52 protein-coding genes are annotated in these 53,510 nt (G+C 70.8%); 35 read left to right on the plus strand and 17 right to left on the minus strand.

The annotated features are described in order from the left end of the window. On the minus strand, positions 1-196 hold a 196-nt coding region (locus QL985_RS03920; protein ID WP_290147591.1), incomplete at its 3' end, for a hypothetical protein. Positions 197-462: 266 nt separating this feature from the next. On the opposite strand from QL985_RS03920, the gene QL985_RS03925 reads away from it, so the two are divergent. Then, positions 463-1,047, plus strand: coding sequence for a maleylpyruvate isomerase N-terminal domain-containing protein (locus QL985_RS03925; protein ID WP_259905842.1), 585 nt, complete (start codon positions 463-465; stop codon positions 1,045-1,047). Between the two features lie 164 nt (positions 1,048-1,211). On the opposite strand, the gene QL985_RS03930 is transcribed toward QL985_RS03925, so the two are convergent. The 6 genes from QL985_RS03930 to QL985_RS03955 form a co-directional block, all read right to left on the minus strand. Then, entirely contained in the window at positions 1,212-1,889 is a 678-nt protein-coding gene (locus QL985_RS03930; RefSeq protein WP_259905841.1) for an enoyl-CoA hydratase/isomerase family protein, read from the minus strand. An 87-nt stretch (positions 1,890-1,976) separates the two neighbouring features. Further along, positions 1,977-2,990 (minus strand): zinc-binding dehydrogenase, encoded by a 1,014-nt coding sequence (locus tag QL985_RS03935; RefSeq protein WP_259905839.1) that lies wholly within the window; start codon positions 2,988-2,990, stop codon positions 1,977-1,979. Between the two features lie 2 nt (positions 2,991-2,992). Next, entirely contained in the window at positions 2,993-3,805 is an 813-nt protein-coding gene (locus QL985_RS03940) for an SDR family NAD(P)-dependent oxidoreductase (RefSeq protein WP_259905837.1), read from the minus strand. Positions 3,806-3,916: 111 nt separating this feature from the next. Then, entirely contained in the window at positions 3,917-4,864 is a 948-nt protein-coding gene (locus QL985_RS03945) for an alpha/beta hydrolase (protein ID WP_259905835.1), read from the minus strand. 61 nt (positions 4,865-4,925) lie between these two features. Continuing rightward, a complete protein-coding gene (locus QL985_RS03950) occupies positions 4,926-5,552 on the minus strand; it encodes an SDR family oxidoreductase (protein ID WP_259905833.1) in 627 nt (208 codons plus the stop codon). 105 nt (positions 5,553-5,657) lie between these two features. Beyond that, the gene (locus tag QL985_RS03955) at positions 5,658-6,572 is read right to left on the minus strand and encodes an alpha/beta hydrolase (RefSeq protein ID WP_259905831.1); all 915 of its coding nucleotides are present in this window, start codon (positions 6,570-6,572) and stop codon (positions 5,658-5,660) included. 142 nt (positions 6,573-6,714) lie between these two features. On the opposite strand from QL985_RS03955, the gene QL985_RS03960 reads away from it, so the two are divergent. The 5 genes from QL985_RS03960 to QL985_RS03980 all read left to right on the plus strand — a co-directional run bounded on the left by QL985_RS03960 (position 6,715) and on the right by QL985_RS03980 (position 11,862). After that, positions 6,715-7,593, plus strand: a complete 879-nt coding sequence (locus QL985_RS03960; RefSeq protein ID WP_259905830.1) for a helix-turn-helix transcriptional regulator — start codon at positions 6,715-6,717, stop codon at positions 7,591-7,593. After that, the gene (locus QL985_RS03965) at positions 7,590-8,603 is read left to right on the plus strand and encodes a lysophospholipase (protein WP_259905829.1); all 1,014 of its coding nucleotides are present in this window, start codon (positions 7,590-7,592) and stop codon (positions 8,601-8,603) included. Before QL985_RS03960 ends, QL985_RS03965 begins: the two co-directional genes overlap by 4 nt. 7 nt (positions 8,604-8,610) lie before the next feature. Then, entirely contained in the window at positions 8,611-9,462 is an 852-nt protein-coding gene (locus QL985_RS03970; RefSeq protein WP_191873627.1) for an SDR family NAD(P)-dependent oxidoreductase, read from the plus strand. Between the two features lie 128 nt (positions 9,463-9,590). Further along, a complete protein-coding gene (locus QL985_RS03975; RefSeq protein WP_191873625.1) occupies positions 9,591-11,027 on the plus strand; it encodes an NAD(P)/FAD-dependent oxidoreductase in 1,437 nt (478 codons plus the stop codon). Between the two features lie 193 nt (positions 11,028-11,220). Further along, the gene (locus QL985_RS03980; RefSeq protein WP_191873623.1) at positions 11,221-11,862 is read left to right on the plus strand and encodes a DUF1345 domain-containing protein; all 642 of its coding nucleotides are present in this window, start codon (positions 11,221-11,223) and stop codon (positions 11,860-11,862) included. Between the two features lie 63 nt (positions 11,863-11,925). Here QL985_RS03980 and QL985_RS03985 read toward each other — a convergent pair whose 3' ends face one another. The 3 genes from QL985_RS03985 to QL985_RS03995 form a co-directional block, all read right to left on the minus strand. Then, on the minus strand, positions 11,926-12,651 hold the full coding sequence (locus QL985_RS03985) for a hypothetical protein (RefSeq protein WP_223110724.1): 726 nt from the start codon (positions 12,649-12,651) through the stop codon (positions 11,926-11,928). A gap of 257 nt (positions 12,652-12,908) precedes the next feature. Further along, positions 12,909-13,787 (minus strand): hypothetical protein, encoded by an 879-nt coding sequence (locus tag QL985_RS03990; RefSeq protein ID WP_191873620.1) that lies wholly within the window; start codon positions 13,785-13,787, stop codon positions 12,909-12,911. 94 nt (positions 13,788-13,881) lie between these two features. Continuing rightward, the gene (locus QL985_RS03995; RefSeq protein ID WP_191873618.1) at positions 13,882-14,697 is read right to left on the minus strand and encodes a sulfurtransferase; all 816 of its coding nucleotides are present in this window, start codon (positions 14,695-14,697) and stop codon (positions 13,882-13,884) included. A gap of 274 nt (positions 14,698-14,971) precedes the next feature. Between QL985_RS03995 and QL985_RS04000 the strand changes: the two genes are divergently transcribed. Further along, the gene (locus QL985_RS04000; protein ID WP_259905828.1) at positions 14,972-15,364 is read left to right on the plus strand and encodes a hypothetical protein; all 393 of its coding nucleotides are present in this window, start codon (positions 14,972-14,974) and stop codon (positions 15,362-15,364) included. 15 nt (positions 15,365-15,379) lie between these two features. Here QL985_RS04000 and QL985_RS04005 read toward each other — a convergent pair whose 3' ends face one another. Beyond that, positions 15,380-15,559 carry a hypothetical protein gene (locus QL985_RS04005; RefSeq protein WP_259905827.1) on the minus strand — a complete coding sequence of 60 codons (180 nt, stop codon included), beginning with the start codon at positions 15,557-15,559 and terminating at the stop codon, positions 15,380-15,382. A 143-nt stretch (positions 15,560-15,702) separates the two neighbouring features. Here QL985_RS04005 and QL985_RS04010 point away from each other — a divergent pair, with 143 nt between their 5' ends. From QL985_RS04010 to QL985_RS04055, 10 genes are all read left to right on the plus strand, one after another. After that, positions 15,703-16,500, plus strand: a complete 798-nt coding sequence (locus QL985_RS04010; RefSeq protein WP_259905825.1) for a carbon-nitrogen hydrolase family protein — start codon at positions 15,703-15,705, stop codon at positions 16,498-16,500. Positions 16,501-16,649: 149 nt separating this feature from the next. Continuing rightward, entirely contained in the window at positions 16,650-17,777 is a 1,128-nt protein-coding gene (locus tag QL985_RS04015; protein ID WP_191873612.1) for a Gfo/Idh/MocA family oxidoreductase, read from the plus strand. Between the two features lie 46 nt (positions 17,778-17,823). Beyond that, positions 17,824-19,236, plus strand: a complete 1,413-nt coding sequence (locus QL985_RS04020; protein WP_259905822.1) for a TIGR01777 family oxidoreductase — start codon at positions 17,824-17,826, stop codon at positions 19,234-19,236. A 207-nt stretch (positions 19,237-19,443) separates the two neighbouring features. Continuing rightward, complete coding sequence (locus QL985_RS04025) at positions 19,444-20,988, plus strand: hemolysin family protein (RefSeq protein ID WP_259905821.1); 1,545 nt, start codon at positions 19,444-19,446, stop codon at positions 20,986-20,988. Continuing rightward, positions 20,985-22,064 (plus strand): hemolysin family protein, encoded by a 1,080-nt coding sequence (locus tag QL985_RS04030; protein WP_259905820.1) that lies wholly within the window; start codon positions 20,985-20,987, stop codon positions 22,062-22,064. The genes QL985_RS04025 and QL985_RS04030 overlap by 4 nt, the downstream gene beginning before the upstream one ends. Continuing rightward, positions 22,061-22,639 carry a DUF3817 domain-containing protein gene (locus tag QL985_RS04035; protein WP_191873602.1) on the plus strand — a complete coding sequence of 193 codons (579 nt, stop codon included), beginning with the start codon at positions 22,061-22,063 and terminating at the stop codon, positions 22,637-22,639. The genes QL985_RS04030 and QL985_RS04035 overlap by 4 nt, the downstream gene beginning before the upstream one ends. Before the next feature lie 185 nt (positions 22,640-22,824). Beyond that, positions 22,825-24,027 carry a sensor histidine kinase gene (locus QL985_RS04040; protein ID WP_290147592.1) on the plus strand — a complete coding sequence of 401 codons (1,203 nt, stop codon included), beginning with the start codon at positions 22,825-22,827 and terminating at the stop codon, positions 24,025-24,027. Beyond that, complete coding sequence (locus QL985_RS04045; protein WP_259905694.1) at positions 24,024-24,968, plus strand: response regulator transcription factor; 945 nt, start codon at positions 24,024-24,026, stop codon at positions 24,966-24,968. Before QL985_RS04040 ends, QL985_RS04045 begins: the two co-directional genes overlap by 4 nt. 127 nt (positions 24,969-25,095) lie before the next feature. Beyond that, a complete protein-coding gene (locus QL985_RS04050) occupies positions 25,096-25,947 on the plus strand; it encodes an ABC transporter ATP-binding protein (RefSeq protein WP_223246157.1) in 852 nt (283 codons plus the stop codon). Between the two features lie 11 nt (positions 25,948-25,958). Beyond that, a complete protein-coding gene (locus QL985_RS04055; protein WP_223246158.1) occupies positions 25,959-28,178 on the plus strand; it encodes an FtsX-like permease family protein in 2,220 nt (739 codons plus the stop codon). An 84-nt stretch (positions 28,179-28,262) separates the two neighbouring features. On the opposite strand, the gene QL985_RS04060 is transcribed toward QL985_RS04055, so the two are convergent. Then, a complete protein-coding gene (locus QL985_RS04060) occupies positions 28,263-28,817 on the minus strand; it encodes a TetR/AcrR family transcriptional regulator (protein ID WP_102613803.1) in 555 nt (184 codons plus the stop codon). Positions 28,818-28,987: 170 nt separating this feature from the next. Between QL985_RS04060 and QL985_RS04065 the strand changes: the two genes are divergently transcribed. The 11 genes from QL985_RS04065 (at position 28,988) to QL985_RS04115 (ending at position 40,191) form a co-directional block, all read left to right on the plus strand. Then, positions 28,988-30,505, plus strand: coding sequence for an MFS transporter (locus QL985_RS04065; RefSeq protein ID WP_223246159.1), 1,518 nt, complete (start codon positions 28,988-28,990; stop codon positions 30,503-30,505). A 189-nt stretch (positions 30,506-30,694) separates the two neighbouring features. Continuing rightward, complete coding sequence (locus tag QL985_RS04070; protein ID WP_102613805.1) at positions 30,695-32,080, plus strand: S41 family peptidase; 1,386 nt, start codon at positions 30,695-30,697, stop codon at positions 32,078-32,080. 162 nt (positions 32,081-32,242) lie between these two features. Next, on the plus strand, positions 32,243-32,545 hold the full coding sequence (locus QL985_RS04075) for an urease subunit gamma (RefSeq protein ID WP_102613806.1): 303 nt from the start codon (positions 32,243-32,245) through the stop codon (positions 32,543-32,545). Between the two features lie 18 nt (positions 32,546-32,563). Continuing rightward, entirely contained in the window at positions 32,564-32,995 is a 432-nt protein-coding gene (locus tag QL985_RS04080; protein ID WP_102613807.1) for an urease subunit beta, read from the plus strand. 69 nt (positions 32,996-33,064) lie between these two features. After that, positions 33,065-34,780: an urease subunit alpha gene (ureC, locus tag QL985_RS04085; RefSeq protein WP_102613808.1), complete on the plus strand. Its 1,716-nt coding sequence runs from the start codon at positions 33,065-33,067 to the stop codon at positions 34,778-34,780. A gap of 127 nt (positions 34,781-34,907) precedes the next feature. Then, positions 34,908-35,399, plus strand: a complete 492-nt coding sequence (gene ureE / locus QL985_RS04090; RefSeq protein ID WP_102613809.1) for an urease accessory protein UreE — start codon at positions 34,908-34,910, stop codon at positions 35,397-35,399. Positions 35,400-35,403: 4 nt separating this feature from the next. Then, positions 35,404-36,108: an urease accessory protein UreF gene (locus QL985_RS04095; RefSeq protein WP_102613845.1), complete on the plus strand. Its 705-nt coding sequence runs from the start codon at positions 35,404-35,406 to the stop codon at positions 36,106-36,108. Positions 36,109-36,271: 163 nt separating this feature from the next. Continuing rightward, complete coding sequence (gene ureG / locus QL985_RS04100; protein WP_102613810.1) at positions 36,272-36,883, plus strand: urease accessory protein UreG; 612 nt, start codon at positions 36,272-36,274, stop codon at positions 36,881-36,883. Between the two features lie 223 nt (positions 36,884-37,106). Then, positions 37,107-38,045, plus strand: a complete 939-nt coding sequence (locus QL985_RS04105) for an urease accessory protein UreD (RefSeq protein ID WP_223246164.1) — start codon at positions 37,107-37,109, stop codon at positions 38,043-38,045. A gap of 84 nt (positions 38,046-38,129) precedes the next feature. Then, on the plus strand, positions 38,130-39,257 hold the full coding sequence (locus QL985_RS04110; RefSeq protein ID WP_102613811.1) for a nickel transporter: 1,128 nt from the start codon (positions 38,130-38,132) through the stop codon (positions 39,255-39,257). Between the two features lies 1 nt (position 39,258). Further along, the gene (locus tag QL985_RS04115; protein WP_059281530.1) at positions 39,259-40,191 is read left to right on the plus strand and encodes an urea transporter; all 933 of its coding nucleotides are present in this window, start codon (positions 39,259-39,261) and stop codon (positions 40,189-40,191) included. On the opposite strand, the gene QL985_RS04120 is transcribed toward QL985_RS04115, so the two are convergent. Beyond that, positions 40,188-41,618 carry a PLP-dependent aminotransferase family protein gene (locus QL985_RS04120; RefSeq protein ID WP_059281531.1) on the minus strand — a complete coding sequence of 477 codons (1,431 nt, stop codon included), beginning with the start codon at positions 41,616-41,618 and terminating at the stop codon, positions 40,188-40,190. The genes QL985_RS04115 and QL985_RS04120 overlap by 4 nt on opposite strands. On the opposite strand from QL985_RS04120, the gene QL985_RS04125 reads away from it, so the two are divergent. Beyond that, on the plus strand, positions 41,617-42,561 hold the full coding sequence (locus tag QL985_RS04125) for a DMT family transporter (RefSeq protein ID WP_082698374.1): 945 nt from the start codon (positions 41,617-41,619) through the stop codon (positions 42,559-42,561). The genes QL985_RS04120 and QL985_RS04125 overlap by 2 nt on opposite strands. Positions 42,562-42,590: 29 nt before the next feature. After that, complete coding sequence (locus QL985_RS04130) at positions 42,591-43,826, plus strand: pyridoxal phosphate-dependent aminotransferase (RefSeq protein ID WP_047979247.1); 1,236 nt, start codon at positions 42,591-42,593, stop codon at positions 43,824-43,826. Between the two features lie 6 nt (positions 43,827-43,832). Here QL985_RS04130 and QL985_RS04135 read toward each other — a convergent pair whose 3' ends face one another. After that, entirely contained in the window at positions 43,833-44,369 is a 537-nt protein-coding gene (locus tag QL985_RS04135) for a hypothetical protein (protein WP_144802583.1), read from the minus strand. Between the two features lie 148 nt (positions 44,370-44,517). Here QL985_RS04135 and QL985_RS04140 point away from each other — a divergent pair, with 148 nt between their 5' ends. From QL985_RS04140 to QL985_RS04150, 3 genes are all read left to right on the plus strand, one after another. Next, entirely contained in the window at positions 44,518-45,888 is a 1,371-nt protein-coding gene (locus tag QL985_RS04140; RefSeq protein ID WP_059281534.1) for an NAD-dependent succinate-semialdehyde dehydrogenase, read from the plus strand. 158 nt (positions 45,889-46,046) lie between these two features. Further along, positions 46,047-46,523 (plus strand): ester cyclase, encoded by a 477-nt coding sequence (locus tag QL985_RS04145; protein ID WP_059281535.1) that lies wholly within the window; start codon positions 46,047-46,049, stop codon positions 46,521-46,523. Between the two features lie 193 nt (positions 46,524-46,716). After that, a complete protein-coding gene (locus tag QL985_RS04150) occupies positions 46,717-47,238 on the plus strand; it encodes a DUF664 domain-containing protein (RefSeq protein ID WP_059281536.1) in 522 nt (173 codons plus the stop codon). A gap of 61 nt (positions 47,239-47,299) precedes the next feature. Here the strand turns inward: QL985_RS04150 and QL985_RS04155 are convergent, their stop codons facing one another. Next, a complete protein-coding gene (locus QL985_RS04155; protein ID WP_256388766.1) occupies positions 47,300-47,428 on the minus strand; it encodes a hypothetical protein in 129 nt (42 codons plus the stop codon). Between QL985_RS04155 and QL985_RS04160 the strand changes: the two genes are divergently transcribed. Next, positions 47,409-49,175, plus strand: a complete 1,767-nt coding sequence (locus QL985_RS04160) for a peptidoglycan DD-metalloendopeptidase family protein (RefSeq protein ID WP_259905214.1) — start codon at positions 47,409-47,411, stop codon at positions 49,173-49,175. The two genes, QL985_RS04155 and QL985_RS04160, sit on opposite strands and share 20 nt — an antisense overlap. 114 nt (positions 49,176-49,289) lie before the next feature. Continuing rightward, positions 49,290-50,471, plus strand: coding sequence for an FAD/NAD(P)-binding oxidoreductase (locus QL985_RS04165; RefSeq protein WP_259905216.1), 1,182 nt, complete (start codon positions 49,290-49,292; stop codon positions 50,469-50,471). Between the two features lie 200 nt (positions 50,472-50,671). Here the strand turns inward: QL985_RS04165 and QL985_RS04170 are convergent, their stop codons facing one another. Further along, the gene (locus tag QL985_RS04170; RefSeq protein WP_259905219.1) at positions 50,672-51,958 is read right to left on the minus strand and encodes a cytochrome P450; all 1,287 of its coding nucleotides are present in this window, start codon (positions 51,956-51,958) and stop codon (positions 50,672-50,674) included. 57 nt (positions 51,959-52,015) lie between these two features. Beyond that, positions 52,016-53,236 carry an MFS transporter gene (locus QL985_RS04175; RefSeq protein ID WP_259905222.1) on the minus strand — a complete coding sequence of 407 codons (1,221 nt, stop codon included), beginning with the start codon at positions 53,234-53,236 and terminating at the stop codon, positions 52,016-52,018. Positions 53,237-53,510: the final 274 nt, after the last annotated feature.

The following is a 53,510-nucleotide window of genomic DNA, read 5'->3' on the forward strand; positions in this document are numbered from 1 at the left end:
ACGAGACCATCATGAACCCGGCCGTGAGCCTCGCGGCCTGACACCCCCAACTGTCACCTAAATGTGCGGCAGTCCCACCCTTCTCCAAGTGATCGCCGAGCAGGTCACCACGGCGGACATTGACAGGTACAAACCAGCGATTCTCGGGAACGCAGCCTATATACGCGATCTCCAGTAGAAGCTCACGCTCCGGCACTTGCGCACCTTTGGCTGGCAGTGACTGCGACCGTGATAGCACTGCACGCGACACAGTTCGTATGAGCGCCAACTATCGTTGCAGAAGCTTCCTGTTCGCTGAGACGGTAGTAACCGATGGATGCCAGAAGACGGAGCTCGTGATGAGCTCAACCTATCTACCTACCTCCCCCCCGATGAGGGTGGTGGTTTGTCCACGCCCTCTCACACCCCGCTATGGGGAGAACCCCAGAGCGCTCCAGGGCGGCGCGGCACTAATATCGATGCATGGACTCGATGACGAATGTGCTCAGCGATTCGGTTATGCAGATGCGGTCGCTTCTGGGTTCCGTTGCAGACACGTCATGGGCGGCCCCCGCTGGCGACGTGGAGTGGTCCTGTCGTGACACAGCGGTGCACGTGGCAGACGACCTGTTTTCCTACGCGTCTCAGATCATCGCCGAGCCCCAGGGCAGTTATCTGCCCATCGACATCGTTGTCGATCCGAACGCAACCAATCGCCAAATTCTTGATGCAATCGTCATGTGTGGTCAAATGCTCGAGCAGGCAGTTGAGAATGCCCACCCCGAGGCCAGGGGCTGGCACCCCTACGGGGTGTCGGACGGCTCCGGTTTCGCTGCGATGGGCGCAGTCGAAATTCTTGTCCACACGTACGACATGGCCAGTGGACTGGGGCTGGAGTGGAAGCCACCCGCGGCCTTGTGCGCACCATTACTGGATCGGCTTTTCCCGAACGCTCCTACCGGTGATCCCGCTGCCGTGCTTCTTTACTGCTGTGGCCGAGCGCCCCTGGGCGAGCGCCCTCGGCTGGAGGCGTGGTCCTGGGACTCCGCTGTCCCCATCACGCACTGATTCCTGGCGTTCCTTGAGTGCTGCGGCTTCTGCCAGGTGTTATCAGCCATAGAACAAGAACGACGGGGAGCGTCCCACACCAGCCCCCCGTCTTGCGACGTGCTGATGCACGCGTAACGTGACTCGGATGTCGCCTTGCGAACGCGCAGCGCCAAGAAGAAGTCTCAGGCGCCCGTCTCGACGGTGAGCTGCTCCGGGCGGTGTAGCGCCTCCACGACCTCCGCGTACCGTCGGCGCTTGTTCGTGGCCAGGACGGAACCGCGGAGCGGGCTCAACTCACTGGCCCGGCGCACGGCGTGGGCCAGCAGATCCGCGCCGGGAACGGCGTCGTCGACGATTCCTGCCGCCACGGCCGCGGGGGCGTCGTAGCGCTCGGACAGGACCATGGCGCGGTGGGCCGCGCGCGGGGCGAGGCGGGCCGTGACCAGGGCGGCCAGTCCGGACGTGAACGGGACCCGGATCGAGGTCTCCGGGAGGCAGAGGAACCCGCGCTCCGAGCGGGCGCAGCGCTCGTCGCACGCGAGGGCCAGCAGGAGCCCGCCGGCGTAGCAGTGGCCGTTGATTGCGCAGACCGTGGGGACTTCGGAGACGAGCAGCCGGGCGACAAGGCCCTGGAACGCCGCGCTGTACTCCGGTTCCACGAAGAGCTCGGGGACGAGCCCGTTCGAGAAGAACTTGCCCTGTGCCGTGATCACCAGCGCGAGATCCCCGGGTGTGGACTCCACCTGTGTGAGGGCGGCGTCGATGGCCCGCATCCGTTCGTAGGTGAAGCGGTGGTCGTCATCGGGCGAGTCGCTGATGTCGAGGACGAACACGTTCTCCTGGCGGGTCAGCTGAGTCATCTCGTCAGCATCGCACAAGACCCCCACGGAGAAGACCGCGCGGCCGGCGCCCCACCGCTGGGCAGGGGACGCCGGTCAGCGGGGCCGTCAGTCCACGAACGTCATGACCACCTTGCCGACGTTCTCCCCCGAGCGCAGACGCTCCACGACCTTCTCGTGCTCGGTCACGTCGTACGTCGAGTCGACGACGGCGCGGATCTCGCCGCGCTCCACGGCGGGGATCACCTCGGGCAGGAGCCCGGCCACGACGTCGGCCATCTCCTGCAGGCGCGTGAAGCCGAACGAGACGCCGCGGATGGTCAGACGGCGCTGACCGACCCGGTCAAGATTGATGGTCGCCTCGCTGCCCGCGGCGCGGCCGACGGGCACCAGATGACCCTCCTGCGCGGTGGCCTCCACGGACTGTGCGAACGCCGGTGTGCCGAGGTGCTCGAGGACCACGTCCACACCGTCCTCGGTGAGGGCGAGCACCCGCTCGGCGAGGTCGTCGCCGTCGGTGACGATCACCTCGTCCACACCGTGGTCGGTCAGCACCTGGCGCATCGACTCACGCCGCGTGGTCCCGAGGACCGTGGAGGCGCCCACCGCCTTGGCCACCTGCACACCCACGAGCCCCACGCCCGAGCTCGCGCCGGTGACGAGCACGGAACGGCCCTTCACGAAGTCCGCGGCGACGAGCGCACCGTGCTCGGTGAGCAGCCCCACGGGCAGGGTGGCCGCCTCGACCGGCGTGATCGTGGCCGGACGCGGCATCGGGAAGCGTGCATCGACCAAGACATAGTCGGCGTATGCGGCCGGCATGGACCCCATGACGGCGTCGCCCACGTTCCACTCGTTCACCCCGTCACCGACGGCGGCGATCTCACCGGCGTACTCGAACCCGGCCACCGCCTCCTCGCCGCTGCCGCCCGAGGCGGGGTCTGCGCCGTCGAGCATCGGCACGTCGCCGTTGTTCGACGCCGCCGCGTGGACGCGCACGAGCACCTCCCCCTCACCAGGGCGAGGAACCTCGCGCTCCACCAGTTTCCAGGTCGAACCGTGCCCCACCACGAGCGCACGCATTGTCTCCGGCAGCTCCACCGCAGAGTTCTTCTCAGTCATCGTCAGCCCTTCGTCTTCGTCGTGTTCGTGAGGTCTTCGTAGCGCGCCCACTGCGCGAGGCGCTCGTCGTAGTGGCGGCGCACCGAGTCGAGGCCGTGGCCCACATAGAAACGCACCGGTGCGGCGTCGTCCTCGCTGATCGTGACGATGGCGCGGGCTGAGGCGTCCAGGTCACCGGGCGTCCAGTCGTAGAGGTCGGGCATCTGCTCGGCCGTGGCGTCGTAGGCATCGATCGGGTTCTCCGTCTGGGACGCGGAGGACCCCAGTTCGGTCTCGAACACGCCGGGCTCCACCATCGTCACGCGGATGCCCAGGTGCTTCACCTCGCGGGCCAACGATTCCGTGAGACCCTCCACAGCGAACTTCGACGCCGAGTACGCGGCCAGGCGCGGCATGCCGATGACCCCGGCGCCGGAGGAGAAGTTGATGACGTGGCCGCGGTGGCGCTCGCGCATGCCGGGCAGGACGGCCTGGGTCACGGCGACGACGCCGACGACGTTCGTCTCGAACTGCGCCCGCCACTCGGCGAGCGGGACCTCTTCCACGGCACCCTGCACGACGTAGCCCGCGACGTTGAGCAGGACGTCGACGGGTCCGTTCGTCGCCTCGGCCTCCGCCACGGCGGCGGCGATGGAGGCCTCGTCGGTGACGTCCAGGGAGACGACGCTGACGCCGTCGAGGGAGTCGAACTCGGACGGCTTCTTGGCGAGGTTGCGCATGGTCGCGGTGATCTTCCAGCCCTGCTGCGCGTAGGCGCGCACGAGGGCGGCTCCGAAGCCGGAGGAGGCACCGGTGATGAGGACGTGCTGAGTCATGGGGGACTGCCTTTCTGGATGAAAAAGAAGGTCGGGGGGACGCAGAACGCCGCCCACGTCGTCGTCATGGGCGGCGTTCTGCTGGGTCCGGTGGACGGACCCTGGGGCCTCTCAGGAGAGGTTCAGGTGCTGCTTGAGGAACGGGATGATCTGCTCGAGCGCCTTCTGCGTGGGCTCGGGCTTGTCGTACAGGTCGTAGTGCGACGTGTCCGGCAGCACGAGCAGCTGGCGGTCCGCGCTGCTCGCGAGGCGGCCGTAGAGCTCCATGCCGTCGCGGTAGGAGCCGAACGCCCCGGGCTGGTCACCGACGACCACCATGGCGGGCTGCGTCAGCATGGTCTCCACGCGCAGGAACGCATCCCAGTTCAGTGCCTGGTTCAGCGTGCCGAGGTTCATGCGTGCCACACCGTTGGGCTGCTGGCCGCGGTCGGTCTTGTAGTAGTCGGTGGCTTCGACGACGTCGCGGTCGCTCTGACCGGCCTCCTCCGCCGCAGCGGGGGAGGAGGGCAGCAGCTCGTTGACCTGCACGTCGCCGCCGCGGGCCTCCTTGGTGCGCTGCTCGGCGACCTGCTCCAGCATCGCGACCGGGTCGTACTGGCTGAAGCCCTCCTGCATGAGGCGGCCGTAGTTGACCGGCACCACGGCGACGAGGGCCTTGATGCGGCGCTCGAGCATCGTCGCGTTCGTGGCGTAGCCGCCGCCACCGCAGATGCCGAGCACGCCGATGTTCTCGGCGTCCACGTAGTCGAGCGTCACCAGGTAGTCGGTCACATGGGAGAAGTCCGCGCTGCGCTGCACTGGGTTCTCGGTCCAGCGGGGCTCGCCACCGCTCTCACCCTGGAAGGAGGCGTCGAAGGCGATCACGACGAAGCCCGCCTCCGCCAGCGCCGGTCCGTAGACGTTGCCCGAGGTCTGCTCCTTGCACGAGCCGATCGGGTGGCCGCTGATGACGGCCGGGTACGTCTTGGACTCGTCGAACCCGGGCGGGAGGATGAGGTCAGCGGCGATGTCCCAGCCCGGGCCGGGAACGGTGACGGGCTTCTTGGTGGTCTCGCTCATGTGTTTCTCCTTGCGTCGTGCGTTGAGGAACTGGCGGTGCCGCGCCCGGGCGGCTGGTCGCTCAGTACCAGGCGGGCTTGTCGCCCTCGGTGCCGGGCTTGTCGACGCCCACGTTGGCGTGCGAGTGCGTGCTCGGGTCGGCCACCACGGAGGCGATGAACGCAGCCACCGCCTTGCGGGAGACCTCGGTGCCCTTGAACTGCTCGTCGCGCTGCGTGAGCTCGTAGTCGGTCTCGTCGTTGTTCGTCAGCCAGGCCGGGCGGATGATCGTGTAGTCGAGGTCGGAGGCCTCGATGACGTCCGCGGCCTTGCGGTAGTCCACGAGCGCGTCGCCGATCATCTGCTGGTTCCAGGCCTCGAACGCCTCCGGGAGCTCGTGATAGATGCCGAGCGAGACGATGAAGATGAGCCGCTTCACGCCGGCGGCGTCGAGGGCGGAGACGAGGGCCTCGGCCTGCGCGACAATCTCGCCGCCGAGGTTGGCGTAGACGACGTCCTGACCCTCCAGGGCCTGACTCAGGGCGTCGGCGTCGAGCACGTCGCCCTCGATGACGCGGGCACCCTCCGGTGCCTGGACCTTCGAGGCGTTGCGCGCGAAGAGGGTGAGCGTGTCACCCTGCTCGGCGAGCATGGGGATGGCGAAGCGGGCGATCTGGCCGCTGGCACCGAGAACGAGAACGTTGGTCATGAGTCTTCCTTTCCGTGGCACCGCTGCGGCGCCTGTGGTGGTGACGCTATCGGGTGCCGCCTCCCGCAACCAGGGGAGCGCGGCACCCCCGTGGAGTGCGGGCCCTCAGGCCGCGAGGTGCTTCGCGAAGAACGGTTCCGCCTCCGCGACGGCGCGGTCCACGTACTCGGGGACGTCGTAGAAGTCCATGTGCGCGGCGCCGTCGACGACCACGAGCGTCTTCTCCGAGCGGACCTTGCCGTGCAGCTGCGTCGAGTGCCACAGGGAACCAGCCTCGGCGCCCGCCACGAGCAGCAGGGGGGCCGTGAACATGTCCTCCGCCAGGTGGAACGCGTCGTAGGCCATGATCCGCGGGATGCTCTCGGTGAGCAGGTAGCGGTTCTCCGCGTTCTTGTGCTGGGCCCGCGGGGTCAGGTAGTAGTCGTGGGCCTCGGCCATGTCCCGCGGGACGTCGTCCGTGACCTCCACGGGCACGTACTGGCTCTCGGCCACCTCCGCGCCCTGGGCCTTCTCCGCGGTGCGCTGCTGGGCGACGCCGGCGAGCGCCTCGTTCGCGTCGCTCACGGCACCGGTGCCGTCCCAGCCCTGGCGCCACGAGGTGCCGATGTTCAGGGCCGACGCCGCGCCGAAGGCCTTGATGCGCTTGTCCACCATCGTGGCGGTCGCGCCGTAGCCGCCGCCCGCGCAGATGCCCCACACGCCGATCCGCTCGGGGTCCACGTAGTCGAGGCTCTGGAGGTGGTCCACGGCGGCGGAGACGTCGTGGACGCGGGCGGCCGGGTCCTCGAGGAAGTGCGGCTCGCCACCGCTCTCGCCCTGGAACGAGGCGTCGTAGGCGAGGGTCACGTAGCCCAGCGCCGCGAGCTTCTCCGCGTAGAGACCAGCCGTCTGCTCCTTCACGCCGCCGCCGGGGTGGACGACGACGAGCGCCGCGTAGGTCCTCGTCTCGTCGAAGCCCTCGGGGGTGAACAGGTTCCCGGCCATGGTCACGGGGCCGTTGGGGAAGGTGATGTGCTGCATGAGGGTGACCTTTCGTCGGTGGTGCCGTTCGTGCTTGTTCAACCTCCACGCTAGGGGCGCTCATCCCGCGGTGGCAGTGGCCGTTGTCGGGGGTACTGGCAGCCCCTGGATGGGCCCACGGTCCGCCGATAGCCTGGCTCCCATGACTTCTCCTGCCGAGATCCGCGAGTTCCTGATGTCGCGGCGCGAACGCCTGCAGCCCGAGGACGTCGGACTGCCGCGGGGCACACGCCGCCGCGTTCCCGGACTGCGCCGGGAAGAAGTCGCCACCCTCGCGGGGGTGAGCATCGACTACTACGTGCAGGTGGAGCGCGGCCAGGTGCGCGGGGTCTCCGACGAGGTGCTTGCCGCGATTGCGCGAGCCCTTCAGCTCGACGACACCGAGCGCGCCCACCTCTTCGACCTCGCCCGGGGATCGTCGACGCCGCGTCCCACCAGGCAGGCGCCCGTCCGCGTCCCCGTGGCGCTGCAGCAGCTGCTCGACGCGATCGTCCACGCGCCGGCCGTCATCCAGACGGGTTCCCTGGACATCGTGGCCGCCAACGACCTGGGACGCGCCCTGTACCGCCGCGTGTTCGACACGCAGAAGCAGCCGAACCTGGCGCGCTACGTGTTCTTCGACGACGACGCCGCGCGGTTCTTCGACGACTGGGACGCCATCGCGGACGACGCCGCGGCCATGCTCCGCGTGGAGGTGGCCCGGGCACCGGGCGGCACGGCCCAGCAGCTCGTGGACGAGCTCATCGAGGGCAGCGAGGCGTTCGCGCGCCGGTGGCGGGCACACGACGTCGCCGACCATCGGCGTGGCGTGAAGCTCGTGCACGACGCCGAGGTGGGACCGCTGCACCTGCGCTACGAAGCCCTGGAGGTCACGGGCATGCCCGGAACCCGGCTGTTCGGATACACGCCGGACCCGGACCGTCCCGCCACGCGCGACGGGCTGCGGCTGCTCTCCAGCCTCTACGCCGCGCCGCAGACGAACCACGAACCAGACCGCAGCCACGGAAAGGCAGCACGATGACCGACCTGAACCAGATCACCGAGACCAGCACCGACCGCGGGCAGAACGACGCCAAGCCCACCGCGATGGCCACGAGCGTGGCCAAGACGGTGAAGGAAGCCGTCACCAACAAGCTGGATCCCCTGGTGGAGATCTATGCGCAGATGTTCGCCCACGGTGTGCGCACCCCGGTGCTGCGCCGCCCGGACGAGTACGGCATGGCCTACGAGGACGTCTTCTTCCCGGCCATGGACGGGATCACCCTGGAGGGCTGGTTCATCCCCGCCGAGGGCTCCCGGAAGCTGCTGGTCGTGAACCACCCGATGACCTGCAACCGCTACGGCTTCCCTGGCCACCTCGCCCCGTGGAACACCATGTTCGGCGGCTTCGAGGTCAACTTCCTGCCCGAGCTCAAGGCCCTGCACGAGGCCGGCTACAACCTGCTTGCCTACGACCTGCGCAACCACGGCCGCAGCGCCTCCGACCCTGCCGGGACCTCGGGGCTCGGCCTGGTGGAGGCCCGCGACGTCGTGGGCTCGGTGCGCTACGCGAAGCAGCGCTGGCCGGAGATGACGGTGGGGCTGTGGAGCCGGTGCATGGGCGGCAACTCCACGATGGTCGCCATGGACCTGTACCCGGAGGAGTTCGAGGACGTCCGGGCGCTCGCCGTGGTCAACGTGGTCAGCGGCAGGACGTTCATCGAGAAGGGCGCCGAGCTCGCGAAGATGAACCCGGAGAAGGCCGCCGAGCGGCTGGACGTGCGCATCCGCGAGCTGACCGGCTTCCGGCTGGACGAGGAGACACCGCGCCCGCACGCCCACGCCGTGAAGGTGCCCACCTTCATGGCGCAGCTCAAGCGCGACTTCCTCATCCACGCGGAGCAGGACGGCCAGGAGATCTTCGACGCGCTCGGTGCCGAGGACAAGGAGCTGTTCTGGATCGAGGACTCCAACCAGCGCTTCTACGCGTACAACTACTTCGGGGACCACCCCGAGAAGCTCGTCGCGTGGTTCGACGCGCACATGAAGTGAGGTCGTCATGAGTCTCTTCACGAAGTCCACGCAGGTGTGGTTCCTCACCGGGTGCAGCCGCGGTCTGGGGCTGGCCATCGCGCGCGCCGCGCTGGAGGCCGGCCACACCGTCGTCGCCTCCGGCCGCCACCCCGAGCGCACGGCGAAGGCACTGGCCGAGTACGGGGACCGGGTGCGTCGTGCCCCGCGGCTCGACGTCACCGACGCTGCCGCGGTCGAGCGGGTCGTCGCAGAGACGGTCGAGGAGCTCGGTCGCATCGACGTTCTCGCGAACAACGCGGGCTACGGCCAGCTCGGGGCGTTCGAGACGATCTCGGACGCGGACCTGCGGCGCCAGTTCGACACGAACGTCTTCGGGACGATGTCGGTCACGCGTGCCGTGCTGCCCCACATGCGTCAGCGCAGGAGCGGTCACGTGCTCGTCACGTCCTCGATCGCGGGTCTGAAGGGTTTCGCGGGGGCCTCGGCGTACGCCGCGACGAAGTTCGCGCTCGAGGGATGGGCGGAGACGCTCGCCATGGAGGTCGAGCAGTTCGGCATCAGCGTGACGCTGAGCGAACCCGGATTCTTCCGCACCGACTTCCTCGACGAGAGCTCGGCGTCCTACGGCGACGTGCAGGTGGGCGACTACGCGGCGTTCTCCACCGAGACGAAGGCGCAGTACGACGCGTCCAACCACGCGCAGCCGGGCGACCCGGCGAAGTACGCGAAGGCCGTCGTCGAGCTGATGGGGGAGAAGAACCCGCCGCTGCGGTGGGCCGCCGGACCCGACGCCTATGAGGTTGCCCAGCAGAAGGCGAAGACCCTTCACGCAGAGTCGAAAAAGCTGCGGAAGCTCTCCTCCTCCACCGACTTCTGACGGTGCGGGCCGCCTGCGGCTGCCCACGCCACAGGGTGTGCCGCGGTGAGAGCGGACTGTTTGCTGGCGCGGAGAATGGAGTGCGGCAGAGACGAGGGCTCGTCCACGACGACGAAACGGAGGACCTGATGACCGGTTCTGACCAGTACACCCCGGGCACCGCGAGCGCCGAGGAGGACGTCGTGGACGTCGTCGTCATCGGCGGCGGGCCCGCGGGCGAGAACGTGGCCCAGTACGCGCACGACGGCGGGCTGTCCTCCGTGGTCGTGGAGGAGTCGCTGATGGGCGGGGACTGTTCGTACTACGCGTGCATGCCCAGCAAAGCGCTGCTGCGCCCCGTTGAGGTGGCGAACACCGCCGCGCACCTCCAGGGCGTGGACTCTCCCTCCGTGCGGGTCGACGAGCTGCTCGCGCGCCGGGACGCCTGGGTCTCCCACTACGACGACGCCGGCCAGGTGCGCTGGGCGCAGAAGGCCGGTCTGGGGGTGGTCCGGGGACGCGGGGAGCTCGTGGCGCCCCGCACCGTGCGGGTCTCCGGGCCGGACGGGGAACGGCTGCTCACGGCACGCCGCGCCGTGGTGCTGGCCACCGGGTCGAGCGCCGTGGCCCCGCCCGCGCTGGAGGGACTGCACGCCTGGTCCTCCCAGGACGCCACCGGTGTGGTGGAGGTCCCGGAGAGCATCGCAATCGTGGGCGGCGGAGTGGTGGCCGTGGAGGCCGCCACGTGGCTGGCCGCGCTCGGCTCTTCGGTGACCCTGCTCGTCCGCGGAGGCGCGCTGCTCGCCAAGAACGAGCCGTTCGTGGGTGAGCTCGTCCTCGCCAGCCTGCGGGACGCGGGCGTGGACGTGCGCCTCGGCACCACGGTGGAGAAGGCCACCCGTGAGAACGCCGAGGACACCGGGCTCGGGCGGGTGCACGGCGGAGTGGTGCACCTGACCATCTCGCGGGACGGCTCGCGGGGCGAGCTCGCGGTCTCCGAGGTGCTCGTCGCCACCGGCCGCACACCACGGCTCACGGGTCTGGGGCTCGAGACCGTCGGGGCCACCCCCGAGGACGTGCGCGCGGGCACGCTGCCCGAGTGGCTGCACACCGTGGGCGACGCCAGCGGGGCCGCCCTGCTCACCCACATGGGAAAGTACGAGGCCCGGGTGCTCGGCGCGAAACTGGCCGGGACCCCGGAGAGCGCGCCGCCCGCCGTCGTGCCCGTGCCGCAGGCCGTGTTCACCGATCCCCCGGTGGGTGCCGTGGGCATGACCGAGGCCGAGGCGCGGGAGGCGGGCCACGGCGTCGTCGTGGCGGAGGCTCCGATCACCGGTGCCGCCGGCGCCGCCCTGATGCGTGACGACGCCGCCGGGCGCGCCAAGCTCGTGGTGGACGAGGACTCGGGGTGCCTCCTGGGCGCCACGTTCGTGGGACCGGAGGCCACCGAACTGGTGCACGGAGCGAGCATTGCGATCGTGGGACAGGTACCCGTGAAGCTGCTGCGCCACGCCGTGCCCAGCTACCCCACGGTCTCCGAGATCTGGCTGCGTCTGCTGGAAGAGCTGCCCGTCTCGCTGCGCTGAGGACCGTCCTGGTCGGCCTGTCGTGCCGGGCGCCGCAGGAGGGGCCGCGTGGGACGTGATCTGCGGCCCCGGGAAGGCATCGCTCGGGAGCGTGGGCACGGGTCATGCCATGGCTCGCCCGGCGAACCCACGAGTCCGGGATACCGAGCGGGCGACCGGCACCGCGTCGTGGCGCGCCCACTAGCCTGGACCCATGACGAGCACCGAACGGCGGCCCCTGTCCGCCCACCTGAGACTCGCGATCGCCGTGCTGGTGGGCGTGGTCGCGGGTGGGGTGGCCTCCCTGGCCCTGGACGGACTGCTGGCCGTGCTGGTGGGGGCGTGCGGGGTGTCCCTGGCGTACGTGGTGCTGGCGGTGTCCGTGCTGTGGCCCATGGATGCCGCGCGCACGCGCAGGAACTCGGTGCGCGAGGACTTCCAGCCGCTCGTGCAGGAGGCCACCGTGGTGGCACTGTCCCTGGTGAACCTGCTGACCATCATGGTCATTCTGGTCCGTGGCGGCACCGAGACCCGCACCACCGGTGCCGTGCTGGGGCTGCTGGGCATCCTGCTCACGTGGGCCATGCTCCACCTGATGTACGGGGCGCGGTACGCCCACGAGTACTACAGGCACCCGGAGGGCGGGATCGACTTCAACGACGACGAGCCCCCGCGGTACGTGGACTTCCTCTACTTCTCCTTCAACCTGGGCATGACGTTCCAGGTCTCGGACACCAACGTGAGCACCACACGGCTGCGCGCCGTGATCCTGCGCCACTGCCTGCTGTCCTACATCTTCAGCACGGTCATCCTGGCGGCCACGGTGAACGTGGTGCTCGGTGTGCTGCCAGGATGACCGCGCCTGCTTCTCTCCCCGCGCTCTGCGCCCCGCAGTGACGGCCGATGGGTCGTGGGGGCCCTACGCGCCGGCGCGGACGGATTTCAGGATCGCGTCCACGGTGCCGGCCTCGTCCGTCTGGTTGATCTGGTTGACCAGCTCCACTCCCTTGCTCTGGGAGAGGGGCTTGTTGCCCTCGTTGACAGGGGCATAGTGGAACTCGGCCAGCAGTGCCGCCTTGTCCCCACCGTTCGTGAGACGCACGATGCCCTTGTTGTCGGACTCCGTGAGTCCCCACATCACCGAGTCGCCGCCGCCGTCACCCCGTGCGGGGGAGGGCACGTAGCTGGAGTACGTGTAGACCTTGCCCTCCACCTGCTCGCTCATGGGGGTCTCGAGCCCGATCAGCGGATGCGACGGCCGGGTGAACCAGTCGCCCTTGGGCGGCCGGGCCTTGGTGGAGGCCACGGATCCCGTGACCTTCCCGTCCGGGCTCTTCAGCTCCAGGTAGCCGTTGCTCTGCTCAGCCGTCCAGTCCTCGGGGTACTTCACCGTGAACAGCTTGTCCGGGTCCGTGTAGGTCTGTGTGAGCTCGTAGGTGTCCGCGCTTCCGGCCTCCGCGGGTGTGACCCCCTGAGCCGGCGCCACGGAACTCTCTCCGCCGGTCGGGGCGCCCGCCTCGGGATGTGCCGACGGGCCGCCCTGTTCGGGATCGCCGGAGGAGCCGCCCGCGCACCCGGTCACCGTCACAGTGCCGAGCAGCACGGCGGCGGCCAGCCATGTTCGTGTGCTGCGTCGCTTCGCCATAGCAAACAGGTTCGCAATCGCGAGCGCTGTGCGCAACGCCACACAGGGTTCGTCACCAACTCGTGATTTTGCGAACGCATACAGAGAGCGCCAATGTGTGAGGACCTACGGGCTGACCTGCAGTGATGAACAATCATGGGAACGACCCACTTCGGGGGTCATCCCGGTGGGCGCCCGGGTGGAACCGGGCACGGAGACGCCCGGCCGGATGGCTCCGACCGGGCGTCCTCTGGTGACTGGTGCTCGGGAGGCGGTCCTCAGGCTCCGGGAACGTCCCGGGGGGTGAGGTACCGCTCGCCCTCCTCGGTGGTCCCGAGGTCGAAGTCGCGCTCCTGCTCCTGCACGCGTTCCTCCACGATGCGCGAGTGGCGCACCGGCTCGACCTCCGGGATGCTCTCGGGGGTCTCGTACTGGGCGGTGCTGTCCTGACCGGCGTCGTCGCGGGAGGCACGCTCGTCGCGGGATCCGTGCTCGTCCGCGCCGCGCCGACCCGCACCGGCGCGGTCAGCCTCGCCCATCGTGCGGCGATCGGTTCCGGAGCCGTCCGCCTCGACCTGCACGGCGCCGTCGGGAACGCCGCCCCGCGGGCCGGCCACGTGCTCGGATGCCATGTGGTCACCCGAGGTCTCCGGCTGCCCGTGACCGTCATGGCGGCGGTCCTCGGTGGAGCGTGCGCGCCCCACACCACTGGCGGTGTCGAGCCGGTCCGCCGGATTGTCGGAGACGTTGGGGTTGGCGTCGCCGGGGCGCGGCTGGAACTTGCGGGTGCCCGCCAGCGCCTCGGAGTCCACCTCACGGTTGTGCTGGGCGTCCACGGTGCCCTCGTCCACCACGGGGAAACCGGTCTCACGCAGTGCCTTGGGGGGCTTGCCGTCGTGCTCGTCCGTGGCGGTGCGGCCCTCCTGGGCGGTGCCGCGGGTGGCGGAAGCCGCCGGGGCGGCGTCGTGGTGCGGTGCTGCGCCGGAGCGGTGCCGGGTGCCCGGTTGTTCGGGGTCCCCGTCCGCCGAGCTCTCCTCGGGCTGGGTGTCGCGGCCCGCGCGGGAGTCGTCCTTGCCGTGCACGGTGGTGGGCTGGTCCGGGTCGTCGATCTGGCCGGCGGACGCGATGGGATCCGAGTTCTCGGGGTGCTGAGTCATGTCGAGCCTCCTGATGTCGAGGTGGCGCAGGCCACGTGTGGTGTGCTCCATCTTGGCACTGCCCGGGGAATGTGTCAGTAGCCTGACGGCCAGTTCAGCTGGTGGGGGACGTCTCCACCGGGCGGTCCGTGTGGGAGTACTGGGACCAGCTGCCGGGGAACAGCCGTCCCGCGCCCAGGCCCGCGTGCTCCGCCACCAGGAGGTTGTGGCACGCCGTGACCCCGGAGCCGCAGTAGGAGATCATCCGGGTGGCGTCCACGACCCCGGCGGCCTCGAACCGCGCTCGCAGCTTCTCGACCGGCTGCAGCGTCCGGTCCTCCCGCAGGTGCTCCCGGCACGGCACGTTCACGGCACCGGGGATGTGCCCCGAGCGGGGATCCACGGGGTCCGGGGTGTGCCCGGCGAAGCGGGTGCGGTCACGGGCGTCCACCACCACGGGTCCGTGGGCGGCCTCGTCGATGGTGGCCAGCGTCTCGCGCGGCCACGGGACGGGCGTGAACTCGGCGGCGGGCAGCACGGTGCGGTGCCGCTCCCGCTCCTCGGAGGGGAAGGCGTCCAGGCCGCCGTCCAGCAGGGCGGCGCGGTGGCCGGAGGCGCGCAGCATCCACACGAGACGCGCGGCCATCACGCCACCGGCGTCGTCGTACGCCACCACCGTGCTGGAGTCCCCGATGCCCGCACGGGACATGGCCGCGGCGAAGTGCTCGGGCGTGGGCAGCGGGTGCCGCCCACCCTCCGGCTGACCGTGCTCCGCGAGGTCTTCGCCCACGTCCACGAACACGGCGCCCGGCAGGTGCCCCTGCAGGTACTCGGCCTCCGCGTTGCGCCCGTCCAGGTACAGGCGCGCGTCCGCGAGCACCACCTCGTCCCGGTGCTCGGCCAGCCACTGCGGGGTGACAAAGGGGTCCATGACCGCCTCCTCGTTCGACGACGTCGCTGCTCGCCTCCTAGCGTAGGGCGCGTGCCCGGCGCTGGGAACGACGCCGCCCGGCGGAGTTCTCCGACCGCCCGCCCTGCAGTTGCGGGTGTGACAGGCATCCCCAAGGAGTGGGCGGCCCCGCGCCGAACGGAGCGCTGGAAGTGACGGCCACGGGTGCGGCGCGCGGTGGGTGCGAGCGGCGTCGTCGACCGGTGCGGGTGTCCCGGCGGTCCAGTTCGGCGGAGCGGGTGGGTACGGTGAGGGGATGAACAGGACACTGATGACCGCCCGTCGCAAGGCCAACCGAACCGCTGTGCTCTCCGGGCTGGCGCTGACCGGGATGGGCGTGCTGCACCTGGTGAAACCGCAGCCGTTCGATGCGCTGATCCCGGAGCAGCTGCCGGGAACGCCGCGGCAGTGGTCCATCGGATCGGGCTACGCGGAGCTGGCCACCGCGGCGCTGCTGCTCGTGCCGCGCACCCGGAGGATCGGCGGGGCGGTGTCCGCTGCGCTGTTCGTGGGCGTGTGGCCGGGAAACATGAAGATGGCGTGGGACTCGCGCAACGCCTCACCCGCCCGGCAGGCCATCGCGTACGGGCGGCTGCCGCTGCAGATCCCGCTGATCGTCAGCGCGGTGAAGATCGCGCGCAACGCCTGAGCGGGATCCCCGCGACTACTGCTGGTCGCGGTTGAGGCGCACGGCCCAGAACCCGGTGACGGCCAGGGCGACGATCCCCACGAGGATCGCGAAGGGCACCATCGGTCCGCCCAGCGCGAGGCCGAGAAGCAGCGCGAGCAGCACGGCGAGCCACACGGCCGAGACGGCGAAGAGAGCGGTCCTGTTGCGGGTCATGCAGTCCTCGTTCCGGGGTCGACGCCCGTGCCGGGGGCCCGGGGCGGGTGTCGAGGATAAGCACAGATCCCGCACGACCGACACCGTTCCACTGGCGTGCTTTGCTCTTTCCGCAGGCTGGCGGGGCCTCTAGGGTGGCAGGCATGCGCATCGCCCTCGGACAGCTGCTCAGCACCTACGACCCTGCGGAAAACCTGCGGTCCGTCGCGGATCTCGCGCGGCGCGCGGGGGAGGACGGCGCGGACCTGCTCGTGCTCCCCGAAGCCACGATGTTCGCGTTCGGGCGCCGGCTCACGGACGTCGCCGAGCCGTTGGACGGCCCGTGGGCGAGCGCCGTCGCCGACCTTGCGCGCGAGCACTCGGTGGCGATCGTGGCCGGAATGTTCACCCCCGGAGACGGCGAGCGCGTGCGCAACACCGCGCTGATCGCCCTGCCGGACGGCACCGTGCGCGGCTACTCCAAGATCCACCTCTTCGACGCGTTCGGCTTCCTGGAGTCCGACACCGTGGACCCCGGCGACGAGCCCGTCACCTTCACTCTGGGGGACACCACCGTGGGGGTGGCCACGTGCTACGACATCCGCTTCCCGCGCCTGTTCACCCGGCTCGCGCACGACGGCGCCACGATCACCGTGGTCGGCGCGTCCTGGGGTGACGGGCCGGGCAAGGTGGAGCAGTGGGAGCTGCTGGCCCGCGCCCGCGCGCTGGACACCACCTCCTGGGTGGTGGCGGTGGGCCAGGCGAACCCGCTGGCCGCGGGTGAGGAGAACCCGGAGAAGGCGCCGCGCGGAGTGGGGCACAGCCTCATCGCCGCCCCGGACGGATCCGTGGTGGCCTCCCTCGGGGACGCCCCGGACTACGCGGTGGTGGACCTGGACATGGACCTCGTGGAGCGCACCCGCAAGGCCATCCCGGTGCTGGCCAACGCGCGGGAGCTGTAGCCCGGGGAGCGGACCGGAACCTGTGCGCGGTGGGTGAACGGGCGCTGACACGCGCCGGAGGGCGTGCCTACAGTGGACGCAGAACACGTCATCAGCCCACTGACGGGTGGGCGTGACCCGCAGTCCCGACCCTTCGGAGGTTCACCACCATGGTTGCCAGCATCCCGAACGACCGCCCGGTCCGCTTTGCGGTGGTGGGCGTCGGACAGATCTCCCAGCAGGCGTTCATCCCCGGTCTGGAGCGGATCGAGGACGCGGAACTCGCCGCGCTGGTGACCTCCAGTGCAGAGAAGGCGGAGGAGCTGGGCCAGGAGTACGGCGTGGCCGTCCACTCCTACGAGGAGTACCCCGCCCTGCTGGAGTCCGGGGACGTGGACGCGGTGTACGTGGCCACCCCGGTGTTCCGGCACCGCGAGTTCGCGGAGCCCGCGCTGAAGGCCGGCCTGCACGTGCTGCTCGAGAAGCCCATGGAGACCTCCGAGGAGGACTGCCAGGCCATCATCGATGCCGCGGAGCAGAGCGGCGCCACCCTCATGGTCGCCTACCGCCTGCACCAGGAGCCGGGCACCGTGGAGATGATCGAAAAGGTCCGGGACCAGAAGGTCATCGGCGATCCCCGCTACTTCACCGCGGCGTTCTCCCAGGACATCACCGAGGAGAACTACCGTGGGCACTCCGGGTACTGGGGCGGGCCCATCCCGGACCTGGGCACCTACCCGCAGAACATGGTGCGCAACCTCTTCCACGACGAGCCCGTGGAGGTCTACGCCAAGGGCGTGCGCACCCCGGACCGCGAGTTCAACTTCGACGACACCGTGGCCGTGACCCTCACCTTCCCCGGGGACCGGCTCGCGCAGTTCACCATCTCCTACGCGTCCGAGTCCGTGGAGCGCTTCACGGTGTCCGGCACCGAGGGCGAGATCTCAGCGGAGCCGTGCTTCGGCTTCGGCCCGGACACCGGCATCGAGTACACCCTCACCAGGGACGGCTCCTCCGAGAGCTTCGCCCACGACCCCGTGGAGCAGTTCGGCGGGCAGACCCAGTACTTCGTGGACTGCCTCCGCAGCGGTGAAGCCCCCGAACCCAGCGGTGAGGAGGGTCTGCTGGACGTCCGCGTGAACGCGGCCGTGCTGAAGTCCCTGGAGACGGGCGCTCCGGTGGCACTCGAGCCGCGGCGTCGTGAGCGCGTCCTGGACTCGCGCCAGGTGCGCCGCGTGACCCCGGCGGACGAGCCCGGCGACGACGAGCTGGTGGACCAGGTGCCCCAGAACGGCTGATCGGCCCCAGCAACCCGCCCCACGAGCGAACGGAAACGGCAGCGCCATGACCCACGAATACGTCCACGAGACCCGCCTGACCCAGCCGCGGGAGCGGGTGTTCGCGTGGCACGAGCGCCCCGGCGCCCTGCCCCGCCTCACCCCGCCGTTCGGCGGCGGCCCGGACCAGGTGCGCCAGGCGCCGTCGGACGGGATCGAGCCGGGCTCGGAGGCCAAGCTGGGGGTGTCCGTGCCGGGGACGTTCGGCATGGTGCACCTGCCCTGGACCGCCGAGCACGGCGAGTGGGACCCGCCGCACTACTTCACGGACCGCATGGCCAAGGGTCCGCTGGGGGAGTGGGAGCACCGGCACGTCTTCGAGGAGACGGAGGCCGGCGGCACGCTCATCCGGGACCGGGTCACGGTGCGGCCGCTGCCGCAGTGGGCGGGCAAGCTCAACGACGTGGGGGAGCGCGTGATGACCCCGCAGCTCAACAGGATCTTCGCTTACCGGGAGCGGCAGCTGAAGGCGGACCTCGCGTTCCACGACCAGCACGACGGCCCTCGCCTCACCATTGCGGTGGCCGGCTCGTCCGGGCTGGTGGGCACGCAGGTGTGCGCCCTGCTGGAGACCGGCGGGCACACCGTGCTCCGCATGAAGCGCGGGGCGGACACCGGCGAGGGTGTGATCGGCTGGGACCCGGACAAGGGGGTGCTGAACCCGCACGACCTCGAGGGCGTGGACGTGGTGGTCCACCTGGGCGGCGCATCCATCGCCACGCGCTTCACGGACGAGAACAAGAAGAAGATCATGGCCTCCCGCGTGGACAGCACCCGGCTGCTGGTCCGTGCGCTGGGTCAGGTGCCCGCGGAGAAGCGGCCCAGGGCGCTCGTGGTCTCCTCCGCCGTGGGCTACTACGGCACGGGTCGCGGGGACGAGGTCCTCACGGAGGACTCGCCCTCCGGGGACGGCTTCCTGGCCGAGGTGTGCCGCGAGTGGGAGCGCGCCGCCCACGGCGCCGCCGCGTACGGGATGCGGGTGGTCAACATCCGCACCGGCCTGGTGCTCTCACCCACGGGTGGTTTGCTCAAGCCCCAGCTTCCGCTCATGGAGGCGGGACTGTCCGGGCCGCTGGGCGGGGGGAAGCAGTGGCAGAGCTGGATCGGGCTGGACGACATGGCCGGCGCCGTGGCCCACCTGGCGCTCACCGACGACGCCGAGGGCCCGTTCAACGTGGCCGCACCGCGACCCGTGCGGCAGAAGGAGTTCGCCAAGACCGTGGCCGGGGTGCTCCACCGCCCGGCCGTGGTGCCCACCCCGCTGGCCGGCCCCAAGGCCCTGCTGGGCGCCCAGGCCACCGAGGAGCTCGTGGCGGTGAGCCAGCGCGTGGACGTGTCCAAGCTGCTGGCCAGCGGCTACCGGTTCCGCAACGAGGACCTGCGCGGCTGCGCCCAGCACATTCTCGGCCGCACGAGCTGACACGAACCGCGGGTGGGCCGTGGGGATTCGGTATCCTGGACCGGTGACATCTCAACACAACCGGCCCCCGGCGCACCTCGGTGCGCTCGTCGCGGCCGATGACAAGGAGTCGGACAGTCCGGCGCAGCGCCGCTGCTCCCCTGATTCCCGCTCGACCGCATCCCCGTTCCTCCCGCGCGTGACCGCGCCGCGCCCCGAGGTGAGCTGGTGCTGACAGCCTGGCTCCTCCTGCTCGTCTTCCTCTTCCTGGTGCTGGCCAACGCACTGTTCGTGGCAGTCGAGTTCTCATTCCTCACCGTGGACCGCCAGGCGGTCCAGCGTGCGCAGCAGTCCGGCGACAAGCTCGCCGGCACCATCGAGCAGAGTCTCAAGAAGACCTCCACCAACCTCTCCGGCGCCCAGCTGGGGATCACGGTCACCAGCCTGATGGCCGGCTTCCTCACCGGGCCCAGTCTGGGCACGCTCTTCGCGGAGGGTCTCGGCTGGACGGGTGTTCCCGACGCCGCCGCCGTGGGCATCGCGACCACGGTGGCCTTCATCGTGGCCACGTTCTCCCAGATGGTCTTCGGTGAGCTGGTGCCCAAGAACTGGGCCATTGCGGATCCGATGCGGGTGACCCACGTGGTGGTTCTGCCCCAGAAGATCTTCATGGTCGTCTTCGGATGGCTCGTGGCCATGCTCAACAGCTCCGCCAACGCCGTTCTGCGGCTGCTCGGATTCACTCCCACGGAGGAGGTGGCGAACGCCCGTACCGCGGAAGAGCTCGCGTCCGTGGTGAGCCGCTCTGGCCGTGAGGGCACTCTGGACGCCGGCACCGCGGAACTGGTGGCGCGCTCCATCGAGTTCGGTGACCGCACGGCCGCTGACGTCATGCGCCCCCGTCCCCGCGTCACGTTCCTGGACGCGGACGACACCGTGGAGCACATGCTGCTCACCGCCTCCGAGACCGGGCACTCCCGGTTCCCCATCACGGGTGAGTCCGTGGACGACATCGTGGGCGTGGTGCACTACACGCACGCCCTGGCGGTCCCGTTCGACGAGCGCGCCGTGGTGCGCGTGAGCGATGTGTGCGTGCCCGCGGACGTGGTCTCAGAGTCCATGACCCTGGATCCCCTGATGCGCCAGCTGCGCGGCAAGGGCCTGCAGCTGGCCGTGGTGGTGGACGAGTACGGCGGCACCGCCGGCATCGTCACCCTGGAGGACCTCATCGAGGAGATCGTGGGCGAGATCGACGATGAGCAGGACACTCGGGTGCAGCGGTTCCGCCGCACCCGTGACGGTGGTCTGGTGGTCTCCGGTCTGCTGCGTCCGGACGAGCTGGGTGACGTGCTGCGCGTGGACATGCCCGAGGGCGAGGAGTCCGACACCCTCGGCGGCCTCATGGCCGAGGAGCTGGACCGGCTGCCCGAGGTGGGGGACTCCCTCACCCTGGAGGCCGTGGACCACTACCACCGGGACGAGGACGACCTGCCGACCGCTGCGGAGATCCGCCTCGAGGTGGTGCGCATGGACCAGCACCGCGTGGACCGGATCCTGGTGCACCGCGTGGGCGGCAACCCGGACGAGCGAGGCGGTTCCACCACGTCCACCGCGTGGCAACCCCCCGGACGTCCCGACCCGCTGGGAGGGGAGAACCCCGAGCCGGAGACGGCCGAGCAGTTCCGGGTCTCCCAGGGGGAGAACGTGGGCGCTCCCGGGTTCCACCGTGACGAGGACGTGTCCGAGGAAGACCCCAGCGAGGAGAACCGATGACCACGAGCACCGCCATCATCGTGCTGGTCCTGCTGCTCGCCGGCAACGCCTTCTTCGTGGCGAGCGAGTTCGCTGTGGTCTCGGCCCGCCGGGACCAGCTGGAGCCGCTGGCGTCGGAGGGCTCCAAGTCTGCCAAGTACGCCCTCAAGGGCATCGAGAACGTCTCCACGTCCCTGGCTGCCACCCAGCTGGGCATCACCGCGTGCTCCCTGCTGATCGGCGCGGTGGGCGAGCCGGCCATCGCGCACCTGCTCGAGGTGCCCATGCACTGGCTGGGTGTCCCCGATGTGCTGCTGCACCCGATCGCCCTGGTGATCGCCCTGCTGATCGTCACGTTCCTGCACATGATCCTGGGTGAGATGGTTCCCAAGAACATTGCGATCGCCGTGCCCAGCCGGGTGGCGCAGGTGCTCGTGCCCGTGCTGCACGGGTTCGTGGTGGTGTTCCGCCCGTTCATCTGGATCATGAACGAGAGCGCCAACCACCTGGTGCGCTGGCTGTTCCGCGTGGAGCCCAAGGACGAGGTGGCGTCAGCGTTCACCTCGGACGACGTCCGCGGGTTCGTGGCGGAGTCAGGGCGCGAGGGTCTGCTGGACAACGACGAGATCCGGCTGCTCACCGGCGCCCTGAACTTCGAGAACAAGACCGCCGCGGACGTGGCCCTGCCGCTGACCGGCATGCGCACCGTGCCCTCGGACATCACCGTGGGCGGGGTGGAGGAGCTGTGTGCGGAGACCGGCTACTCCCGTTTCCCCGTGCAGGACAAGGACGAGCGGCTCATGGGCTACCTCCACACCAAGGACGTGCTGGGTCTGCCGGAGACCGCCCGCGAGCGGCCCATCCCCCCGGCGATCGTGCGGCGCTTCGCGCGTGTGGCACCGGGGGACAAGCTGCGCAAAGTCACGCGCACCATGCAGGCCAAGGGCGCGCACTTCGCGCTCGTGGGCGAGGTGGCCCGCGATTCCCGCACCTCGGACGAGTCGGTCTACATCGTCGCGCTCGAGGACGTCCTGGAGGAGCTCGTGGGCGAGGTCCGCGACGCCACCAGCAAACCCGATCAGGAGAACGCCGCATGAGCCCCCGGAAGCTGTACCGCACCGCCGCCACCGCCGAGGCCGTCACCTGGACGCTGCTGATCCTGGGCATGATCGCCAAGTACGTCTTCCACGCCGGGGACCTCCCGGTGCGCATCGGGGGCGGGATCCACGGGTTCGTGTTCCTGAGCTACTGCGTGGCCACCGTGGTGGTCTGGACGGACCGCCGCTGGCCCGCGTCCACCGGCGTGGTGGGGCTGCTGCTGTCGGTGGTCCCGTTCGCCACGGTGCCCTTCGAGCGCCACGTGGAGCGCAAGGGCCTGCTCTCCGACTCGTGGCGCGTGGCCCCTGCGGGCACGCTCCCGGCGGACGACGCCGCACGGCAGGCTGCATCCCACGCCGCACCGCAGCGCGGGGCCGGGACCGTGGGCGCCGAGTCCACCCCGGCGGCGTCGGTGGAGGCAGCGGGCCGGGAACCCGCGCGCACCCCGGCGGAAAAGTTGCTCGCCGTGATCCTGCGGTGGCCGGTGCTCTCCGGGCTGGCCCTGCTGGTGTTCGTGGTGCTGCTCTTCATGGTGCTGCTCACGGCGGGCCCGCCCACCCAGTGGTTCGACTGACCGGTTGAGGCGCGGCCGCTGCAGCGCCTCGTCGGCGCTGCTCCGAGCGCCCCGCCGCGCGACGCGCGACCGGCCCACCGTGGACGCCCCGCGCTCCTCCCCGGCAGGGGGCTGGAGTGCGGGGCGCTTCTCGTCCCGCGGGATGACGCGCCGCGGCGGACCCGGCGGATAGGCTTCCGAACGTCATGGCTGCACACATCAGACTCGCCCGCTGGGTGGAGGACCACCCCCACTGGAGCAACGCCGTGCTCGTGGTGCTGGGCGGGCTGGTCACGGCGTTCTTCTCCGCGTTCTCCCTGGGGGACACCCGCACCTGGTGGTGCACGCTCGCGTGCTGGATCCCGCTGTTCTTCCGGCGTGTGAATCCCGTGGCCACGGCCTACTGCGTGGGCGCGCTGAGCCTGCTGAGCCTGCTGGTGCTCAACGTGGCGACCATCGGGCTGTGCCTGTGGGCCGTGCCGTGCGTGGTCTACACCGCGGTGAAGCTCTCACCCACCGCCGCCGGGCGGCGCGTGTACGCGGCGGCGCTGCTGGGCAGCGTGGTCCTGGGGGTGCGCAGCAACCACTGGTTCCTGTTCATGTTCGAGCACTACTCCACGCTGGAGTGGGTGCTCGCGGGCACCATGTTCACGGTGGTCACCGCGGCGATCGTCACGGTCGCGTTCCTGGCGGGGGATCTGGCGCGCGGGCGTCGTGGTCGTCGGGAGCAGCTGGAGGACCGGGCGCGGCGGCTCGAGGTGGAGCGTGAGCAGGAGGTGCGCCTGGCCGCGCAGGACGAGCGGGCGCGGATCGCGCGGGAGATGCACGACGTGGTGGCGCACTCGCTGTCCGTGGTGATCGCGCAGGCGGACGGGGCGCGCTACGCGGCGGCGTCGAACCCCGAGGTGGCGGTGCAGACCCTGGGGACCATCGCGGAGACCGCGCGCGGCTCCCTCGCGGAGATGCGCAAGCTGCTGGGCGTGCTGCGCACCGAGGACGAGACGGGTACTGCACCCGTGCCGCAGCTCGAGCAGATCGAGCACCTGGTGGCATCCGTGCGCGCGGCCGGACTCCCCGTGGAGTACGTGGTGAGCGGTGAGGCGCGGCTGTCCCAGGGCGCGCAGCTGACCCTGTACCGCGTGGTCCAGGAGGCGCTCACGAACGCCCTCAAGCACGCCTCCGCGGCCACCTCGGTACGGATTGTGGTGGCGCACGGCGCCAGCGGCTCCACCGTGGAGATCAGCAACGACGGCGCCGGGGCGGACTCGCGGGCGCCGGGCGGGGGCTACGGGCTGCAGGGGCTGCGCGAGCGCGTGGGGCTCTACGGCGGGTCGCTGAGCGCGGGGCCGCACCCCGAGCGCCCGGACGTGTTCGTGCTCCGCGCTACCCTGCCAGGGGAGGACACATGACCGAATCAGCCCCGGGGACCACCCCCGTCCGCGTGCTCATCGTGGACGACCAGCCGCTCGTGCGCGGCGGCTTCCGCATGCTCGTGGACTCGCAGCCGGACCTCACCGTGGTGGGGGACGTGGACGACGGCGCGGCGGCCGTCGAAGCCGTGCGCGCGGCGGCGTCGGTCGGTCCGGACGTGATCCTCATGGACGTGCGCATGCCCCGCATGGACGGGATCGCGGCGACCCGCGAGATCCTGCGGCTGCGCCCGGAGGCCAGGATCATCGTGCTCACCACGTTCGACCTGGACGAGTACGCCCTGGAGGGCATCCAGGCCGGCGCCAGCGGGTTCCTGCTCAAGGACGCCCGGCCCGAGGAGCTGCTGGACGCGATCCGCACCGTGGCCCGCGGGGACGCCGTGATCGCGCCCTCCACCACGCGGCGGCTGCTGTCCCACCTGGTGTCCGGGGGTTTCCACCCCGAAGATCGAGCGGCTCCGGGCGGGGCGGGTCAGGCCTCCCGCGCGGGATCCGCGGACACGACGCCGGCGGAGGAGCCCGGGTGGCTCGGCGCGGCTCCCGCACCGGGTGCCGACCCCGGCGCTCCCCTCGGTGGTGCCTCCGCCGGCGGCGGGCCCCTCGGTGGTGCGCCCTTCGGCGGTGCGACCCTCGGTGGTGGGCCCGGCACCCCGCAGGCCCGCGCGGGCGGCAGCGCCGGAGGGACCCCGGCGCGGGACCCGTGGCAGGACCCCCGGCTCGGCACGCTCACGGCCCGCGAGCGCGAGGTCTTCGAGCTGATCGGCGAGGGGTGCTCCAACGGGGAGATCATGCAGCGGCTGTTCCTCTCCGAACCCACGGTCAAGACGCACGTGTCCCACATCCTGTCCAAGCTGGACGCCCGGGACCGGGTGCAGGCCGTGGTGATCGCGTACGAGACCGGTGTGGTGCTGCCCGGCTGAGCCTCATCCCCCGGTATGAGCCCCGGGCCCGGGTGAGACGCACACCACCTCCGGAGGGGTGCGCAACGGGACAAAGCTCGTACCCACGTCCGATGTGCGCCGCCCCGTGCCCCAGAAGAATGGAGGCATGACTTCACCAGACCGCTCCCACATCCCCACCGGCACCGCACCCTGGGCCGATGCCGCCACGCCGGAGGCCGCAGCCCCCGGTGCCACGACCGGCCACCACGGCACGAGTGCCCATCCCCACTCGTCACCCGCACGCCCTGCCACCTCTCGGCGCCTGGCCGTGAGCGCGGCCCACGTCTCCCGCACGTACGGTGCAGGGGCCACGGCCGTCCACGCCCTGCAGGACGTGAGCCTCGAGATCCCCGAGGGGACGTTCGTGGCGGTCATGGGCCCCTCCGGTTCGGGCAAGTCCACCCTGGTGCACTGTCTCGCGGGCCTGGACGTCCCGGACCGCAATCCCGAGACGCGGATCGTGGTGGGAGGCCAGGACATCGCCGGGCTCTCCGACGACCAGCTGACCCGCTTCCGCCGCGACCACGTGGGCTTCGTGTTCCAGGCATTCAACCTGGTACCCACTCTCACCGCCCGCCAGAACATCGAGCTGCCGCTGTCGCTGGCGGGCAAGAAGGTGGACACCGCCCGCCTCGACGCCCTGGCCACCACGCTGCAGATCACCAAGCGCCTGGACCACCGCCCGGACGAGATGTCCGGCGGGCAGCAGCAGCGCGTCGCGATCGCACGCGCCCTGCTCTCCCAGCCGGACGTCGTGATCGCGGACGAGCCCACGGGCGCGCTCGACTCGGCCACGTCCCAGGAGGTGCTCGCCCTGCTGCGCCGCTGCGTGGACGAACTGGGCCAGACCGTCGTCGTGGTCACCCACGACCCCACGGTGGCCGAGGCCGCGGACCGCGTGGTGCACGTGCGTGACGGCCGCATCGTCTCCGACGACGCCCGGGGCGGTGTGCGCTGATGCTGCGAGTGGTGTATTCACGACTGACCCGGCAGTGGAGCCGCTATGCGCTCGTGGTGGTGTGCGTGGCCGTGTGCGCGGCGTTCATGACCGCGGCGCTCGGCCTGGCCAGCACGCTCTCCGCGAGCCTCGCCTCGGACCTCGCGGCGCCCTACAAGAACGCGGACGCCGTGGTCACCAGTTCCGACGAGGGCGAGGCACCGGCCGTCGCGGACGCGCAGCAGATCCGCAAGCTCGAGGAGCTGCCGCAGGTGCAGACCGCGTGGACCCCGCACACCAAGCTGGCCCACGCCACCAACGACACGTCCGACTCCGGGCTGGGTGTGACCTTCCTGAGCGACGTCCCCTCCGACACCTCCCTGCTGCCCGCCCCACTCACCGAGGGCTCCTTCCCGGAGACCGCTCAGCAGGTGGTGACCACCGAGAAGGCGGCGACCGACCTCGGTCTGCGCGTGGGAGACACCGTGCGGTTCGAGGAGCCCGGTGAGAAGGGCGGGCCCTCCGTGGAGTACACGCTGAGCGGCCTCACCGAGACCACCGCCTCCTCCGGCGTCCCCGACTGGTACACCTCCTCCGCCGGTCTCGAACGGATGCTGGGCACCGCGAGCGCCGGTGTGAGCGGGAACTCGGCCATCCTGCTGCGCACGGACGGCTCCCCGAGCCAGTCCGAGCTGGACTCCCTGAACTCCGAGGTCAACCGGATTCTGGGCACGGGCCGGCAGGGGGTGTCGGCGCTGTCCGTGCAGACGCCGGAGCAGATCTCGCAGGACCTGCTCAAGGACATGTCCCAGGGAACGGACGTGATGGCTGTCTTCCTGGCGTCCTTCGCAGGCCTGTCCGTGCTGGTGGCGCTGCTCGTGGTGACCAACACCCTCTCCGTGCTCACCGCACAGCGCGCCCGTGAACTCGCGCTGCTGCGGTGCGTGGGTGCCACCGGGTCGCAGCTGCGCCGCGCGGTGCTGCTCGAGGGCCTGGTGATCGGCGCGGTGGCGTCCGCGATCGGTGTGGGCGCCGTGGTGGGTCTGGTGGCGCTGCTGCGCAGCACCACGTCCCTGGGGTCCCTGACCCTCACGGTGGCTCCTCGTGACGTGGCGGTGGGTCTGCTCACGGGTGTGCTGCTCACGGTGCTGGCCTCCCTCGGCCCCGCACGCCGTGCACGCGGTGCCTCCGCCCTGGACGGGCTGCGCGGTTCCCGGGCCGCAGACGGGCTGCCCCTGGTCCGCACCGTTCTGGGCGCCCTGATCCTCCTGGTCGGCGCCGCGACCCTGGTGTTCGGGGCTGTGCAGCACAGCGCTGGCATGGGTGTGCTGGGCGGGCTGGCGTCCTTCCTGGGTGTGGTGCTGACGTCCCGCGCCTACATCCCCGCCGTGGTGCGAGGGGCCGGGAAGCTGCTGCCCGGGGGGATCCCCTCGCGGCTCGCGGCCGCCAACGCCGCCCGCTACCCCGCCCGGACCAGCACCACGGCCACGGCGCTGCTGATCGGGGTGCTGCTGGTGTCCACTGTGCTCACGGGTCAGCACGTGGCCCGCGTGAACATGCTGGACGAGCTGGACCGGCAGAACCCCGTGGACATCTCCGTGCCCGCGGAGGTCGGCGCCCCGAGCGCCCAGCAGGTCCAGGACATCGAGGCCCTGCCGAACGTGCTGGACGTGCAGACGGACGGTGACCTGCCGTCGGGTGCAAGCGCCACCGTGGACGCCGCACAGTACCTCGATTCCGCGAAGGCCACCGACCTGCAGCGGTCCGTGGCGGACATCCTGCACGTGGACATGACCCAGCTGGGAGGGTCGCTGCTGGAGAAGGCCAGCTACGTGAGCGTCCTGGACATCATGCTGTCCGTGGTGCTGGGGCTGCTCGCGGCGGCCGTGGTGGTGTCCGTGCTGGGCATCGCGTCCACCACGTCCCTGTCCGTGCTGGAACGCTCTCGGGAGAACTCGCTGCTGCGGGCCCTGGGGCTGTCCAAGCGGCAGCTGGGCGCCCTGATCCGCCGGGAGGCGCTGGTGATCTCCCTGGTGGCCACCCTGGTGGGCCTGGTGGTCGGATGGGCCTTCGGAGTGCTGGGGGTGATGTCCGTGATCCCGGAGGGCATCGCCGTTTACCCCGTGGTGCCGTGGGCGGGCTTCGGTCTGATCCTGGTCGGGGCCGTGGTGGTGGCCGTCCTCGCCTCGGCCCTGCCGGTGCGGCGGGCCACCAAGCTCAGCCCGGTGGAGGGCATGGCCCGGGCGGACTGACCCCCGGGTGACCCCATGAACCAGGGGCGTGGTCGCGTACGGGCGGCCACGCCCCTTTCCCTGTTCGGGCAGGCCGGGAGTCGATCAGCCCGGCGCGTCCGCCCCCGTGAGCCGGTCCAGGGCGGCCAGGAGACGGTCGAGGATCGCGTGGCGCTCCGCGGCGTCGTCGGGAAGCAGGCCCATGACCGCCTGCTGGTACAGTCCGTCGCCCATGGCGAGCACCGCCGTGGCCACCACCGGGTCCTGCACGTCCGCGAAGATCACGCGGTACCACTCGGCACCCACGTGCGCGCAGGTCTCTCGCGCGCCGGGCTCTCTGGCCTGCACCAGCCGGAAGGCAACGCCCAGGCTGCGGTCCAGGGGGCTGTCCTCGTAGAGCGAGGTGGTGAGGAACTCGCGGGCGGCGCCCTCTGAGGACGCGGTGAGCCGCTCGAGGTCCTCCCGGGCGAGCTCCTCGCAACGGGCCATGGCCGCCTCCACGAGCGCCTGGCGGTGGGGGAAGTGGTAGAGCAGCCCGCCCTTGGACACTCCGGCGTGGGCGGCAACGGCGTCCAGGGTGGCGGCGCGCTCGCCCTCCGTGAGCACCAGGTGCTCGAAGGCGGCGAGCAGCTTGTCTCGGGCTTCCGGTTTGCGTGGCATGGACGTGCGGGACCTCACGTGGTGACGGGAATCATTGCGGACCTGACAAGGTTAACTGTACCGTCTGGACGGTAAAGACTGGCGAGTGCTCCGAGAACGGAGCGCGGTACCAGGGTGTACGGCTCCCGTCCCCGCAATCCGAGTCCGAGGAGGTTCCCGAGGTGTCCACGATGGTCGAAGAACAGCGCAAGGCAGGGCCCCGGCAGTGGGCCTCCCTGGTGGTTCTGATGCTCCCCGTGCTCCTGGTGTCCGTGAACAACACGGCCCTGAGCTTCGCCCTGCCCGCCATCTCCCAGGGGCTGCACCCCACGGCGTCCCAGCTGCTGTGGATCGTTGACGTCTACCCCCTGATCCTCGCGGCGCTGCTGATCCCCATGGGCAGCCTGGGAGACAGGATGGGTCGGCGGAAGATGCTCATGATCGGGTCCACGGGCTTCGGTCTGGTGTCCCTGTTCGCCGCGTTCGCCCCCTCCGCCGAGTGGCTGCTGGCAGCGCGCGTGGGGATCGCCGTGTTCGGCTCCATGCTGCTGCCCACCACGCTGTCCCTGCTGCGCACCGTGTTCCGCGACGACCGCCAGCGCAGCCTGGCCATCGCCATCTGGACCGCCGGGTTCAGCGCCGGTGCCGCCCTCGGGCCCATCGCCGGCGGGTTCCTGCTCAACCACTTCTGGTGGGGTTCCGTGTTCCTGCTGGCCGTTCCGGTGCTGCTCGCGTTCCTGGTGGCTGCGCCTCTGATCCTGCCCGAGTCCAAGGACCCCCACCCCGGGCCCGTGGATCCGCTGTCCATCGTGCTGGCCGTGCTCACCATGGCCCCGGTGGTCTACGGCATCAAGTCTCTCGCCACCGGCGGCTCGGTGCTCCACGGTGTGCTGTTCATGGCCGTGGGCGCGCTGTGCGGGCTGCTCTTCGCCCGCCAGCAGGTGGCCAAGGACTACCCGATGCTGGACCTGCGCTTCTTCCGCAGCCCGCGCTTCTCCGGCGGCCTGTCCGTGAACATGATGTCCAATGTGGCGCTGTTCGGCTTCCTGTTCTTCTTCACCCAGTACCTCCAGCTGGTCAACGGCACGGACCCCATGACCTCCGGGCTGCTCATGGTCCCCGGCCTGGTGCTCTCCATCCTGGCGGGCCTGGGCGCCGAGCGGATCGCGCGCCTGGTGGGCATCCGCACCGCCGTGGTGCTGGGTCTGCTGCTCGTGGCCGCCGGGTTCTTCATTGTGGCGTTCACGGACCAGACGAGCTCCGCCGCGCCCATCCTGGTGGCGTTCACCGTGATGAGCGCGGGCACGGGCCTGGCCACCACGCTGTCCACGGACCTCGTGGTCTCCTCCGTGCCCGAGGCCAAGGCCGGTGCGGCGTCGGCCGTGTCCGAGACGGGCTACGAGGTGGGCGCCGTGCTCGGCACCGCCGTGCTGGGCGGGCTGACCACCGCGTTCTACCAGGCGCACCTGGAGCTGCCCGCCGCTGTGAGCGCGGACAGCGCCCAGATCGCGCACGAGACCCTCGGCGGGGCGCTGGACGTCGCGGCGGACTCCCCTGCGGGCTCCGTGATCGCCGACGCCGCCGTGGCCGCCTTCTCCTCCGGGATGCAGTGGACCGCGCTGATCGGCGGCGTGCTGATGGCCGTGGTGGCACTGGTCCTGGCCCGCGTGCTGCGCGCGGACCGTCGGGTGCGCCGCGTGCAGGGCTGATGCCCCGGGCCTACGACGCCGCCACGCCACTCCGCGCCCCGTCTCCCGTCTGAGGTGCACTTCTGACCGGATTTCGTGCTGCGGGAGCGTCAGAAGTGCGCCTCAGGCGTGCGGGTGACCCCCGCAATCCGCGCGCCATGACGTGAGGCGGAGAGACGGTGACGGCGCGAAGGAGGTCATCATGAGTACATGACCCTGAATGGTTTGGCGGTGGACGCCCCGGTTTACCTGGACTTCGCGCACGACTGGCTGGACCCTGACACGCGTTCACTGCTCGTTCAGGAGCGTCACGAATTCGAGGCTGTCCTGGGAGCACCCGTGGTGTTCACTGAGCCGCCCATCGCCTGCACCCGGTGGGTGGCCGAACGAACGAGCCGGGGAGAAGCCCCTTCACTGGCCTGGGACCCGGACGGCGCCACCCTGCGCAGTCGTGCTAGAGATCCGGATGGACTCATGGCGACGTTCAGCTTGCTCCAGACACTGGCCCACACGTCGGGTGCATGTGTCTACGCTTCCACCGCGCAGACCGTCGATCAGGCCGTGGAACGCATTCGGAGCGAATGCCTGAACAGCTATCCCTCCTTCGATCTGCGGGGACTGGACCGGGCCGCCTTCTGCGCCGGGGCCCTGGACGACCGTCCTGGGGACTGGGCCGATTTCCTCCCCTGGGCCACACGATGGGTGGCCCAGCTCGGGGATGCGCACACTGCGGTCATGGACCACGGTGCCACGAGGTTCCACCCGCCCTACACGGCCGAGCTCCACGATGTCGGAGCAATACTGATCTGCGTTCCCGAAGGGTCATCCGCGTACGCGGTTGGTGTCAGGCCGGGGTGGGTCGTGCGCATCGCGGACCCCGACCACTGGCTCTCCACGGTGGGCGCCTCTCCTCAGCAGCACCGGAGGATGGCTGCCCGCTCCGCCATGGCCGTCGCGGGCAAACAGCGCACGTTCGTGGCGGAGGACCCGCGTGGCACGCGCTCGACGAGGTGGATTGAGTCGGCGGCTCCCCCTGCTGCGGAAGACCTCGTGACGGTTCGGCGGAACTCGGCGGGTGATGTGCAGATTGTGCTGCGGGCGTTCGACCCAGTTGCGGGCATCGAATCCGTGATCGACGACGTCGCCGCGTCAGCCACGGTCACGGACCACATGGTCCTCGATCTGCGCGGGAACGTCGGGGGAGACATCATGCTGGCGGGTCGTTTGCGGGATCGCTTCCTGCGCACCAGAACTCTGCTGGGCAGCGCTGCCTTTACGGATGGCCGCGGCGGGTTGTCGGGACCGCGGCCCCGCTGGGCCGAGCCCTCCGTCCGTGGGCGGTGGCCCGGCACGCTGACGGTGGTGGTGGATGCCTCCACGTACAGCGCCGCGGAGGACTTCCTGGTGGGGCTGAAGGGGCTCGACCACGTGACGGTGGTGGGTGAACGCACCGGCGGTGGAAGTGGCCGGCCACGCACGATCCCCCTGGGCCCTGACTGCAGTCTGCGCATCAGCACGGCCATCACCTACGACCGGTCCGGGCACCCGGTGGAGTTCCACGGCATCCAGCCCGACCGCCGCCCCACTCGCGTGTAGCGCGCGGCACACCCCTGGAAAGTTTCTGAATGCCTGGGCACGGGCTGTCCATGACACCGCAGGTCACCCCGGTTGTGGAGGTACGCTAACCAAGTTCGCGTACCGAGGGGTAGCCGCCTCTCCCCAGCGACGGAACCAGCCGAGCAAGCGGAGGGACGAGGCATGCACCTGCAGCCCAAGGAACAGGAGAAGCTACTGGTGGTGGTCGCCGCCGACCTCGCGCGCAGGCGCCAGGCGCGGGGGCTCAAGCTCAACTACCCCGAGGCCATCGCGATCATCACCTACGAGCTCCTGGAGGGCGCGCGCGACGGGCGCACCGTGGCGGACCTGATGAGCTGGGGGAGCACGATCCTCACCCGGGAGGACGTCATGGAGGGCATCCCGGAGATGATCCCGGACGTCCAGGTGGAAGCCACGTTCCCGGACGGCACCAAGCTCGTCACCGTCCACGACCCCATCCGCTGACCTACGCGAGGAGCACCCATGACACCCGGAGAGTACGTGCTGGCTGACACACCCGTCGTCTGCAACGAGGGCCGCGAGGCCATCGCCCTGGAGGTTCTCAACCGAGGGGACCGCCCCGTGCAGGTGGGCTCCCACTTCCACTTCGCGGAGGCCAATCGCGCTCTGCAGTTCGACCGGGACAAGGCCGTGGGACACCGCCTGAACATCCCCGCCGGCACCGCGGTGCGCCTGGAACCGGGGGACTCCACCACGGTGCGCCTGATCCCCCTGGGCGGGGACCGCGTCGTCCACGGCTTCCGGGACCTCATGGACGGACCCCTGGACGCCCACGAGCCGGCCTCCCTGGACGACGACGCCGTGACCGTCACCCCAGCGCGTCACCGCTCCGCCGCGGGAGACGCCCCGAAGCCGCTGCGCGAGCGCGAGGGCTTCTCCAACGAGACCCGCTGAGCCCGCCCGGCCCGCAGAACGGCACAACGTCGACCACCACGCTGAACACGCCAGACAAGAAGGTCAACCATGAGCTTTGAGATGAGCAGGGACCAGTACGCGAGCCTGTACGGGCCCACCACCGGGGACGCCGTGCGCCTGGCGGACACCGAACTCTTCGCACGCATCGAGAAGGACCTCACGACCACCGGTGAGGAGGCCGTGTTCGGTGGCGGCAAGGTGGTCCGCGACGGCATGGGTCAGAACGGCCAGCTCGTGCGGGACGTGGGGATCCCGGACCTGGTGATCACGAACGTGGTGGTCATCGACTGGACGGGGATCTACAAGGCGGACGTGGCCGTGCGCGACGGTCACATCCAGCAGATCGGCAAAGCCGGCAACCCCCACATCATGAACGGCGTGGACATCGTGATCGGCGTGGCCACGGACGTGATCGCCGGGGAGGGCAAGATCCTCACCGCGGGTGGGATCGACTCCCACATCCACTTCATCAGCCCGGACCAGATCGAGACCGCACTGGTCTCCGGCATCACCACCATGATCGGCGGCGGCACGGGGCCCAGCGAGTCCTCGAAGGCCACCACCATCACCCCCGGCGAGTGGAACATCCACAACATGCTGCGCTCCTTCGAGGAGTTCCCCATGAACTTCGGGCTGCTGGGCAAGGGCCACGGCTCGTCCATCTCCCCCATGGCGGAACAGATCCGGGCGGGCGCGATCGGGCTGAAGATCCACGAGGACTGGGGCGCCACGCCCTCGTCCATCAACACGTCCCTGCAGGTGGCGGACGAGTACGACGTCCAGGTGGCCATCCACACGGACACCCTGAACGAGGCGGGGTTCGTGGAGGACACCCGCGCGGCGATCGCCGGGCGCGTGATCCACACGTTCCACACCGAGGGCGCCGGTGGCGGGCACGCCCCGGACATCATCGAGCTGGCGCAGGACTCCAACATTCTCCCGGCGTCCACCAACCCCACGCTGCCGTACACGCGCAACACCATCGAGGAGCATCTGGACATGCTCATGGTGTGCCACCACCTCAATCCGGACATCCCGGAGGACGTGGCGTTCGCGGACTCGCGCATCCGCAAGGAGACGATTGCCGCGGAGGACGTCCTGCAGGACATGGGCATCTTCTCCATGACCTCCTCGGACTCGCAGGCCATGGGCCGCGTGGGCGAGGTGGTGCTGCGCACGTGGCAGGTGGCGGACTCCATGAAGCGCCAGCGCGGCGCCCTGCCCGAGGACGAGGGCACGGGCGGCGACAACCACCGCATCAAGCGCTTCATCTCCAAGTACACGATCAACCCCGCGATCGCCCACGGCGTCTCCCACGCGGTGGGTTCCGTGGAGGAGGGCAAGTTCGCGGACCTCGTGCTGTGGGAGCCCAAGTTCTTCGGTGTGAAGCCGGACCTGATCATCAAGGGCGGCCAGATGGTCCACGGCGTGATGGGCGATCCGAACGCGTCCATCCCCACGCCGCAGCCCCGCTGGTACCGCAAGGCGTTCGGTGCCTACGGCAAGGCGGCCGCCCGCTCGTCCATCACCTTCATGTCTCAGGCCTCCATCCGGGCCGGGGTGCCCCGCTCGCTCGGGCTGGAGAAGGTGGTGCGTGAGTGCCGTGACATCCGCTCCCTGACCAAGGCGGACATGAAGTTCAACGGCGAGACCCCGCAGCTGCGCGTGGACCCGGAGACGTACGAGGTGCGCGTGGACGGCACCCCCGTCAGCTGCGAGCCCCGCACCGAGCTGCCCATGGCGCAGCGCTACTTCATGTTCTGACCACGACGCCGCCCCGCGCGGTGGGTTCGTTCGTGGCGGTTCCACGCCGCACGTGCCCGAAGGCCCCCAAGGGGACCGACCGGACGGAACCACGTCGAACAGCACGACAGCGGAAGGAAGGAGCCCCATGATCGTCACCGAGATCCTGGGCAACATCCACATGGCCCCCGGCCGGGAGCTCGTGGCCGGGCGCCATGTGGAGAAGGTGGTGCTGCCCAGTGCGGAGCTGGTCAAGCGCATCCAGCGCCTCACCACGGACCACGGCACCGAGCTGGGGCTGCGGCTGCCGGCCGGAGCGCCGGACCTGAGGGACGGGGACGTGCTGTCCATGGAGGGCGACCCCGAGGACGGCAACGCCGTGGTGGTGCAGGTGCTCCCCACGGACGTGCTGGTGATCGGGGCCCGCTCCATCGTGGAGATGGCGTTCGTGGCGCACAGCCTGGGCAACCGGCACCTGCAGGCGCAGTTCTTCGACGAGGACAGCGAGTACGGGGCCGAGGTGATGGTGGTGCAGTACGACCACACCGTGCAGGACTTCCTGGACCACCACCAGGTGCCGTATTCGCGTCAGGAACGGGTCATGCCCGTGCCGTTCCGCCATGCCGAGCACACGCACTGACCCGGTGACGGACCCGAGCCTGAGCGGCATCCTGGGGCTGATGCAGCTCACGGACTCCGCCCTCCCCACCGGCGCCTTCAGCCACTCCCTGGGCTTCGAGACATACATGCACGCCGAGCAGCTGGAGGACCAGGAGAGCTTCTCCGCGTGGCTGGAGATGTTCGTGGACCAGCAGCTCACGTACACGGACGCCCTGGCTATCCGGCTGGTGTACGCCGCCACCGACTTCGAGCGGATCGAGGACCTCGACGACCTCGTCACCGCGCAGGCCCTGCCCCGCCAGATCCGCGAGGGCGGGATGACCATGGGCAAGCGGCTGCTGAGCATCGGGGCCCGCAGCTATCCCGGCGAGTGGGTGCGGCGCTACCAGCAGGGCGTGGCCGAGGAGCGCATGCACGGCCACCAGGCCACGGTGTGGGGCATGCTCGCCCGGGGCCTGGACGTCCCCGAGGACACCGCGGTGGCCTCCCACGTGTACGCCACGGTGATCTCCCTGACGCAGAACGCGGTGCGCGGCATTCCGCTGGGCCAGAACACGGGCCAGGCGGTGATCCGCGCGGCGCAGGAGTGGGTGGGCCGCGCCGTCGTGACCTCCCGCCGGCTGAGCGAGGAGGGGATCGCGGAGGAGGTGCTGGGCGCGGTGGCCCCCGGTCTGGAGATCGCGCAGATGAACCACGAACGTCAGCGGGCGCGGCTCTTCATGAGCTGAGCACGCGCGCCGCGGGGCCCGTGCCGGCGAGCCCGGACGACCGGTTGTGGGCCGCGGCCCCGGAATCGCGACGGCAACCGGCTCGGCAGCCATGACCGGCACCAGCAGGCAGCACGACCGGCAAGCACGAGCAACAAGGACGAACGAGCAGCAGGAGGACAGCATGGACCCCGTCATCATCGGTGTGGGAGGCCCCGTGGGAGCGGGCAAGACGCAGCTCGTGGAGCGCATCACGCGGGCCATGAGCCAGGAGATCTCCATGGCCGCGATCACCAACGACATCTACACCATCGAGGACGCCAAGATCCTCGCGCGCAACTCGGTACTGCCGGAGGAGCGGATCATCGGCCTGGAGACCGGTGGCTGCCCACACACCGCCATCCGCGAGGACACCTCCATGAACGAGGCCGCGATCGAGCAGCTGAAGAAGCGCTTCCCTGACCTGCAGGTGATCTTCGTGGAGTCCGGCGGGGACAACCTCTCCGCAACGTTCAGCCCCGAGCTGGTGGACTTCTCGATCTACGTGATCGACGTGGCTCAGGGCGAGAAGATCCCCCGCAAGGCCGGGCAGGGCATGATCAAGTCGGACCTGTTCATCATCAACAAGACGGACCTGGCCCCCCACGTGGGCGCGGACCTGGGCGTGATGGAGGAGGACTCCAAGGTGTTCCGCAAGGACAAGCCCTTCGCGTTCACCAACCTCAAGACGGACGAGGGGCTCGAGCGCGTCCAGGAGTGGATCCGCAACGATGTCCTCATGCTCGACCTTGCTTGAGACGCCCGCCACCGGCACCACGACGCCGTCCGCCGGGGTTTTCGAGGCCGGGTGCGACGCCGCCGCGCTGGGCTCCACGACGGTGCCCACCTCCGTGGACCGGGAGAGTTCCGGGGCCGCTTCTGCGGGGAACCCGGACCCCGTGCGTGGCACCGTGCCCGGGCCCGGGGACGCGCGGAACGGTGCCGCAGCGACGTCGCCCGCGTCGGACTGGGCGGGGCAGCTGCGGCTGAGCGTGGCCGCGCGGGACGGACGCTCGTATGCCGCCCGGCAGTACCACGAGGGCGCGCTGCGGGTGCTGCGTCCGCACTACCTGGACCGCTCCGGGCAGGTCACATACACGGTGATCAACCCTGGGGGCGCGTACTTCGGCGCGGACGCCTACCTGCTGGACGTGGCCGTGGGCCGGGACGCATCCCTCGCACTGACCACGCAGTCCGCGACCAAGGTGTACCGCACACCGCAGGGCCCGGCGTCCCAGGAGATGACCGTGCGGCTCGGTCCGGGCAGCTGCCTGGAGTACGTGCCGGACCAGCTGATCGTCTACCGCGGCGGGTCCTACATCCAGCGGACACGCGTGGACATGGATCCCACGGCGTCCCTGCTGCTCGCGGAGATCGTGACTCCAGGGTGGTCCCCGTCCGGGGCGTCCTTCGCCTACGACGAGCTGCGGATGCGGACCGAGGTGCGTGTGACCCCGCCGGTCCCGTCCACGCCGACCGGACAGGACCGGCCCGCAGAGCGCGGCGAGGCACGGTACGGAACACATCCTGCGGCGTTGTTCGAGGCGCTCGGTGCGCCAAGCTCCGGGGCACGCACCCGGCGGCTCGTGGTGGACCAGCTGCGGATCCGACCCGGTGCCCACGGTGACATGACCGGTGTGGGGTTCATGGAGGGCTTCAGCCACACGGGCCAGCTGGTGATTGCTGACGCGCGTCTCACGGACGAGGTCCACGAGGGCCTGACCGAGCTCGTGGACGCCTCCCGCACCCACTCGGGCATCACCCGTGCCGGGGTGGGTGAACCGTACGGCGTGCGCTGCGTGTGCGTGCGGTCCCTGGCGCACTCCACCGAGGACATCGCCGCCCTGCACCGCGCCGTGGTGAACCTGCTGCGCAAACGGTGGCGCGCTCAGCCGCCGCTGCGGCTGCGCAAGTACTGACGGCGCCGCACCGGCCGCCCGGCCTCGGGTGGCCCTTGGGCTCCCGACGTCCACAGAACCGAACCGACCGTCACGAGGAGAACCGTGTCCGCTTCCCATCCCACGCTCTACCGCCGCTACGTGGCGGAGCGGGCCCACCTGCCGCTGCGCGTCCGGGTGGGTCTCACCCTCTCCGCGGTGGCAGCCCTGCACCTGTTCGCCGCCGGGCTGCTGGCTACGGCGCTGGCTCCCGGGTCCGAGCCCCTGGCTCTGGGCGTGGTGCTCACCGCGTACGCCGCGGGCATGAAGCACAGCTACGACTGGGACCACATCTCCGCGATCGACAACTCCACCCGCAAGTTCGTGTCCGAGGGCATGAATCCGGCGAGCGTGGGGTTCGCGTTCAGCCTGGGCCACTCCCTGGTGGTGACGCTCGCCGGGATCATGGTGGTCGCGGGCGCGCAGTTCGTGAGCGGGGCGTTCGAGGAGGGCAGCTCCGCGAACCACGTGCTCGGGCTGATCGGCGCCGGGGTCTCCGGGGTGTACCTGCTGGTGCTCGGGCTCTACAACGCAAGCATTTCCGTGGGGCTGCTCCGCACGGCCTCCCGGGGTGGGAGCACGGTGCGGGGCCACCGGCACGACCTGGACGGCAACTGGGGTCTGGTGTCCCGGCTGCTGCGCAAGCCCTTGCAGCGTGTGCGCCGCCCGCGGGACATCTTCGTGCTGGGGTTCCTCTTCGGCCTGGGCTTCGACACCGCCACGACCATTGGCCTGCTGCTGCTCACCGTCACCGCGTCCCTGGCGGGCGTGCCGGCCGCCGCGCTGATCGGGCTGCCCGTGGCGTTCACCGCGGCCATGACCCTGTGCGACACCCTCAACGGTCTCGGGATGATGAAGCTCTACTCCACCGCCCTCACGGAGACAGGTACCCGGATGCGCTTCAATGCCACCGTCACGGTGATATCTGCGGTCTCCGCACTGCTCATCGCGGTCATCACCCTCGGCGGGTTCCTCAACGACCTCCTGGGCCTCAGCGACCCGGTGACCTCGGCGCTCGCGGGGATCGACCTCGGGGACGCCGGGCTCGTGCTGATCGCCGTCTTCGCGCTGGTGTGGCTGTGGTTCTGGCGCGCGACGCGCGGCAGCGCGGGGACGACGACGCCGGGTGGGCCGCCGTTGCGGCGCGGCTCCGGGCACGCTGGCGGGCCGGTGCGATCGGACGGGGAGGCCTGAGATGGCGTCTGTACGCCGCCTGGGCGCGCTGGTGGGCACCCTTCTGCGGGGCGTCTCGCAGATCTTCTTCATCGACAACCCCTGGGCCGGGGCTCTGCTGCTGGTGGCCGTGGGGTGGGTCCATCCGTGGGTCGCGCTGGTCGTGGCGGTCGGTGCGCTCGCCCAGAGCGCGGGTGCGTGGGCGCTGCTGGGAACGGACGCGGTGCGCACCGGGATGATGGGCTACAACGGTGCGCTCGTGGGGGCGGCCGCGGCGGCGGCACTGGGCGCGCCCCTGCCCGCGCTGCTCATGACGGTGGTCGGCGCGCTCGCGTGCGTTCCTGTTCACGCGCTCCTGCAGCGGGCCTTCGAGGGCCGTGCCCTGGGATGGGCACGGCTGCCGGTCGCCACGGCCCCGTTCTGCCTGGTGGCAGGGGTGCTGTTCGACCTGGTCCTGCCCCTGGTGCATCCGGGAACGGCGAGCACCGGGGAGGGGGCCGCCGGTGCCGCGCTGGGGGTGTTCAACAACTTCTCGGAGGTCGTGCTCGCGGACGGGCTGGTTCCGGGTCTGCTGATCCTGGCGGCGCTGTTCGTGGGTGAGGTGCGCACCGGCCTGTTCGGGACGCTCGGCAGTCTCGTTGCGCTCGCGGGCGCGCTGCTGGTCGGCGACGGCGTCGCGCCCGTCTCCTCCGGGCTGCTCGGCTACTCGGCGGTGCTGGTGGCCATCGCCCTGGGTGCCGTGGTGTGGAACGACAGGCCGCTCTGGGCCCGGTTCACCGGCGCCGTGGTGGGAGCGGGACTGACCCTGGCCCTGCAGCCGCTGCTCGCCCTGCTTCCCCTGCCGGTGTACACGTGGCCGTTCCTGCTGAGCCTGTGGCTGCTCATGCTGGTGGTCGCCGCGGTGCACCGTCACCGCGCTGGTCGCCACGAGGAACCCTCCTCGTCCGTGCTCTAGGGCAACGCAGTGCGGAGTCTGCGGATGCCGGCAGTGAGGTCTGCGGTCGTGGGGGTGGCCGCGTAGCTCAGGCGCACGCGGGCGGCGTCGGGCTGACCCGTGTGGAAGTTCGCCCCGGGCGCGATCGCCACTCCGTGGGCGAGCGCCCCCGCGACGAACCCGGCCTCGTCCGTGCCCCGGGGCAGGCGGATCCACAGGTGGTAGCCGCCGCGGGGGTGTTCGGGCAGGGCGTCGGCACCCAGTGTCTCGACGACGCCGCGCACCGCTACGCGCCGTCGTTCCGTGAGCGACGCCTGCAGCTCCGCGAGCCCGCGCCGCCAGGCAGGAGACGTCAGAACCTCGAGGGCCGTGTGCTGCAGGGGCGCGGGGACCATCATGGTGTCGATCATGTGCGCCATGCGCAGCCGTTCGAGCACGGGGCCGCGCGCGGCGAGTCCACCCACCCGCAGGTTCGGGGAGGCCACCTTGGTGAGGGACCGGATGTGGATCACCACGCCGTCGGTGTCCAGGAGGACGAGCGGCTTCACGGGCGTGAGGCAGTCCGTGTGCGTCATGTGGCGGGCGTAGTCGTCCTCCAGCACGAACGCCTCGTGGCTGCGGGCCACCGCGAGCAACTCGCGCGCCCGCTCCTCGGACACGCTCACGCCCGTGGGGTTCTGGAAGAGCGGCTGGAGCACGACCAGGCGGGCGCCGGTGCGGGCGAGGGCGTCGTCGAGGTAGTCCGGACGCATGCCGTGGGCGTCCACGGGCAGGCCCACCGGTCGCAGCCCGGCGGCGCGTGCGGCGGCGACGGCGCCCGGGTAGGTGGGCGACTCCAGGACCACCGGGTCCCCGGGCTGGGCCACGGCGCGCATCGTCGTGGACAGCGCCGCCTGCCCCGCGCCAACGATCAGGACGTCCTCGCGCCCCAGTCCCGGACCGATGTCCTCCGCGAACCAGGTGCGAAGGTCCGGGAGGCCGCCGATGGGCGGGCGCTCCCACGCCTGGGGGCGCCGGGCGGCGCGGGCCAGCGCGGAGCTCAGGGCCTTCATGGGCAGCAGCGAGTGGTGCGGGTACCCGCCGTTGAGGTCGATCACTCCGGGGCCCGGGGTCGAGACGGTGTTGAGCAGGCCCGGGGAGGTGAAATCCCTCGCACCGGGGTTGCCCTCCGCGAGGCCCGGGTTCAGGGCGAGTGCCGCCTCCTGCCAGGACGTGTCCCCGGAACTCGTGCTCGGCTCGGGCCGGGCGCGGAACGTGCCCGCCCCCGGGCGGGAGACCACCAGGCCGCGCTGCGTGAGCAGGGCCAGGGCCTGGGAAACCGTGGAGGCGCTCGCCCCGAAGCGCGTCACGAGCGCCCGGTGCGTGGGCAAGCGGGCCCCCGCGGGCAGGGGGATGACCTCCCGTGCCAGCTCGTCCGCGATCTCCGCCGAACTGCTACTGTTATTCATGGACACCAAGAATAGCGCTACTCCCCGTTCCGGAGTATCGGTCCGGACCCCGGAGGGTCACGCCACCGGGCCCACGGTCCGCGGGGCGTGGAACAACGGACCCCTCCTCGCCGCCCTCGGCGTGACCGCCTTCTCCTTCAGCTTCCCCGGCACCGTCTGGGCGCTGGAGAGCTTCGGGCCGTGGACGGCCACCGGGCTGCGCGGGGTCCTCGCCGCCGTGATCGCCGGGGTCGCCCTGCTGTGGACCCGCGCCGCGATCCCGGCCCGCAGGGACTGGGGCGGGATCGCCGTCGTCGCCGTGGGCTGCGCCCTCGGGTTCCCCCTGCTCACCACCCTCGCCCTGCAGACCACGTCCACGTCCCACTCGGCCGTGGTGATCGGCGCGCTGCCCATGGCCACTGCGGTGATCTCCGTCCTGCGGACCGGCGCGCGGCCCTCCCGCCTCTTCTGGGGTGCGGCGCTCGCGGGCGGCGCGGTGGTGGTGGGCTTCGCCCTGCTGCAGAGCCGCGGCAGGCCCACGGTGGGCGACATCTTCCTGCTGGGCGCCCTGCTGATGTGCGCGGCCGGCTACGCCGAGGGCGGGCGGCTCTCGGCGCACATGCCTGGCTGGCACGTCATCGCGTGGGGTGTGCTGCTGGCCCTGCCGGTGAACCTGGTGGTCACTCTCGTGGCGCTGCCCGCGGAGCCGGTCCACCTCACGGGGCGCGGTGTCGCGGGGCTGCTGTACATCGCCGCCGTCTCCCAGTTCCTGGGCTTCGTGGTCTGGTACCGGGGCATGGGCCTCATGGGCGTGCCACGCGCCAGTCAGCTCCAGCTCGCCCAGCCGCTGCTGACGCTCGTGTGGGCGGTCCTGCTCCTGGGCGAGACCTTCTCCGCGGCGGTCCCGGTGACCGCCGTCCTCGTCCTCGCGTGCGTTGCCCTGACCCAGCGCGCTCGATCCTGACCCCTTCCACCACTGCAAGGAGACCCGCCATGCGTGAGTTCACCCAGTCCACCAAGCTCGCGTCCGTCCGCTATGACGTCCGCGGTCCGATCCTCCGGGAGGCCCAGCATCTCGAGGCGGAGGGTCACGAGATCATCAAGCTCAACATCGGCAACACCGCACCGTTCGGGCTCCACGCTCCGCCCACCCTCCTGGCGGACATGGCGCGTTCGCTGCCGGAGTCGGACGGCTACTCGGACAGCCGCGGGATCGTGCCCGCCCGGGAAGCCGTCGCGGACCACTACGGGGACAGGGGGTTTCCTGCGCTCTCCGCGGAGGACGTGTGGATCGGCAACGGCGTCTCCGAACTGATCTCCATGACCCTGCAAGCCTTCGTGGACGCGGGGGACGAGGTGCTCGTGCCCATGCCCGACTACCCGCTGTGGACCGGCGCCACACGCCTGGCCGGCGGCACCCCGGTGCACTACCGGTGCGATGAGGAGTACGGGTGGGAGCCGGACCTCGCGGACGTCGCGGCGAAGATCACGCCCGCCACCCGGGCGCTCGTGGTCATCAATCCCAACAACCCCACCGGCGCGGTCTACTCGCCCGCCACGGTGCGGGGCCTGGTGGAACTCGCCCGATGCCACGACCTCATGGTGCTCACGGACGAGATCTACGAGCAGATCACGTTCGACGAGGCGGTGCACCACCATGCCGCCGTCGAGGCGGGGGAGGACGTTCTGTGCCTGACGTTCTCGGGGCTGTCCAAGGCGTACCGCAGCTGCGGTTTCCGCGCGGGCTGGCTGGTGGTCACGGGGCCGCGGGAACGGGCCGCCAACTTCGTGGAGGGGCTGGACCTGCTGGCGAACATGCGCATGTGCGCCAACGTGCCCGGGCAGCATGCCATCCGGGCGGCACTGTGCGGGGACGAGGGGCTGTCCGGACTGACCGTCCCGGGCGGGCGCCTGTACGAGCAGTCTGTGATCGCGAGCGACGCGCTCAACGAGATCCCGGGGATCACGTGCGTCCGCCCCCGCGGTGCGCTGTACTGCTTCCCGCGGCTGGACGCTGCCGTGCACCCCGTTCGCGACGATGAGGCGCTCGCCCTCGACATCCTGCGCAGTCAGCACGTCCTGGTCACCCACGGCCGGGGATTCAACTGGAAGAGCCCCGATCACTTCCGACTGACCTTTCTGCCTCCGGCCCCCGTTCTCACCGAGGCTATTGGCCGCCTGGGAGAGTATTTCGACGCCGCCCGCACGGGGAAGCACGAGCTGCCGTGATGACCTTCATCGGTGCCTGGCGTGCAGCCGGAGGTACCCCCAGGCGGACGGCAGCCGTACCCATCCGAGGACGGTGAGCACAAGGAGACCGCCGATGGGAGAGATCCAGTCCAGGTCCGGTCGCACGAGCGCGCCGCACGCGATGCCCGCCAGAACGGCTGAGAACACCAGGACGGCGTGGATCCGGACACAGGCCTCCCGTCCGGCCATCATCCGGAGGGCAGGATCCGACGGCAGTGACCCGTGGGTCCGTGCAGAGGAGATCGCACGCTGCGTTTGCGTCGAACCCACAGCGGGGTCCGCCTTGGGCAGGCTCCGGGAGGACAGAGCAACAGCTCCGTACATCACGAGCAGCGCACCGACGATGATTCCCAGGGCCCACCAGTCGCGCCCGGCATTGCGGGGCACGAACCATGCGAGGAGCGGGATCCCCAGGAGGCCGAGAACACAAGCCGGCAGGTTGCGCATCACGAGTCCGGCTGGACCGGGAATCGCGGCGTCATGGCCGACCGCGGCGTCGTGGGCTGTCCCTGGGATGGTCATGCGCCCAATCTAAGGGGTTATGGGCGTCGGGGGGCGGGACACGGGGGCAGACCCCGTGGCCGGGAATCTTCCCCCGCGGGCCTTCGTTAACCCGGGTGAGGACATGCTCGATCGTCCGAGAAGAGAATCCGAGACAGAAGGAGACCTCATGGCCTACCGCACAGAGAATCCAGCCACCGGAGTCGTCGAGCAGGAGTTCACCTCCGCCACGGACGCGGAGATCGCCCGCGCCGTCGAGCGCGCGGACGCCGCCTTCACGTCCTGGCGCGCCACCCCGGTGGAGCAGCGCGCGAAGGCGCTGAGCGCCGTCGCGGACGCGTACGAGACCCGCGGGGACGAGCTCGCCCGCGTGATCAGCACCGAGATGGGCAAGCCGTTCAAGCAGGCGCAGGGCGAGGTGGCCCTGTCCTCCGCGATCTACCGCTGGTACGCGGACAACGGCCCCGCCATGCTCGAGGAGGAGACGCTGAACGTGGGGGACAGCGCCACGTCCGTCGTCGTCACCGAGCCCGTGGGTGTTCTGGTGGGCGTCATGCCCTGGAACTTCCCGCAGTACCAGGTGGCCCGTTTCGCGGCCCCCAACCTGATGCTGGGCAACACCGTGCTGCTCAAGCATGCCTCCATCTGCGCCCGCACGGGTGAGCTGATCGAGGAGATCCTGCACGCTGCGGGCATCCCCGAGGACGCCTACATCAACCTGTTCGCCAGCACCGACCAGATCACGGACATCATCGCGGACCCGCGCGTGCGCGGTGTGTCCCTGACCGGCAGCGAGGGCGCGGGCAAGGCCGTGGCCACCACCGCCGCCCAGAACCTCAAGAAGAGCGTCCTGGAGCTCGGCGGCTCCGACCCGCTGATCGTGCTGGACGACGTCGACGTGGCCAAGACCGCCAAGACGGTCGCCGTGACCCGCATGCGCAACGCGGGCCAGGCCTGCAACTCGCCCAAGCGGATCCTGGTGCCGTCCGGGATGCTCGACGAGTTCGTGGCCAAGGTCGTGGAGACCGTCGAGGGCATGACGGTGGGCGACCCCCTGGCCGAGGACACCAAGATCGGCCCGCTGTCCTCCGTGGAGGGCCGCGACGACGCCGTGTCCCAGGTGGAGCGCGCCGTGGAGCAGGGTGCCACCCTGCACACCGGCGGCAAGGCCCTGGACAAGGACGGTGCGTGGATGGCTCCGGCCGTCCTGACCGGCGTCACCCGGGAGATGGACGCCTACAAGGAGGAGATCTTCGGCCCCGTGGCCGTGGTCTACTCCTACGACTCGGTGGACGAGGCCGTGGAGATCGCCAACGACTCCGACTTCGGCCTGTCCGGCTCCGTGTGGAGCGCGGACGCCGCGAAGGCTGAGGAGGTCGCGCGCCGCCTCGAGGTGGGCATGACCTACGTCAACGAGCACGGCACCACCATGCCGGGCCTGCCCTTCGGCGGCGTGCGCCGCTCCGGCTACGGCCGCGAGCTGGGCCGCTGGGGCTTCGACGAGTTCTCCAACACCAAGCTGGTGCGCGTGGCGGGCTGACCCCGCACGCTCCACCACACGGGTGCCCGGGGGTTCCGTCACGACGGCGCTCCCGGGCACCCGCTCGCTCGGCACGTCCGCGCGTGCACGGCCTCGCCGCACCGGCGACCCACCCACCAGATCTCGCGGGGTGCCACCCCGCTCGCGAAGGAGACACCATGACCGACACCACCACCCTCACCGAGCAGGAAAAGGCCAACCTGGAGCTGGCCAAGGAGTACATGCGCATCGCCTACACCCCGGGTGAGGCCAGCGCCGACGCCGTGGCGCACCTGTGCGCACCGCACAACCGCTTCGTGGGCCCCACCACGTTCCCGGGCACGGAGACCCTGGAGCAGTACGCGGACGTGCACGGTGAGCTCATGACCAAGCTGGACGACCTGCACTTCGAGAGCTTCGACGTGGAGTTCGTCAAGGACGACCGTGTGGCCCTGCGCTACACCGCCCAGGGCACCCACAAGGGCGCCCCGCACGGGGACATCCAGCCCACCGGCCGCCAGGCCACCTGGACCGCGTGCGCGCTGTTCCGCGTGCAGGACGGCAAGCTCGTGGAGTTCGTCAAGGAGTGGAACAAGCTGCCCATGTGGGAGCAGCTGGGCTGGCCCATCGAGGAGTGCCTGACCTACAACGACTGAGACGGTCGCGGCGCTTGATGCGTCGCGGACTCTGCGGCGGGGCCGCGGTCGGTGCCATGGGCGCCGGCCGCGGCCCCGCGTCGTCGTCCGCGAAATCGCCCTGCACCTGCGGTGCCCGCCCCTCCCGCGGCCCGCGCAACGGTCGTACAGTGGGAGGTGGATCACACGGAACCGGTGCGGAATCAGGTGGAACATGGGTGCTCGGGAACTGGTGGCGGACGCGGCGAAGCGCCCGGTGGAAGCGGCGGAGGCCGCGGTGGAGGGCGTCTCCGCCGAGGTGCTGAACCACATGCCGGACGGCACGCACAACTCCATGGCATGGCTCCTGTGGCACGCCGCGCGGCAGCAGGACGCGCAGATCGCCGCGCTGTGCGGGGCGGAGCAGGTGTGGACTGCGCAGGGCTGGTGCGAGTCGTTCGGGCTGGACCGCCCCGCGGAGGACTTCGGCTTCGGGGACGGCCCCCGGGAGGTCGCGAGCGTGCGGGTGCAGGACCCCGGGCTGCTGATCGGCTACCTGCGCGCGGTGTGCTGCGGCACGGCGGAGTACGTGAACGGCCTCGACGACGCCTCCCTGGACGAGGTCGTCGACGACTCCTGGGACCCGCCCGTCACCCGCGGCGTGCGCATCGTCTCCACGATCGACGACGCCGCCCAGCACGTCGGGCAGGCCGCCTACGTCCGCGGCCTGGTGGACGAGTGGTCCGGGCGCTACTGACAGGGCCGCACTTTCACGTCAATGAAACTGCATAGACGCTGAGGGTTCACCTACACTGGTTCTACTGACTGTCGGCCCCAGGGCTCACGGCGCCGAAGTCCATCCCGGGAGAGACGATCGCATCCATGGCTCGTTCAAGCGCACGCTCATCCACCAGCAGGAAGCCGTCCATGGCGCTGGTGGCCTTCACGTCCTTCTCCCTGCTCGTGGCCGGGAGCGTCGCGTTGAGCAACGGCACCGACACCGCCCCGTGGCAGCCCGCCATGGCGCAGGACCCCCAGGGTCCGCAGCGCCCCGGAGCCACCGATCCCGCCGACGACGCCGCGCAGCCGGCTCAGCCCTCCCTCTTCGCCTCCACACCGGACCCAGCAGCCATATCCGCAGCCCAGGACGCCTCCCTCGTCTCCCTGAGCAGCACCCGGCCGAGCGGCGGATCGGCCGGAGCGGGCGGGCCCGGAACGGGCGGCGGAGCGGGCAACGGGGCGGCGTCCTCGGTGGCGCCGAGCACGCGCGCACCCGCGACCTTCGAGGGCGAGCTGCCCGTCAACACCCTGATCGCCCCGGCGCAGCCCGTGGTGGTGCTCAAGGGCGGCGAGTTCGGCTGGCGCACCGCACCGGACACGGGTCAGCGCGAGTTCCACAACGGCACGGACATCTCCGCGCCCGAGGGCACCCCCGCCGTCGCCGCCCTGGACGGCACGGTGACCGCCGTGTTCTGGGACGTGTGGGGCGGCAACCGCGTGGAGGTCTCCCACGCGAACGGCATGAAGACCACGTACAACCACCTCAAAGAGGTCATGGTGCGCGAGGGCGACTCCCTCCGGGCCTCCGAGCAACTGGGTGTGGTGGGCCAGACCGGCATGCGCGTGACCGGGCCGCACCTGCACTTCGAGACGTGGGTGGACGGCAAGGTGGTGGACCCGCAGTCCTTCGACTGGAAGTCCGGGGAGGACATCATCCCGGCGTCCCGTCCGGCGTACTCCACGGCGGACCAGGCCGGGGTGTCGCAGGCCCCCACCAACCCGAAAGCCAAGCCGGGAACGGACGCGGGCTCCGGCCCCAAGGCGCCCGCAAAGGGCAAGGACGAGATCCGGGCGCTGGGTCAACAGACGGCACCGGCCAAGGATGCTTCGGCTTCCGGGAACGGAAAGGCCTCCGGCGAATCCGCTCCGAAGGCCTCCAACTCCTCCGGCAAGAAGCACGTGACCCAGGGCCCGTCTCAACCCGGCTCGCCCACCAAAGACAACGGCAAACCGCAGACTCCGCCGAAGACCCCGGTGGCGTCCGGCTCCCAGGGTGCCACCGGCAAGCCCACTGACCCCAAGCTGTCCGAGCCCGGAAAACCGGGTGCGACGCCGACGAAGCCGGCGCCCTCTCGGCCCGCGCCCCCCAAGCCCGCTCCGACGAAGCCGGCTCCGACGAAGCCCGCTCCGACCAAGCCAGCGCCTTCCAAGCCGGCACCGACGAAACCAGCGCCCTCCAAGCCGGCGCCCACCACGCCCGCGCCCTCCCCGGTCAACCCGTACACCGCGGACATCACGAAGCTCACCACCCTGGAGCAGTTCCAGCAGCGCACCCAGAACCTGCTGGCCATGCAGCTGAAGCTGACCCCGGCGGAGCAGTTCGGGCCGCTGACCCCCCTGAACGTGGAGCTCAAGGCGCTGACCCAGCAGCTCACCGTCCGCAACCTGGCCGCGGTGAACCCGGCGTACACGAAGCAGCTGGGGATCACTCAGCAGGCGGTCGAGAGGGCTTCCGCCAAGCCCACAGACCCGAAGCTCACTTCCGCGGCCACGGCGGAGCTCACCAAGCTCCAGGACCTGGTGAAGAACGCGCCGCTCTACAAGGACAAGAACGCCGCCGCACCGGGAGCGGGCCAGCCTGCCCCCGCGGTGCCGGGCCCCGCGGCACCGGGCCCGGCCGCGCCGCAGAACTGACCCCGGGACTCCCCACCCCCACACGGTGATCGATCCTGCGGTGCCCGTTCGTGCGGTGCTAGCCTGCCCGCAAGAGGCACCAGCACCGGACCGGAACCAGGGAAGTGGGCACACGTGCGACGCATCGTGATCATCGGGGGTGGCAACGCGGGCCTGAGCTGCGCGGCGCGCCTCCTGCGGCAGACATCCCGGGACTCGGTCCGGGTGACGGTCGTGGAGCCGAGCCCCACCCACACCTACAGCCCCATGCTCTCCTACGTGGGGTCGGGCATGGCCGGTCTGAGCAGCGTGTGCAGGGCGCAGCGGCGGTACATGCCCTCCGGAGCCCGGTGGCTCCGTGCGCGGGTCACGCGGGTGGATCCGCAGGCCCGCACGGTGGCGCTCGACGACGGCACCGAGCTGGGTTACGACGATCTCGTGGTGGCCCCCGGCATCGCACCGGACTTCGATCGGGTGCCCGGGCTGGTCGCAGCCCTTGACGGCCCGCACGCTGCCTCCAACTACATCACGCAACTCGCGCCCAAGACGTGGGACCTGATGTCCGGGCTGCGGGGCGGGACCGCGGTGTTCACCATCCGCTTCGAGGACGTCGGCTGCGGCGGAGTGGGGTACAAGCCGCTGTTCATGGCGTGCGACCGCTGGCGCCGCACCGGGGTGCTGGAGGACCTCCGCGTGCGGGTGGTCGTGGAGGCGCCCGAGCTGTTCCCTGAGCCCCGGGTGGCCGGACACATCGCGGACGCACTGCGGCGCTACGGCGTGGAGGCCGTCCTGGACGCTCGCATCGAGTCCGTGGACCCGGAGGCCCGGGCCCTGCGCATCACGCGGGGCGGGGCACGGGAGACCGTGGAGTACGACGCCCTGCACGTGGTTCCCCCGCACCGCGCCCCCGCGTGGATCGCGGACAGCGGGCTCGCGGACGACGGCGGGGCGGGCCGGGTGGCCGTGGAGCCCGAGACGCTGCGGCACGTCCGCTTCCCGCACGTGTGGTCCCTCGGGGATGCCGCCGCGCTGGGCATCATGGCCTCCGGCGGAGCGATCCGCAGCCAGAGCCCGGTCCTGGTGCACAATCTCCTCGCGGCGGATTCCGAGGAGCTCCAGCGCTACGACGGCTACACCGTGGCGCCCATCGCGCTGTCCCGACGAACACTGCTGCTCGCGGAGGTGGACCGCCGGATGCGCCCGGAGCCGTCCTTCGGCGTTCGCGACCTCGCGAACCCCCGCCCGTGGACGTTCCTCTTCGACCGCTGGCTGCAGCCCGCCCTGTACTGGAAGGGCATTCTGCGCGGTCTGATCTGAGCGGTTCGGCCCCTGGTCCCGGGCCACGACGCCGCCGCGAGACTCCAATGCGAGACCCCCACGTGGGGCTTCCACGCCACGTGGGGCACCCTCGTGAGAGAACCGCGCGAGGCGCCCGGCGGCGTCGTCCGGGGCCGTGCGTGGCGGGGCGGCGCGTGCTGGGGTGGTGCCGGGTCCGGACGGGCCCGGCGCCACCGTGCTCAGCGGGTGGAGCGCACCCGCACCCCGGTGACCGGGCGGGTCAGCATGTGGGTCCACGAGAACGTGAGGTCGTCCTGGTCGCTCGGCAGCTGGACCTCCGGGCGGCACAGCGCCACCACGGCGGCGGAGAGGGACGTGACCGCGATCTTTTCGCCGGGGCAGCGGTGGCCCGTGCGCACGTCCGCACCGCCCTGGGGGATGAACGTGGAGATCGCCTCGGCGTCCTCGACCCCCAGGAAGCGCTCGGGGTCGAACGTGGCCGCGCGGTCCCAGGACGCCGGATCCGTGTTGGTGCCCAGGATGTCCAGGACCACGCGTTCCCCCTTGTGCACGGGGCAGCCCTGGATCTCGGTGTCCTGCGTGAGCTCCGCGGGGAGCATGGGCACGAACGGGTACACGCGTCGGACCTCCTGCGCGAAGGCCACGGCCTCGGGAACGTCCAGCAGGGTGCCCCCGCGCTGCTCGGAGGCGGTGCGGATGCGCTCGACCCACTCGGGGTGCTCCACCAGGGCAGTGGCCGCGAACGCCGCGAAGCGGGCCACGGCCACGTTCGGGCGGGTGAGGTTCTGCAGCTCGATGCCCGCTGTCTTGGCGTCCACCAGCTCGCCGTGCTCGTCCACCAGACCGGCTATGTGCTCGAGCACGGAGTCCTGGGGAGCACGGACCCGCCCGGCTCGGACGTCCTTGATGAGCGCGGTGAAGCGGCGGTCCAGGGCGATCCGGTCCAACCGGGACACCACGTGGCTCGCGGGGCGTCCGAAGGTGTCCAGCAGGCGGCTCATGCGGTGGGCCCAGCGGTCCATCTCCGGCACGCCCCACTGCAGGCCGGCCCACCGGAAGGACGCGCGGCCGAAGGCGATCGCGGTGCTGTCGTAGACGTTGTCGCCGTCCTTCCAGCGAGCCACGAGGTCCTCGAGCTCCTCGGCCACGAAGGGCTTGTACGCGGCCACGCGCTCGTCCTCGTACGCCATGTCCGCGAGCTGGTTCTTGCGCGTCCGGTGGGCCTCGCCGTCCAGGCCGTGGACAGCTCCCGCTCCGAACAGGGGACCCTGGACGACGCCGGGCATCGCCCCGTCGCGCTGCACGCGGGACGTGTCGTAGAAGAGCTTGACGCCCTCCTCACCGCGGACCAGGACGGTATTCTTGCCCAGCAGGGGCATGCGCACAGGGCACCCCGAGTCCGAGGAGAGGCCTGCGCGGCGTCGTACGCGGGAGGCGAAGAGGTAGCCGGAGCGCAGCAGCGAGGGGCCCTGCTCGGAACGGGTCTGGCCGAACTGTGAAGTCATGCTCCCCAGTATGCGCCCGCAGCCCGTGCGTCTGCGGGAGGGTCGTTGAGCCTGCGTTCAGGAGCGGCGGCGCTCCCGCAGCGCCCCGGCGAACAGGAACGCGAGCACGCCCATCACGGGGAAGATGAGCAGCGCGGTGCGCAGCCCCACGGCGTCGGCGAGCACCCCCACCAGAGGTGGGGAGAGCACGAACACGATGCGCATGCACCAGCTGACCAGCGTGAGCCCCGTACCGGGTTTGAGGCCCGGCGCGTGGTCCGCGGCGGCGTAGGCGTTGGGGACCATGGTGGCGCAGCCGAAACCGGCGAGCGCGAAGCCCACCAGGGCCAGCCACGGAGCGGGCGCGAGGGCGACGGCTCCCAGGCCCACGAAGATCAGGACGCCTCCGATGCGGGTCACCAGGACGGCGCCGAGCGCGTCGATCAGGCGGTCCCCGACGATCCGGCCCACGAACTGCGCTCCCACGAGGCTTACGTAGCCGAGCCCCACCAGGCCCACAGGGGCGGCGAGCACGTCCCGGAGGTAGACGGCGGACCAGTTGGAGCCCACGTCCTCCACGAGCACCCCGGACACGGCGACCACCGCGATGGGCAGCAGAGCCAGCAGCGCCGCGCGCCTTCCCCGGGGCAGCCGGGGAATCCCTGCGGTGTCCACGGGGAGGTTCTCCGCCTGGGCGGCGGCGTGGGCCTCGTGGTCGTCCGGCACGGCCCACCGCATGGCCACCACGGCCACGGCGGCGAAGACCACCCCGCTGACGAGGAAGTGCCAGGCCAGGGGCACGTGCAGGGCGGCGGCCGCGGTGCCCATGAGCCCGCCGATCACGGCACCCACGCTCCACAGGGCGTGCATGGAGTTGATCATCGAGGTTCCGGCGAGGCGCTGGACCCGCAGTCCCTGGGCGTTCTGGGCGGTGTCCACCACCGCGTCCAGCACTCCGGCGACGAACAGCCCCGCTCCGAACACGGCGAGCACCGGGACGGAACCGGTCACGAACACGGCCGCGGCCAGGAGCACGGAACCCGCGGCCGCGGTCCGGGCGGTCCCGAACCGTCGCAGGACGGGAGCGGGCAGCGGCCCGGCCACCACGCCGCCGATCGGGAACGCGATCACCGCCAGCCCGTACGCCGCGTTGGAGAGCTCGAACATGTCCTTGAACTCGGGCAGCCGCGGGAGCAGGTTCGAGAAAATGGCACCGTTCGTGAGGAACAGCAGGGACACGGCCAGCCGGGCACGGCGGATGCGCGCGCGGTCCATGGCCTCGGGGTCGGGGGACGTCACCCGACCAGGCTACGGGGCGCGCCCCCTGGGGAGTCATCCGGTGTCACCCGGGGCCGCCTCCCGGCCCGTCCGGCACCCGCGGGACGACGCCGCCGCGCACCGTCCCGCCGTGCCTCGCCACCCGCTCCGAGCGCGGAGGTTCTCGTCGCACGCCCTCCTGGCGGCATCGTTCGGCGGTCCTGTCCGCGGCCACACCCCTCCCGCCCTGGGCAGGGAAAAGCCCCGCGGCCCGCCTGGTCAGCGGTGCCGCGGGGCGCCCGTCCGGAGCCCGTAC

The sequence above is a fragment of the Kocuria sp. APC 4018 genome (assembly GCF_030407675.1).
GTDB classification, from domain to species: domain Bacteria; phylum Actinomycetota; class Actinomycetes; order Actinomycetales; family Micrococcaceae; genus Kocuria; species Kocuria rhizophila.

Coding starts and splice junctions, on each gene's coding strand:
- QL985_RS03935 (WP_259905839.1), bottom strand. CDS start 2,990: ATGACTGAGAAGAACTCTGCGGTGGAGCTGCCGGAGACAATGCGTGCG.
- ureE (WP_102613809.1), top strand. CDS start 34,908: ATGATCGTCACCGAGATCCTGGGCAACATCCACATGGCCCCCGGCCGG.
- QL985_RS03930 (WP_259905841.1), bottom strand. CDS start 1,889: ATGACTCAGCTGACCCGCCAGGAGAACGTGTTCGTCCTCGACATCAGC.
- QL985_RS04030 (WP_259905820.1), top strand. CDS start 20,985: ATGACCACGAGCACCGCCATCATCGTGCTGGTCCTGCTGCTCGCCGGC.
- ureC (WP_102613808.1), top strand. CDS start 33,065: ATGAGCTTTGAGATGAGCAGGGACCAGTACGCGAGCCTGTACGGGCCC.
- QL985_RS04035 (WP_191873602.1), top strand. CDS start 22,061: ATGAGCCCCCGGAAGCTGTACCGCACCGCCGCCACCGCCGAGGCCGTC.
- QL985_RS04015 (WP_191873612.1), top strand. CDS start 16,650: ATGGTTGCCAGCATCCCGAACGACCGCCCGGTCCGCTTTGCGGTGGTG.
- QL985_RS03960 (WP_259905830.1), top strand. CDS start 6,715: ATGACTTCTCCTGCCGAGATCCGCGAGTTCCTGATGTCGCGGCGCGAA.
- QL985_RS03975 (WP_191873625.1), top strand. CDS start 9,591: ATGACCGGTTCTGACCAGTACACCCCGGGCACCGCGAGCGCCGAGGAG.
- QL985_RS03945 (WP_259905835.1), bottom strand. CDS start 4,864: ATGAGCGAGACCACCAAGAAGCCCGTCACCGTTCCCGGCCCGGGCTGG.
- QL985_RS04065 (WP_223246159.1), top strand. CDS start 28,988: ATGGTCGAAGAACAGCGCAAGGCAGGGCCCCGGCAGTGGGCCTCCCTG.
- ureG (WP_102613810.1), top strand. CDS start 36,272: ATGGACCCCGTCATCATCGGTGTGGGAGGCCCCGTGGGAGCGGGCAAG.
- QL985_RS04130 (WP_047979247.1), top strand. CDS start 42,591: ATGCGTGAGTTCACCCAGTCCACCAAGCTCGCGTCCGTCCGCTATGAC.
- QL985_RS04020 (WP_259905822.1), top strand. CDS start 17,824: ATGACCCACGAATACGTCCACGAGACCCGCCTGACCCAGCCGCGGGAG.
- QL985_RS04170 (WP_259905219.1), bottom strand. CDS start 51,958: ATGACTTCACAGTTCGGCCAGACCCGTTCCGAGCAGGGCCCCTCGCTG.
- QL985_RS03985 (WP_223110724.1), bottom strand. CDS start 12,651: ATGGCGAAGCGACGCAGCACACGAACATGGCTGGCCGCCGCCGTGCTG.
- QL985_RS03990 (WP_191873620.1), bottom strand. CDS start 13,787: ATGACTCAGCACCCCGAGAACTCGGATCCCATCGCGTCCGCCGGCCAG.
- QL985_RS03955 (WP_259905831.1), bottom strand. CDS start 6,572: ATGCAGCACATCACCTTCCCCAACGGCCCCGTGACCATGGCCGGGAAC.
- QL985_RS04080 (WP_102613807.1), top strand. CDS start 32,564: ATGACACCCGGAGAGTACGTGCTGGCTGACACACCCGTCGTCTGCAAC.
- QL985_RS04070 (WP_102613805.1), top strand. CDS start 30,695: ATGACCCTGAATGGTTTGGCGGTGGACGCCCCGGTTTACCTGGACTTC.
- QL985_RS04045 (WP_259905694.1), top strand. CDS start 24,024: ATGACCGAATCAGCCCCGGGGACCACCCCCGTCCGCGTGCTCATCGTG.
- QL985_RS03925 (WP_259905842.1), top strand. CDS start 463: ATGGACTCGATGACGAATGTGCTCAGCGATTCGGTTATGCAGATGCGG.
- QL985_RS04005 (WP_259905827.1), bottom strand. CDS start 15,559: ATGACCCGCAACAGGACCGCTCTCTTCGCCGTCTCGGCCGTGTGGCTC.
- QL985_RS04010 (WP_259905825.1), top strand. CDS start 15,703: ATGCGCATCGCCCTCGGACAGCTGCTCAGCACCTACGACCCTGCGGAA.
- QL985_RS04135 (WP_144802583.1), bottom strand. CDS start 44,369: ATGACCATCCCAGGGACAGCCCACGACGCCGCGGTCGGCCATGACGCC.
- QL985_RS04040 (WP_290147592.1), top strand. CDS start 22,825: ATGGCTGCACACATCAGACTCGCCCGCTGGGTGGAGGACCACCCCCAC.
- QL985_RS03950 (WP_259905833.1), bottom strand. CDS start 5,552: ATGACCAACGTTCTCGTTCTCGGTGCCAGCGGCCAGATCGCCCGCTTC.
- QL985_RS04140 (WP_059281534.1), top strand. CDS start 44,518: ATGGCCTACCGCACAGAGAATCCAGCCACCGGAGTCGTCGAGCAGGAG.
- QL985_RS04050 (WP_223246157.1), top strand. CDS start 25,096: ATGACTTCACCAGACCGCTCCCACATCCCCACCGGCACCGCACCCTGG.
- QL985_RS03940 (WP_259905837.1), bottom strand. CDS start 3,805: ATGACTCAGCACGTCCTCATCACCGGTGCCTCCTCCGGCTTCGGAGCC.
- QL985_RS04000 (WP_259905828.1), top strand. CDS start 14,972: ATGAACAGGACACTGATGACCGCCCGTCGCAAGGCCAACCGAACCGCT.
- QL985_RS03995 (WP_191873618.1), bottom strand. CDS start 14,697: ATGGACCCCTTTGTCACCCCGCAGTGGCTGGCCGAGCACCGGGACGAG.
- QL985_RS03980 (WP_191873623.1), top strand. CDS start 11,221: ATGACGAGCACCGAACGGCGGCCCCTGTCCGCCCACCTGAGACTCGCG.
- QL985_RS04125 (WP_082698374.1), top strand. CDS start 41,617: ATGGACACCAAGAATAGCGCTACTCCCCGTTCCGGAGTATCGGTCCGG.
- QL985_RS04160 (WP_259905214.1), top strand. CDS start 47,409: ATGGCGCTGGTGGCCTTCACGTCCTTCTCCCTGCTCGTGGCCGGGAGC.
- QL985_RS03970 (WP_191873627.1), top strand. CDS start 8,611: ATGAGTCTCTTCACGAAGTCCACGCAGGTGTGGTTCCTCACCGGGTGC.
- QL985_RS04145 (WP_059281535.1), top strand. CDS start 46,047: ATGACCGACACCACCACCCTCACCGAGCAGGAAAAGGCCAACCTGGAG.
- QL985_RS03965 (WP_259905829.1), top strand. CDS start 7,590: ATGACCGACCTGAACCAGATCACCGAGACCAGCACCGACCGCGGGCAG.
- QL985_RS04060 (WP_102613803.1), bottom strand. CDS start 28,817: ATGCCACGCAAACCGGAAGCCCGAGACAAGCTGCTCGCCGCCTTCGAG.
- QL985_RS04075 (WP_102613806.1), top strand. CDS start 32,243: ATGCACCTGCAGCCCAAGGAACAGGAGAAGCTACTGGTGGTGGTCGCC.
- QL985_RS04115 (WP_059281530.1), top strand. CDS start 39,259: ATGGCGTCTGTACGCCGCCTGGGCGCGCTGGTGGGCACCCTTCTGCGG.
- QL985_RS04150 (WP_059281536.1), top strand. CDS start 46,717: ATGGGTGCTCGGGAACTGGTGGCGGACGCGGCGAAGCGCCCGGTGGAA.
- QL985_RS04120 (WP_059281531.1), bottom strand. CDS start 41,618: ATGAATAACAGTAGCAGTTCGGCGGAGATCGCGGACGAGCTGGCACGG.